This window comes from Leifsonia sp. CL147 (genome assembly GCF_900114565.1).
Lineage (GTDB): Bacteria > Actinomycetota > Actinomycetes > Actinomycetales > Microbacteriaceae > Leifsonia.
This window is the reverse complement of sequence record NZ_FOTM01000021.1, coordinates 1-57,671: the sequence shown is the minus strand read 5'-3', so window position 1 is coordinate 57,671 and position 57,671 is coordinate 1. Positions and strand designations below refer to the sequence as shown.

The 57,671-nt window shown below is 70.1% G+C and carries 41 protein-coding genes (1 of these 41 running past the window's edge); 19 read left to right on the top strand and 22 right to left on the bottom strand.

Annotated elements, in window-relative coordinates; genetic code table 11:
* The 4 genes from BM287_RS15470 to BM287_RS15455 all read left to right on the top strand — a co-directional run.
* Positions 1–1,051, top strand: partial view of a flavin monoamine oxidase family protein gene (locus BM287_RS15470; protein WP_090041168.1) — the 3' portion only. Its footprint begins 335 nt before the window's first position; the window shows 1,051 of its 1,386 coding nt (coding positions 336–1,386); the start codon falls outside the window, past its left edge; the stop codon is at positions 1,049–1,051.
* A 68-nt stretch (positions 1,052–1,119) separates the two neighbouring features.
* A complete protein-coding gene (locus tag BM287_RS15465) occupies positions 1,120–1,686 on the top strand; it encodes a GNAT family N-acetyltransferase (protein WP_090041172.1) in 567 nt (188 codons plus the stop codon).
* A 124-nt stretch (positions 1,687–1,810) separates the two neighbouring features.
* Positions 1,811–2,323: a helix-turn-helix transcriptional regulator gene (locus tag BM287_RS15460; protein WP_244528370.1), complete on the top strand. Its 513-nt coding sequence runs from the start codon at positions 1,811–1,813 to the stop codon at positions 2,321–2,323.
* A gap of 180 nt (positions 2,324–2,503) precedes the next feature.
* A complete protein-coding gene (locus BM287_RS15455; RefSeq protein WP_170857579.1) occupies positions 2,504–5,152 on the top strand; it encodes a choice-of-anchor G family protein in 2,649 nt (882 codons plus the stop codon).
* A 118-nt stretch (positions 5,153–5,270) separates the two neighbouring features.
* Here BM287_RS15455 and BM287_RS15450 read toward each other — a convergent pair whose 3' ends face one another.
* Genes BM287_RS15450 through BM287_RS15440 form a run of 3 tightly spaced genes read right to left on the bottom strand, consistent with a single transcriptional unit; the run spans position 5,271 to position 8,025 of the window.
* On the bottom strand, positions 5,271–6,485 hold the full coding sequence (locus tag BM287_RS15450) for a mandelate racemase/muconate lactonizing enzyme family protein (protein WP_280140964.1): 1,215 nt from the start codon (positions 6,483–6,485) through the stop codon (positions 5,271–5,273).
* Positions 6,404–7,372: a dihydrodipicolinate synthase family protein gene (locus BM287_RS15445; RefSeq protein WP_090041179.1), complete on the bottom strand. Its 969-nt coding sequence runs from the start codon at positions 7,370–7,372 to the stop codon at positions 6,404–6,406. Before BM287_RS15445 ends, BM287_RS15450 begins: the two co-directional genes overlap by 82 nt.
* Positions 7,369–8,025, bottom strand: a complete 657-nt coding sequence (locus BM287_RS15440) for a GntR family transcriptional regulator (protein ID WP_090041181.1) — start codon at positions 8,023–8,025, stop codon at positions 7,369–7,371. The genes BM287_RS15445 and BM287_RS15440 overlap by 4 nt, the downstream gene beginning before the upstream one ends.
* Positions 8,026–8,152: 127 nt before the next feature.
* Between BM287_RS15440 and BM287_RS15435 the strand changes: the two genes are divergently transcribed.
* From BM287_RS15435 to BM287_RS15420, 4 genes are read left to right on the top strand one after another with little or no spacing between them, the layout of a single operon-like run.
* A complete protein-coding gene (locus BM287_RS15435; protein ID WP_170857578.1) occupies positions 8,153–9,505 on the top strand; it encodes an ABC transporter substrate-binding protein in 1,353 nt (450 codons plus the stop codon).
* A 14-nt stretch (positions 9,506–9,519) separates the two neighbouring features.
* Positions 9,520–10,470 (top strand): carbohydrate ABC transporter permease, encoded by a 951-nt coding sequence (locus tag BM287_RS15430; protein WP_090041186.1) that lies wholly within the window; start codon positions 9,520–9,522, stop codon positions 10,468–10,470.
* On the top strand, positions 10,467–11,372 hold the full coding sequence (locus tag BM287_RS15425) for a carbohydrate ABC transporter permease (RefSeq protein ID WP_211772992.1): 906 nt from the start codon (positions 10,467–10,469) through the stop codon (positions 11,370–11,372). Before BM287_RS15430 ends, BM287_RS15425 begins: the two co-directional genes overlap by 4 nt.
* A 2-nt stretch (positions 11,373–11,374) precedes the next feature.
* Positions 11,375–12,766 (top strand): aldehyde dehydrogenase family protein, encoded by a 1,392-nt coding sequence (locus BM287_RS15420; RefSeq protein WP_211772991.1) that lies wholly within the window; start codon positions 11,375–11,377, stop codon positions 12,764–12,766.
* Here BM287_RS15420 and BM287_RS15415 read toward each other — a convergent pair.
* From BM287_RS15415 to BM287_RS15390, 6 genes are all read right to left on the bottom strand, one after another.
* Entirely contained in the window at positions 12,760–14,106 is a 1,347-nt protein-coding gene (locus BM287_RS15415; protein WP_170857577.1) for an NRAMP family divalent metal transporter, read from the bottom strand. The genes BM287_RS15420 and BM287_RS15415 overlap by 7 nt on opposite strands.
* 316 nt (positions 14,107–14,422) lie before the next feature.
* On the bottom strand, positions 14,423–16,606 hold the full coding sequence (locus BM287_RS15410) for an alpha-galactosidase (protein ID WP_090041197.1): 2,184 nt from the start codon (positions 16,604–16,606) through the stop codon (positions 14,423–14,425).
* Positions 16,607–16,669: 63 nt separating this feature from the next.
* On the bottom strand, positions 16,670–18,001 hold the full coding sequence (locus tag BM287_RS15405) for an ABC transporter substrate-binding protein (protein WP_090041199.1): 1,332 nt from the start codon (positions 17,999–18,001) through the stop codon (positions 16,670–16,672).
* A 58-nt stretch (positions 18,002–18,059) separates the two neighbouring features.
* Complete coding sequence (locus BM287_RS15400; protein ID WP_090041201.1) at positions 18,060–18,995, bottom strand: carbohydrate ABC transporter permease; 936 nt, start codon at positions 18,993–18,995, stop codon at positions 18,060–18,062.
* Positions 18,992–19,927 carry a carbohydrate ABC transporter permease gene (locus BM287_RS15395; RefSeq protein WP_090041203.1) on the bottom strand — a complete coding sequence of 312 codons (936 nt, stop codon included), beginning with the start codon at positions 19,925–19,927 and terminating at the stop codon, positions 18,992–18,994. Before BM287_RS15395 ends, BM287_RS15400 begins: the two co-directional genes overlap by 4 nt.
* On the bottom strand, positions 19,924–21,906 hold the full coding sequence (locus tag BM287_RS15390) for a beta-galactosidase (RefSeq protein WP_090041205.1): 1,983 nt from the start codon (positions 21,904–21,906) through the stop codon (positions 19,924–19,926). The genes BM287_RS15395 and BM287_RS15390 overlap by 4 nt, the downstream gene beginning before the upstream one ends.
* A gap of 149 nt (positions 21,907–22,055) precedes the next feature.
* Here BM287_RS15390 and BM287_RS15385 point away from each other — a divergent pair, with 149 nt between their 5' ends.
* The gene (locus BM287_RS15385; protein ID WP_090041207.1) at positions 22,056–23,072 is read left to right on the top strand and encodes a LacI family DNA-binding transcriptional regulator; all 1,017 of its coding nucleotides are present in this window, start codon (positions 22,056–22,058) and stop codon (positions 23,070–23,072) included.
* 416 nt (positions 23,073–23,488) lie between these two features.
* Here the strand turns inward: BM287_RS15385 and glp are convergent, their stop codons facing one another.
* Entirely contained in the window at positions 23,489–24,718 is a 1,230-nt protein-coding gene (gene glp / locus BM287_RS15380) for a molybdopterin molybdotransferase MoeA (protein WP_090041210.1), read from the bottom strand.
* Positions 24,719–24,937: 219 nt separating this feature from the next.
* On the opposite strand from glp, the gene BM287_RS15375 reads away from it, so the two are divergent.
* The 3 genes from BM287_RS15375 (at position 24,938) to BM287_RS15365 (ending at position 30,148) form a co-directional block, all read left to right on the top strand.
* Positions 24,938–26,365, top strand: coding sequence for an MFS transporter (locus BM287_RS15375; RefSeq protein WP_090041212.1), 1,428 nt, complete (start codon positions 24,938–24,940; stop codon positions 26,363–26,365).
* A 106-nt stretch (positions 26,366–26,471) separates the two neighbouring features.
* Positions 26,472–28,574, top strand: coding sequence for a molybdopterin oxidoreductase family protein (locus tag BM287_RS15370; protein WP_090041263.1), 2,103 nt, complete (start codon positions 26,472–26,474; stop codon positions 28,572–28,574).
* On the top strand, positions 28,571–30,148 hold the full coding sequence (locus BM287_RS15365) for an FAD-dependent oxidoreductase (protein WP_090041214.1): 1,578 nt from the start codon (positions 28,571–28,573) through the stop codon (positions 30,146–30,148). Before BM287_RS15370 ends, BM287_RS15365 begins: the two co-directional genes overlap by 4 nt.
* Before the next feature lie 126 nt (positions 30,149–30,274).
* Here the strand turns inward: BM287_RS15365 and BM287_RS15360 are convergent, their stop codons facing one another.
* Genes BM287_RS15360 through nirB form a run of 3 tightly spaced genes read right to left on the bottom strand, consistent with a single transcriptional unit; the run spans position 30,275 to position 34,837 of the window.
* Entirely contained in the window at positions 30,275–31,405 is a 1,131-nt protein-coding gene (locus tag BM287_RS15360; RefSeq protein ID WP_090041216.1) for a uroporphyrinogen-III synthase, read from the bottom strand.
* Between the two features lies 1 nt (position 31,406).
* Positions 31,407–32,246, bottom strand: coding sequence for a uroporphyrinogen-III C-methyltransferase (gene cobA, locus BM287_RS15355; RefSeq protein ID WP_090041219.1), 840 nt, complete (start codon positions 32,244–32,246; stop codon positions 31,407–31,409).
* Complete coding sequence (gene nirB / locus BM287_RS15350) at positions 32,243–34,837, bottom strand: nitrite reductase large subunit NirB (protein WP_090041221.1); 2,595 nt, start codon at positions 34,835–34,837, stop codon at positions 32,243–32,245. The genes cobA and nirB overlap by 4 nt, the downstream gene beginning before the upstream one ends.
* A gap of 234 nt (positions 34,838–35,071) precedes the next feature.
* On the opposite strand from nirB, the gene nirD reads away from it, so the two are divergent.
* Positions 35,072–35,440, top strand: a complete 369-nt coding sequence (gene nirD, locus BM287_RS15345; RefSeq protein ID WP_090041223.1) for a nitrite reductase small subunit NirD — start codon at positions 35,072–35,074, stop codon at positions 35,438–35,440.
* Between the two features lie 192 nt (positions 35,441–35,632).
* On the opposite strand, the gene BM287_RS15340 is transcribed toward nirD, so the two are convergent.
* The gene (locus BM287_RS15340) at positions 35,633–37,171 is read right to left on the bottom strand and encodes an MFS transporter (RefSeq protein WP_090041225.1); all 1,539 of its coding nucleotides are present in this window, start codon (positions 37,169–37,171) and stop codon (positions 35,633–35,635) included.
* Between the two features lie 71 nt (positions 37,172–37,242).
* Here BM287_RS15340 and BM287_RS15335 point away from each other — a divergent pair, with 71 nt between their 5' ends.
* Positions 37,243–37,875, top strand: coding sequence for a TetR/AcrR family transcriptional regulator (locus BM287_RS15335; RefSeq protein ID WP_090041229.1), 633 nt, complete (start codon positions 37,243–37,245; stop codon positions 37,873–37,875).
* A gap of 145 nt (positions 37,876–38,020) precedes the next feature.
* On the opposite strand, the gene BM287_RS15330 is transcribed toward BM287_RS15335, so the two are convergent.
* The 7 genes from BM287_RS15330 to BM287_RS15300 all read right to left on the bottom strand — a co-directional run bounded on the left by BM287_RS15330 (position 38,021) and on the right by BM287_RS15300 (position 47,583).
* Positions 38,021–39,928 (bottom strand): glycoside hydrolase family 127 protein, encoded by a 1,908-nt coding sequence (locus BM287_RS15330; protein WP_090041232.1) that lies wholly within the window; start codon positions 39,926–39,928, stop codon positions 38,021–38,023.
* Positions 39,925–41,685 carry an amylo-alpha-1,6-glucosidase gene (locus tag BM287_RS15325; RefSeq protein ID WP_090041234.1) on the bottom strand — a complete coding sequence of 587 codons (1,761 nt, stop codon included), beginning with the start codon at positions 41,683–41,685 and terminating at the stop codon, positions 39,925–39,927. Before BM287_RS15325 ends, BM287_RS15330 begins: the two co-directional genes overlap by 4 nt.
* 2 nt (positions 41,686–41,687) lie before the next feature.
* Positions 41,688–42,506 (bottom strand): carbohydrate ABC transporter permease, encoded by an 819-nt coding sequence (locus BM287_RS15320; protein WP_090041236.1) that lies wholly within the window; start codon positions 42,504–42,506, stop codon positions 41,688–41,690.
* Positions 42,503–43,471 carry a carbohydrate ABC transporter permease gene (locus BM287_RS15315; protein ID WP_090041239.1) on the bottom strand — a complete coding sequence of 323 codons (969 nt, stop codon included), beginning with the start codon at positions 43,469–43,471 and terminating at the stop codon, positions 42,503–42,505. The genes BM287_RS15320 and BM287_RS15315 overlap by 4 nt, the downstream gene beginning before the upstream one ends.
* 22 nt (positions 43,472–43,493) lie before the next feature.
* Positions 43,494–44,744, bottom strand: coding sequence for a sugar ABC transporter substrate-binding protein (locus BM287_RS15310; protein WP_090041241.1), 1,251 nt, complete (start codon positions 44,742–44,744; stop codon positions 43,494–43,496).
* A gap of 86 nt (positions 44,745–44,830) precedes the next feature.
* Positions 44,831–45,838 (bottom strand): LacI family DNA-binding transcriptional regulator, encoded by a 1,008-nt coding sequence (locus tag BM287_RS15305; protein ID WP_090041244.1) that lies wholly within the window; start codon positions 45,836–45,838, stop codon positions 44,831–44,833.
* Between the two features lie 728 nt (positions 45,839–46,566).
* Positions 46,567–47,583, bottom strand: coding sequence for a LacI family DNA-binding transcriptional regulator (locus tag BM287_RS15300; RefSeq protein WP_090041246.1), 1,017 nt, complete (start codon positions 47,581–47,583; stop codon positions 46,567–46,569).
* A gap of 494 nt (positions 47,584–48,077) precedes the next feature.
* Between BM287_RS15300 and BM287_RS15295 the strand changes: the two genes are divergently transcribed.
* From BM287_RS15295 to BM287_RS17665, 5 genes are all read left to right on the top strand, one after another.
* Positions 48,078–49,118, top strand: a complete 1,041-nt coding sequence (locus BM287_RS15295; protein WP_090041248.1) for a LacI family DNA-binding transcriptional regulator — start codon at positions 48,078–48,080, stop codon at positions 49,116–49,118.
* 279 nt (positions 49,119–49,397) lie between these two features.
* Positions 49,398–49,946, top strand: a complete 549-nt coding sequence (locus BM287_RS18145; protein WP_244528368.1) for a hypothetical protein — start codon at positions 49,398–49,400, stop codon at positions 49,944–49,946.
* A gap of 107 nt (positions 49,947–50,053) precedes the next feature.
* Positions 50,054–56,197, top strand: a complete 6,144-nt coding sequence (locus BM287_RS15285) for an RHS repeat-associated core domain-containing protein (protein WP_244528366.1) — start codon at positions 50,054–50,056, stop codon at positions 56,195–56,197.
* 81 nt (positions 56,198–56,278) lie between these two features.
* Positions 56,279–56,566: a hypothetical protein gene (locus tag BM287_RS15280; protein WP_090041253.1), complete on the top strand. Its 288-nt coding sequence runs from the start codon at positions 56,279–56,281 to the stop codon at positions 56,564–56,566.
* The gene (locus BM287_RS17665) at positions 56,563–57,081 is read left to right on the top strand and encodes a hypothetical protein (RefSeq protein ID WP_139230704.1); all 519 of its coding nucleotides are present in this window, start codon (positions 56,563–56,565) and stop codon (positions 57,079–57,081) included. The genes BM287_RS15280 and BM287_RS17665 overlap by 4 nt, the downstream gene beginning before the upstream one ends.
* Positions 57,082–57,368: 287 nt before the next feature.
* On the opposite strand, the gene BM287_RS15275 is transcribed toward BM287_RS17665, so the two are convergent.
* Positions 57,369–57,671 (bottom strand): integrase core domain-containing protein (locus tag BM287_RS15275; RefSeq protein WP_139230703.1); only part of this gene is annotated, 303 nt, incomplete at its 5' end.

The window sequence follows — 57,671 nt, the reverse complement described above, 5'->3', positions numbered from 1 at the left end:
GAAGGAGATCGTCGGCCTGATCGAGCGGATGGATGCGCTGGTCGCCGAGATCGACCCGGAGCGGCCGTGGGCGCATCCACGCGCGAAGGAGCTGGACGAGATCTCGTTCCGCCGCTGGCTGGAGACGCAGACCGACGACGAGGAGGCGCGGCGCAACATCGGCATGTTCATCGCGGGCGCCATGCTCACCAAGCCCGCGCACGCCTTCTCGGCGCTGCAGGCGCTGCTCATGGCGGCCAGCGCCGGCAGCTTCTCGAACCTCGTGGATGCGGACTTCATCCTCGACAAGCGCGTGAAGGGCGGCCTCCAGCAGGTGCCGCTGCTGCTCGCCGAGCGCCTGGGCGACGACGTCCACTTGGATGCACCGGTGCGGACCCTGCAGTGGGACGAGACGGGCGTGACGGCGATCGCCGACGAGGTGCGGGTGAGCGCCCGCTTCGCCATCGTGGCCGTTCCGCCGCCGCTGATCAGCCGCATCCAGTACCAGCCGCCGCTGCCCCGCCGGCAGCAGCAGCTGCACCAGCACCTCTCGATGGGTTTCGTCATCAAGGTGCACGCGGTCTACGAGACGCCCTTCTGGCGAGAGGACGGGTACAGCGGCACGGCGTTCAGCCCGTACGAAGTGGTCCACGAGGCGTACGACAACAGCTACGACGGCGATCCGCGGGGAACGCTGGTCGGCTTCGTGTCCGACGAGGCCGCCGACGCGGTGTTCCGGCTGACACCCGAGGAGCGCAGGGCGCGCATCCTCGAGTCGCTGTCGCACTACTACGGGCCGCAGGCGCTCGAGCCGGTGGTGTACTTCGAGAGCGACTGGGGCAGCGAGGAGTGGACCCGCGGCGCCTACGCCGCCAGCTTCGACATGGGCGGGCTCGCCCGATACGGCGAGGACCTGCGGGCGCCGGTCGGCCCCATCCGCTTCTCCAGCAGTGACCTGGCGGGCAAGGGGTACCAGCACGTCGACGGGGCGATCCGTGTCGGCCGCGAGACGGCGGCGGCGATCGTCGCGGAGCTCGTGCCCGCCGGCCGCTACGTGCCCGCCGGCAGCTAGATGGCCGCTGGGCGCTCGGTGCCCGCCGGCCGCTAGGCAGGGGCCGTACCGCCGGGTACGCTTCCGGCATGTCCATCGAGGTGCTGCCGGCCACCGGCCAGTGGGACGACTTCGCGTCGTTCATGGTCCCGCGCAAGCCCGGTGGCGGGGGCTGCGTGTGCATGTCGTACCGGGACGCGCGGCTCGGGATGCCCGAGCGCATCGAATACATGCGCAGCGAGTGCAGCCGGGAGCCGGGCCCGGGAGTCCTCGTGTACGTCGACGGCCAGGTGGCGGGCTGGTGCTCGGTCGCGCCGAAGTCGAGCTACGGCAGGCTGATGCGCTCGCGCACCATCCCGCACCTCGACGAGGAGCAGGACCCATGGTCGATCGTCTGCTTCGTCGTGCGGGCGGGTTTCCGCGGCCGGGGGCTGATGCACGAACTCCTCGACGGCGCCGTGGAGCACGCCCGACGTGCCGGCGCGACCCTGGTGGAGGGTTATCCGGTCGACACCCGCGGCGAGCGCGTGGATGGGATCAGCGGCTACGTCGGAACCGTCGCCCTGTTCGAGGCGCACGGCTTCACGCGCCGCAGCTCGACCGAGGCGCACTCGGGCGGCGCGGACCGCTGGGTGATGCGGCGTGAGCTCGGCTGAGGCGGCGCCGGCGGCCGCGTCGGACCGCTTTCACCCCGGGGGTGATCGGAAAGCGGCAGACTGACGATAGGGGAAGCGGCCGGCCGTCGTACTGCCGGCGTCCAATGGGGGATAGGGGGACATCGTGCCGGGAGCCGAAGCCGTAGGGGACGTCGTCGCACTGATCGTGCGGACGACGATCGGAGAGCAGGGGACGCTGCATGAGGCGTCGTTCCGCCTGCTCAAGCAGGGTGTTGCGCGGTTGGACTCCGGTGGCGACACCGGAGAGGTCGACGCGTCGCTGCTGGTGGACGGCATCCTGCTGCTCGTCCTCAGCGAAGCGCGGGACTCGCCCGGAACGGCTGAGTTCACCCGGCGGCTCGGCGCCGAGCGCTCGCAGCGCGTCGCCGAGCAGCTGCGGTCCGCCTCCCGCATCGTGAGCCGGGCACCGGCGGCAGGGATCGCGGTCACGCTGACCCCGCGCGAACAGGAGGTGCTCTCGGAGCTGCAGTGGCATCGGCCTCTCGCGGTCGTGGCCGCGGACCTCAACGTCAGCCTCAACACCGTCAAGACGCACGTCCGTGCGATCTACCGCAAGCTCCAGGTGGATGGCCGAAGCCGAGCGGTCGACAAGGCGCATCAGCTCAACCTCCTCTAAGTCCTCCCGCCGCGATCCCGGGAGTGCACATTCGTGACGAATGTCGCCCTGCGCCGGGTTGGAGTGCACATTCGTGACGAATCTCGCGGGGAGGAAGATCACCCGTTCCGGGCGATTACAGCGGGCCGGGCCGAGGAGAGGATCCGGGTAGGTCTTGTCACTGTCTCTGGGGGTCACATCGTGAAGTCCGTCCTTTTCCGTCGTCCGCTTTCGGGTACGGAAGGGAGGGGACCGGGATGGCGCCGCGCACTTCTGCGGCCGGCCGCGACCGGCGGCGCACTCGCCGTCCTGCTCGGCGGCGCCGGCCTCTGGGCTCTTCCCGCGCAGGCCGCCGTCGGCGATCAGTCGGCCGCTACAGGCCAGTACCTGAGCGGCTCGCTGCTCGGCCTCGACGCCGCGCTCGCCGCATCCCTCGGAGGTGAGGCCGCCGTCAGCAACGGCACGGCGGACCAGACGAACGCGAACAACCTGGACGTCGGCGCGCTGGGCGTCGTCACCCTCACCGCGCCGGGCGGCATCCAGCTTCCCCTCGATCTCGGGAGCGCCGGGGTCGTCGGTCAGTACGCGTCGGCACTGCAGGACGGATCCTCCGTCGGCGCTTCCGGCCTGATCTCCTCCGCCGGAGCCATCGGCACCGGCATCACCCCCGCCCCGGGCGTCGCTCCCGGCCCGCTGAGCCTGAACCTCGCCCAGGCGGTCTCCACGCTAGGGCTGCCGACGGCGACACTGGACGAGCTGTCCCAGCTCGACCTGACCGCCGGCGTCACCGCCGCGCAGGCTGCGCAGGCAGCGCCCGGCGCCGCCACCGGCTCCTACTCGCTGGCGAACGTCGGACTCACCTTCCAGAGCCCCACGCTCGCCGCCCTCGCCGCAGCGATCAACACGCAGGTCGGGACCGTCCAAGGTGCAGTGAATGGGCTGGCCGGGCCGTCCGGGACGCTCGCCACCTCGCTGGATGCGCTGCCGATCGGCGGGATCCTCACGACAACCGCCACGGTCGGCGCCTCCGATCTGCAGGCGGACATCGCGCCCCTGCTCACCGGGCCGATCACGGATCCGGCGAATCCCGGTGTGAGCATCGACCTCTCGACCGGCACCGTCACGGTCGACCTCGGCCAGCTCACGGCACTGGAAGGACTGGCGCCGGGGACGGAGCTGCTGAGCGCGCCGGTCATCGCGGATCTCGCCGCCCGCATCTCCGGGGTCGTCGGCTCGCTGGTCACCCGCGTTGAGAACACGCTGACCACGACCGTCGACGGCCTCTCGGTCACCGCGGTGACCAGCGTGATCGGAGCACCGGTCGTCACGGTCGACTCGACCATCGGACAGCTTCTCGCCGGCGACACCTCGGGGATCACGCTCGCCGGAGTTGGCCTCGGGCTGCCGGTCGGGACCGTGCTCAGCGCGCTGACCACGCCGCTCACCGGCGTCGGCACCGCCATCTCGGCGATCGGCCCAACGGTCCTCGACCCGGTGACGAGCACGCTTCTCCCGGCACTCGATCCCGTGCTGAGCCAGGTGCTCTCGCTGACGGTCAACAACCAGGCGACCACCGGCGGCGTGTTCACCGAGACCGCGTTGCGCGCTACGGTCCTTCCGGCGGCGGCGGCACTCACCCTCGATGTGGCGAACGCCAGCGTCGGCCCGAACGCGGTCGTCGCCGCTCCGGTCGCCACCTCCCTCACCCCGGACAGCGGTCCGGAGGCGGGCGGCCAGACGGTGACCATCACGGGATCCGGCTTCACCGGCTCCACGGGGGTCACCTTCGACGGAACGCAGGCCACCGCCTTCGCTGTGGTCGACGACACGACGATCACCGCGACGACCCCCGCCCACACCCCAGGCGCTGTGGATGTGGTGGTGCAGCATCCCGCCGGCGACTCGGCCCCGCTCACCTACACGTATCTCGCCGCTCCGACCATCGCCTCGGTGACTCCTCCGCAGGGTCCGCAGACCGGCGGCACCCTGGTGACCATCACCGGAACCGGGTTCACGGGGACGACCGACGTCACCTTCGGGGGGACGCCCGCGACGTCCTTCACGGTCGTGAACGACACGACGATCACCGCGACGACCCCCGCGCACCTTCCCGGCGCGGTCGGAGTGGTGGTCACCGCCCCGGGTGGGCAGTCCGTACCGGGTGACTTCACCTTCCTGCCGGTGGTGAACGCTCCGGTGATCACGGGACTGGCGCCGGATCACGGACCGTTCACGGGCGGTACGACCGTGATCATCACGGGCGGCGGCTTCACCGGTGCGACCGCGGTGACGGTCGACGGGACTCCGGTGCCGTTCACCGTCGTCGGTGACGGCACGATCACCATCGTGACCCCGCCGCACGCCGCCGGGCCCGTCCCGGTCGTCGTCACCACGCCGGCCGGCGCGACGCCGCCCGCGACGTTCACCTACGACCCGGGCACCACGGTCACCGGCGTGACCCCGGGCACGGGCCCGGAGAGCGGCGGAACGACCGTCACCATCGCGGGCGGCTGCTTCACGGGAGCGACCGGGGTGCTCTTCGGCACCACTGCGGCCAGATCGTTCACCGTGGTCGACGACGCGACCATCACGGCCGTGTCGCCCGCCGGCACCGGGACGGTCGGCGTCACCGTCGTCGGATCCCCGGCCTGTGGCGCCGCCACCCTGCCCGCCGCCTTCGTCTACACGCCGGCGGCAGGTGGGACCGGCACGACCGGAACCGGTGGGACCGGCTCGCTAGCCTCGACCGGATCCACCTCACCGACGACTCCGTTGCTGGCGTTCGCCGGACTGCTGCTCCTCGCCGGAGCGGCTCTGGTGATCGACCGCCGACGTCGCCGGGCACTCTGACGCCGACGCGCCGACGGCGCGGACGCAGAGCGAAGGGCCCGGTCGGCCGAAAGCCGGCCGGGCCCCCTTCGCGTCGGTCCGTCGCGGCAGGCCGAGCCCCCGCGAGCCGTCGCGCGGCTCAGCAGTACCCGAGGGACCCGTCCGGCCGTCGCGGCACGCGCCGCTCCCAGTGGACGTAGTCGTCGGTCGCCAGAGCCGTCTCGTCGATCTCGATGCCCCATCCCGGCCGGTCGGGCCGGAGGTCGAGGTGGCCGTCGACCGGAAGGTACGGGTCGGGGCACCACGATGTCTCGTCGAGCTTGTACTCGAGGATGGAGAAGTTGCTGCAGGCGGCGGCGAAGTGGAGGTTGTGCGCGGTCGCCAGCGGACCCATCGGGTTGTGCGGCGCCACCATCGTGTAGTGGGCCTCCGCGAGCACGGCGATGCGGCGCAGCTGCGAGATGCCGCCGACGACGCAGATGTCCGGTTGCACGATGTCCGCGCCGCCGGCCGTCAGCAGGTCGAGGAACTCGTTCGGGGAGTACAGGCTCTCTCCCGTCGCGAGCGGCACATCCAGCCGGCTCCGCAGGTATCCCCACGCCTGCTTGTTCTCGGGGCGGATGGGCTCCTCCAGGAACATGGGCTGCCACGGGGCGAGGGCGTTGCCGAGCGCGATGGCCTGATGCGGCTCGAAGATCTTCGCGTGCGCGTCGAACGCGAAGTCCCAGGCGGGGTCGCACGTCTCGCGCACAGCGCGGAAGTACTCCGCGCTCTCCTGGACGACGAGTCCCCAGCGCCGGTCGAACAGGTCGCTGCGGTAGGGGCTGAGCTTGAACGCGTCGAAGCCGTAGCGCTCGGACTGCTCCGCGCAGATGTCCCGCACCGCCGCGGGATCGGGCGCGGTGTAGACGCCGCTGTAGACGCGCACCCGATCACGGACCGCGCCGCCGAGCATCGCGTAGACCGGCACGCCGAGTGCTTTCGCGGCGATGTCCCACAGGGCGTGGTCGACGGCCGAGATCGCAGCCAGGCCCAGCGCGCCCTGCGGGAAGCGGGCCGTGCGGAGCAGCTTCTGTGACAGGAACTCGACGCGGCGCGGGTCCTCGCCCGCCAGCTGCTGCTCCAGGTAGTCGAGCAGCGGCGGGAGGGCGCGGTCCGGGCCGTGGTTGTAGGCTTCGCCCCAGCCGTGCACGCCCTCGTCGGTGTCGATGCGGACGAGCAGGCGCGGGCGGTCGCCGACCCGCTGCATGAAGCTGGAGATGCGCTCGATCCTCATGCGCCGACCGCCGCCGAAGCCGTCGCGGAGGCCGCCGCCGATCCCGCCGCCGAGCCGACCGCAGCGTCCGCCCGCCACTGGTCCAGGATGACGCTGATCTCGGCCCGCACGCTGTCGCCGACCGGGCGGCTGGGCGGCCGCACCTGGCGGTCGCAGAGGCCCAGCTGCGCCATCGCCTCCTTGACGACGCTCACATTGTTGGCCGATCGTGCGTCGGCTCGCAGCTCCTCGAACCGCGCGATCCGGCGGAGGATCGCGTCGGCAGCGGCGTAGTCGCCGGCCCGCAGCTCATCCCGCAGGCTCAGCGAGATGCCGGGGTCGACGTTGACGAGGCCGGACGTGAAGCCGTCGGCTCCGTGCACCGCGTACGAGAGGGCATACGGCTCGGCCAGTCCGGCGATCCAGACGAAGCGCTCGGGGCCCGCGGCGTCCCGTACGGCGGCGAAGACGGTGGGGTCCGGGATGGCGTACTTGACGCCCACGATGTTGGGGGCGATGTCGCCGAGCCGGCGGAGCATCTCGCCGGTGATCCACTCCGAGCGCACGTAGAGCACGAAGGCCAGGTCCGGCTGCGTGGCGGCGATGGCCCGGTGGTACTCGATCCAGCCGTCGGCCGACTGATGCGGGTGCAGCGGCTGGTGGATCATCGCCATCCGGACGCCGTGCTCGGCGGCGACGGCGAGGTCGGCGGCGGCCTCCGCGATGTCGTGCCCGACCCCGACCAGCAGGTCCGCCTCTCCTGCGGCCCGTGCGGCGGCGGCGATGAGTGCTCGGCGTTCGGCGGGGGAGAGGGCGTAGAACTCGCCGGTGTTCCCGTTCGGAGTCAGAGTGCGCACACCGTGGCGGACGAGGCGCTGCAGCAGCGCCTCGTACGTGTCGAGGTCGACGGAGCCGTCGGCGGAGTACGGCGTGACGGGAATCGCGACGACATCGGCGAGGGCTTCCCGTTGGGCGGCGAAGGTCATTTCACTCCCTGCAGCTGGCGGATCGCCAGGGTCTCGAAGCTGCGGATGTGCTCGAGCACCCGGGTGGATGCGGCGGACGGGTCACCCGCGGCGACCGCCTCCAGGATCTGCTGGTGCTCTTCCGCTTCTTCCTCCCAGCTGGGGCGACGGGTCCAGGCGTTCACCGTGATCAGCGCAGTCTGCTCGCGGAGCCCATCCAGAGTGGAGACGAGGATGTCGTTGCCGCAGCCCGCGTAGAGCTCCCGGTGGAAGTCCCGGTTGGCGAGGCTCCGCTCAGCCTCGGTCTCGGCGGCGTCCGCTCGCCGCAGGGCCGACCGGGCGGCTTCGACGTCGGCACCGTTCTCGACGGTGCGGGCGACGGCCGTCGGCTCGAGCAGCGCGCGCATGTCGAACACGTTGTACGCCATCTGCGGATCGACGACCCGGACGGTGGCGCCGCGGTACTCGCTCATTGTGACGAGGCCCGCTCCCGACAGCGTCTTGAGCGCCTCACGCACCGGGGTCTTCGAGATCCCGAAGCGCTCGGCGAGGTCGGCCTCCACCAGGGGCTGCCCGGCGGGAAGCTCGCCGGAGAGGATCGCGAGCCGGAGCGCCTGGACGACCAAGCCCGTCCGCGAGGCCGACTGCGTGAGCCGGGTGATCGGACTGTCCATGAACTTCCCTTTCGGTGTATGGTGCTGCGTACACCATGCATAGTATATGATCGACCCGTCGGAGGGAACCACCCTCGACGAGCGATCTTCCCACTTCACAACTCCCATTCATCGGAGAGGAAACGCAATGACGCGTCATGCACCCGCGGCCGGTGGCCGTTCGCTCCCCCTGCGGCGGGTCGTCGCCGCCGCCTCGGCCGCCGTCCTGATGCTCGGCCTGGCCGCCTGCTCGAACAGCGGAGGCGGAGGAGGCGACAGCGAGAAGAAGGTCGCCCTGCAGCTCTGGGACACCGACACACGCCCCGACCGCACCGCCAACCTCAAGGCACTCATCGCCATGTTCGAGAAGGAGAACCCGAACATCACGATCAGCTATCTCGGCCTGCCGACCGACTCCTACATGCAGAAGCTCAGCACCGCCATCGCGACCAAGTCCACACCGGACCTCGTCACGCCGAAGGCCTCGGATGTCGCCGCTCTCGTGGCGCAGAACGCCCTCGCGCCGCTCGACGACCGGCTGGCCGGCTCGTCGATCGCCAAGAAGATCGACCCGAACATGCTGAAGTCCGCCAAGGCCGCGGCGCCCGACGACAAGCTCTACCTGACTCCGGCCACGGCGCTCGCCGACGCGATCTACTACCGGGCGGACTGGTTCCAGCAGGCGGGACTGAGCAAGCCCGCGACCTGGGACGACTTCTTCTCCGACGCCTCCACCCTGACCGATCCGTCCGCTGGACGTTTCGGCTACACGATCCGCGGCGGCGCCGGCTTCTTCTCGCAGTTCGTGCAGATGGTCTATCCGATGGCCGGAGTCGGCACCTTCTTCGACAGCAAGGGACGCTCCACGCTGGACTCCCCAGCGGTCGTCGCCGCGACCGAGAAGTACGTCTCGCTCTACGGCAAGGACACCGCGAAGAGCGACCTCACCGCCGACTTCAAGACGATGGTCGCGCAGTTCGACAACGGCGGCGCCGCCATGCTCAGCCACAGCATCGGCTCCTACCCGACCCACATCGCGGCGCTCAAGCCGAGCCAGGTGGGCGTCGTCGGCACCTTCCCCGCAGACAACGGCAAGACGATCGTGACGGGCCAGATGGTGACCGGCTTCGGGATGTTCAAGGCCGGCGCGCACCAGGATGCGGCGTGGAAGTTCCTCGAGTTCACGATGAGCAAGGAGGGCAACTCGTTCTGGGCGCAGAAGTCCGGCTACCTGCCCGGCAACACGGATGTGGCGAAGGAGAGCTGGGTCGCCTCCAACCCGGCCATGACGGCCGCTCTGGACACCCAGAAGGCCAAGAACGCCACCGTGCTGCAGCAGCCGTACTACCTGCCGCAGTTCAGCGCCATCACGACCACCGACCTGCTCCCCAAGTGGCAGAAGGTGCTGCAGGGCGACGAGAGCGCGAAGGCGTTCCTCACGGATGCGGCCAAGCAGCTGACCGCGGCGCAGCAGGACTACCTCAAGCGAAGCAAGAAGTAGCCGGAAGGATCACGATGACGGTCGCTGTTCCCCGCAGGCGGAGCCCGCAGGGTGGGCTGAGCCCGAGCCCTCGGGGCCGGCAGAGCCCGCTCGCCCGGCGCACCCGGCTCTACCCGTACCTGCTGATCGCCCCGGCGGTGCTGCTGGTGCTGGTGTTCCTCGTGTACCCCGTGGCCAGCGTCTTCTTCTACAGCCTGCAGCACTCCAACGTGACGCAGCCGTGGAACGACGGCTTCGCGGGGCTGGACAACTTCACCCGGATGTTCGGCGACCCGCTGTTCTGGCAGAGTCTGCGGTTCACTCTCCAGTGGGTCCTGGTGGAGGTCGCGCTCCAGTTCGTCTTCGGGCTGGCGCTCGCCCTGCTGCTCAACCGGACGTTCGTCGGCCGGGGGATCGCGCGCGCGCTGACGTTCTCGCCGTGGGCGGTGTCGGGCATCCTGACGACCACCATCTGGATCCTGATCTACAACCCGGCCACCGGGATCGGCCGCTACCTGGCCGATCTCGGGATCGGGGAGCACGGCACGTCACTCCTCTCCGGGCAGGGGACCACGTTCCTGGCCGTGGTCATCGCCGAGCTGTGGAAGGGCGTTCCGTTCTTCGCGATCCTGATCCTCGCGGACCTGCAGTCGGTTCCCGGCGAGCTCTACGAGGCGGCGGATGTCGACGGCGCAGGGCCGTTGCGACGGTTCGTCTCGGTGACCTGGCCGCACATCCGACAGGCCGTGGTGCTCGCCACGCTGCTCCGCGGCGTCTGGGAGTTCAACAATGTCGACCTCCTGTACACACTGACCGGGGGAGGCCCGGCCAACTCCACGACGACGCTGCCGCTCTACGTGGCGCAGACCGCCATCCAGAGCAGGGACTTCGGCTACGGCTCGGCTCTCACCGTCGTGGCCTTCCTCCTCCTCACCTTCTTCTCGCTGCTGTACCTGCGTCTCACCAAGAGAGGAGCGGAGTCGTGACCCTGCTCGAAGACCCCATCGCGCGGTCCCTTCCACTGGAGCCGACGAGACCCGGCGCCCCGGCCCAGCGCCGCCGCCCGCGTCGCCGCGGCCGGCGCGTGCTCGACCGGCTGAGCCTCTGGGTGCCGCTCGGTCTGTTCCTGCTCTTCACTCTGGTGCCGCTGTACTGGATGGTGCTGTTCGCCTTCCGGCCATCCGGCTCCACCTCGCTGATCCCGTGGCCGATCACCTTCGACCACTTCGCGTCGGTCTGGAACGGCTCCGGATTCGGGATCTACTTCCAGAACAGCATCATCACCGCCGGGGCGACGCTGGTGGTCTCGACGGTGATCGCGCTACTCGGCGGCTATGCGCTGGCGCGCTTCGCCTTCCGCGGCAAGACGCTGTTCCTCGTCGTGATGCTGTGCACCCAGTTCATCCCCGGCGCGATGATGCTCATCCCGCTGTTCGAGATCTTCAACACGCTCGGGCTCACCAACAATCTGATCAGCCTCATCATCGCCGACACGGTGTTCCACCTGCCGCTGTCGCTGGTGCTGATGTCCGGCTTCATCCGCAATGTCCCGGTGGAGATCGAGGAAGCGGCGTGGGTGGACGGCTGCACGCGCGTCCAGGCCTTCCGGCTCGTGGTGCTGCCGCTGCTGAAGCCCGGGATCGTGGCGGTCGGCTCGTTCGCCTTCATCAGCGCCTGGAACAACTTCCTCTTCGCCCTGATGTTCATGAGCCAGCAGGACAGGTTCACCGTGCCGGTCGGCCTGAGTTACCTGCTCGGAGAGTTCGGCGCCGACTTCGGCGCCCTCGCGGCGGGCGGGCTGGTCGCGATCCTGCCGGTCGTCATCCTCTTCGCCTATGTGCAGAAGTTCCTGGTCCAGGGCATGAGCGCCGGGGCGGTGAAGGGATGAGCGTGCGCGAGACGGTCGCGGAGGCGGCAGCGGCGGCGGACGCACTGCGTGCGCTCGGGACGTCTGGACGTGCGGCTCTTCTGAGCGGGATCGCCCAGGGGCTGGATGACGCGCGCGCGTCGCTCATCAGCGCTGCGGTCGACGAGACGCACCTACCGGTCGCCCGGCTGGACGGCGAGGTGACGCGCACGGCGAACCAGGCGCGACTGTTCGCCGAGATCCTGGAGGACGGCGACTACCTCGGACGCATCCAGGACGGGGAGGTCCTGCGCCGCGTGCTCGTACCGCTCGGCGTCGTGGCGGTCTTCGGCGCGAGCAACTTCCCGTTCGCCTTCGGGGTGCCGGGCGGCGACACCGTCTCGGCGCTCGCCGCAGGATGCCCGGTCGTCGTGAAGGCGCATCCCGGTCATCCGGGCACCAGCGGCCTCGCGTTCGAGGTCCTCCGGCAGGCCGTTGTCGCGGCGGGGCTCCCGGCGGGTGCGATCGGGATGGTGTCGGGCTTCGACGACGGCGCCCGGCTGGTCACCGATCCCGGCGTGGCCGCGGTCGGGTTCACCGGGTCGACAGCGGGAGGCCGTGCTCTCTACGACCTCGCCGTCTCGCGGCCGGCGCCCATCCCGTTCTTCGGCGAACTCGGGAGCGTGAACCCCGTGGTGATCAGTCCGGAGGCCGCCCGGCGTCGCCCGGAGGAGCTGGCCCGGACGCTGACGGAGTCGATCGTCGCCAGCACCGGCCAGTTGTGCACCAAGCCGAACCTGCTGCTCGTGCCGGACGGCGCAAGCGAACTGGTGGCGCTCCTCCGGGAGCGGTTCGCCGCCTCGGATCCCGCGGAGCTGCTGAACGAGGGCATCGCCGAACGCTTCGACTCCGCGCTGTCCGCGTGGCAGCACCGGGCGGGTGCGCGGTCGCTGGTGGAGTCCGAGCGCACGCCCGACGGAGTCCGCTCAGCGGCCCTCGTGCAGTTGGATGCGGAGGACGACGTGGCCGGCTTCGAGGAGGCCTTCGGGCCGGCGACGGCGCTGCTGACGTACGGCGATCTGGAGCAGGTGGCGGGACGGATCGCCCGGTTGCCGGGCCAGCTGACCGTCTCCGTCTTCGCCGAGGAGGTCGAGCTTTCCGCCCTCGGACCGCTGCTGGCCGCAGCGGAGCGTGTCGCCGGCCGCGTGGTGTTCGACCAGGTGCCGACCGGAGTCGCCGTCACCCGGTCGATGACCCACGGCGGACCGTATCCGGCGACCACAGCTGCGTCGTCGACGTCAGTGGGCGGCGCCGCGATCGGGCGCTGGCTGCGGCCGGTCACGTACCAGAACGTCCCACTGTCGCTGCTGCCGCCGGAGCTGTTGCCGCCGGAGTTGCGCGCGCCGTTGCCCGCGCTCACCGCCGGCACTCACTGACCCGAGATGGTGAACCAGACCCCGTAGCCGCCGGCGACGCACATCACGATCGCGGTGATCCATCCCAGGGTCTGGGACAGCCACCGGTTGCGGTACCTGCCCATGATGCCCCTGTCGCGGGCGATCAGCATCATGATCACGATGAACGGGCCGGCGGCAATCCCGTTGACGATCGCGGAGAGCACGAGCAGCTGGATGGGGTTGCTGACGAAGAGGGCGAACAGCGTCCCGATGATCATGCCTGCGACGAGGAGGAGGTAGAACAGCGGCGCTTTCCGCGGGCTCCGGTCGAAGCCCCACGGCTTCTCCAGGAGCCCGGCCATGCCGGCCGCCCCGGAGGCGGCGAGCACCGGGACCGCGAGGATGCCGGAGCCGATGAAGCCGACGGCGAAGAGCGCGCCGGCGTACTGGCCGGCGATGGGTTCCAGCGCCTTCGCCGCTTCGGCTGCGCTGGTGACTGTCTTGTGATGCACCCCGAGGGTGGCGGCGGAGGCAGCGATGATCGCGAACATGATGAGGACCGAGAACACCATCCCGGTGAAGACGTCCAGCCGGCCGGTCCGGAGTCGTCGCCTGGCACCGGCCGGCGGCCGCTCGCGCAGGGACGGCGCCCTGTCGCCGCCGAGGTCCTCCTCGCGGAGCTCCTCGATGCGCTGCGCCGTCTGCCAGAAGAACATGTAGGGGCTGATCGTGGTACCGAGCACCGCGACGGCGAGACCGAGGTAGGCGGGGGACCAGTGGAACTCGGCGCCGACGAGGCCGGCCAGCACCGACCCCCAGTCGACGTGGGTGACGAAGAGCACTCCGACGTAGACCAGGAGTGCCAGGCACAGCCATTTGAAGATCCGGCCGATCCAGTCGAAGGACCCGCCGATCAGAGCGACGGTGATCCCGGCCCCGGCGATGGCCGACCAGAGCCCGGCCGGTCCTGCCCCGAGCAAGCGCATCCCCTGCCCGATGGCCATGAGGTCGGCGGAGAGGTTCAGGACGTTCGCCACGATGAGCGCGGCGACCAGGACGACGATGACGGTCCTCGCGCCCCGGCCGAACCGCCGCCGGATGAGGCGGCCGAAGCTGTCGCCGGTCGCCAGCGCCATCCTGTCGCAGATCTCCTGGACGGCCATCATCATCGGAAGCGTCGCCGGCACCGTCCAGAGCAAGCCGTTCCCGTAGGAGGCGCCCGCCTGGGCGTAGGTCGCCACGCCCGAGGGGTCGTCGTCGGCCGCACCGGTCACCAGGCCCGGGCCGAGCACGGAGAAGAAGCGGGCCAGTGGACTCCGGCGGCGCGGTTCGTCGTCGCCTTTCGCGCGCTCGGTGCTGCTCTCCGTGTCGGTCGCCATGAGCCGTTCACTCCTTCGTGTCCGCCCCCAGTGCGTCACACGGTAGGCCCGATCGCCCGGATCCGCGCGCCCGCGAGCTTCTGAATTGCTCAGAGAACCGTGCCTGCGAGCCATCGAGGGAGGCGAGATTCGTGACGAATGTCGCGCTAAACCGGCTCGAAGGCGACATTCGTGACGAATGTCGCCATAAACCGGCTCGAAGGGGACATTCGTGACGAATGTCGCCTTAAGCCGGCTCTAAAGGGACATTCGTGACGAATGTCGCGTTAGACCGGCTCGAAGGCGACATTCGTGACGAATCTCGCCACACCGAGGCCTAGGGCCGGTCGAGGGCCTCCAGCTGCAGGAGCCAGATACGGTCGGGGTGGGACAGCGGGGCCTGGAGGCCCGCGGTACGCAGGGCGCGGCCGCTGAGTTCGAGACGGCCCGCGGCGGCGTCCTCGTACCACGGCGGCACGCGTTCGCCGGCCTGGGGGCGGCCGAGCGGGGACGGGGTGACGCGGTAGCGGCGGGCGTCATCGAGGCCGCGGAAGGGGATCCGTCCGAGCGGTGCCGCGTCGGAGCGGCCCACGAAGGCCAGCGCGTACAGGCCCCGGCCGCGATCGGGCGCCACGACGCCGCTCACCCAGAGGGTCGGATCCACCTCGTCCATCCGCACGAGCTCGCCGCCGTGCAGGAGGTCGCGGTTCTCGCGGTGGAACCCGATCCACCCGGCCAGCTCCGTGAGCTCGGTCCCGGACGCCGTGGTCAGGTCCCACTCGACGCCGAGGTGGCCGAACAGCGCCGTAGCGGCGCGGAAGGCCAGGTCGTGGTGGCGGTGCGTGGTGTGCGATGCCGGCGCCCCGATGTGGGAGCCGAGCAGCTCGGGCGGGAGGAGCTGCTGCGTCCAGCGCATCATCTCCTGTCGCTCGAGCGGATCGTTGCAGTCGGAGACCCACACCCGGTCGGTCCGCTCGAGGACGCCCAGATCCACCCGCGCGCCGCCGGAACTGCAGGCCTCGATCTCGAGCCCGGGGAAGCGGTCCTTCAGCTCGTCCATCAGCCGGTAGGCGGCGAGCGTCTGGCCGTGCACGCCCGGCGCACCGGCGGGCGCGGTTCCGGCGTCCGCGAGGTCGCGGTTGTGGTCCCACTTGATGTAGGCGATGTCGTCGGAGGTGAGGATGTCGACCAGCCGATCGCGAACGTACGCATACGCGTCGGGGTTCGCCAGGTCGAGCACCTGCTGGTGGCGCGACTCGACGGGAAGCCGGCCGCCGGTCTGCATGATCCACTCGGGATGCGCGCGCGCGAGGTCGGAGTCCAGGTTGACCATCTCCGGCTCGAACCAGAGCCCGAACTCCATCCCGAGCGCCCGGACGCGGTCGATCAGCGGCGTGAGGCCGTCCGGCCAGACCGTCTCGTCGACATACCAGTCGCCGAGGCCGGCGCTGTCGTCGCGGCGGTGGCGGAACCAGCCGTCGTCGAGCACGAACCGTTCGACGCCGGCCGCGGCGGCGCGCTCCGCGAGCGCGCTCAGCTTTCCGAGGTCGTGGTCGAAGTAGACCGCCTCCCAGACGTTGAGGGTGACCGGGCGAGGACGTCGTGGATGCTGCGGCCGGGCACGCAGGTACTGGTGCAGCCGCCGGGCCTGGTCGTCGAGCCCGTCCCCGTACACGCCGTAGACCCACGGGCTGCGGTAGCTGTCCCTGTGCCCGAGGCGCACTTCGCCGGGGAGCAGCAGCTCGCCACCGCCGACGACCTGCTCGCCGCCCGAAAGCCTCTCGGCGTAGTGCCGGTGGTTGCCGCTGAAGCCCACGTGGACGCCCCACACCTCGCCGCGGGCGAAGCCGAAACCGGGCTCGCCGACGCTGAGCAGCGTGGCCGCATCCGCTCCCGTCCGTCCGCGCCGGCCCTCGCGAACGTGGGCTCCGACGGTCAGCTCGCGGCGCTGCGGCGTGCGCTCCTTGGCCCAGCGCCCCGCGAAGTCGAGGATCTCCCGGGCGCGCGCGGGGAGCGGGAGGGCGATCCCGAGGTCGTCGAGGCGGTAGGGCGCACCGTCGTTGGTGAGGGTGACGGCGGTGCGCAGGACGCCGGAGGACGAGAGCTCGACCTCGATGGTCAGAGACAGCGCGGCGACCGCATCGTGGGCGGTGATCGCGACCGCGCCTCCCTCCGGCACGGTCAACAGGTCGCCGGAGGCCTCGGCCGCGCCGTCGGAGACGCTCACGTCCGAGACGGTGAACACCGGCGACCAGGCGCTGCCGTCCTCGCGGCTCCCGCTGATCCCCGGCCGGCCGACCCATCCGGTCCGCTGCTCGGGCAGGAGCGCCACGCGGACCGGCACATCCGGGGTTCCGGGAGTGGCCGGACGGATGTCCGCGAGCGCGACGGCGCGCGCGTCCTCCGCCGTGAGGTCGCCCAGCGCTGCTCCCCAGTGGGCGACGGCCGGCAGCTGGGCGCCGCTCAGATCGAGGAGGACGCTGACCCCGCCCGCGGTGAGATGGATGAGCTCGGCTCGCATGGTGTCCCTTCACATGACGAAGCGGGGGTGGGCTCGGCGCCCACCCCCGCGTGCGGCGCTGGACTATCCCTTGACGGGGATCGACTGCGCCTTCAGGGTCTGGATGGTGGAGTCCTGACCCTTCTTCAGCGCATCCAGCAGCGTACCGTTTCCGCCGACGGCCGCCTTGAAGCCGTCCGAGACGTCACTGTAGGTCTGCGTCATGGTCGGGCCCCAGGTGAAGTCGGGGTCCACCGCGGCGGACGCCTTGGCGAAGACGTCGTAGATCTTCTGGCCGCCGTAGAAGGGCACGCCGTCCTTCAGAGCGGGCAGCTTCAGCCCGGCCTTGGTGGTCGGGTAGAGGTTGGCCGCCTTGTTCAGCGCGGTGAGCGCCTCCGGGGAGGTGTTGAGCCAGAGCGCGAACTTCGCGGCCTCGTAGACGTGCTTCGAGCCCTTGAAGACGACGACGGAGCTGCCGCCCCAGTCGCCGGCCTTGTTCTCGCCGGCGTTCCACTGCGGGGACTGCGCGACGGCCCAGTCACCGGCGGTGTCCGGTGCGCCGGAGGCGATGGAGTTCGCACCCCAGACCGCGGAGTTCCAGGTCCAGACCTTGCTGGAGTTGTAGGCGTTGTTCCACTCGTCGGTCCAGGCCGGGTAGGTCGAGACCAGACCCTCCTTGATCAGGTCGTTCCAGTAGCCGGCGACCTGCTTGGAGGGACCGCTGGTCAGGTTCACGTTCCAGTTGTCCCCGCTGTTGGAGAACCACTGGCCGCCGGCCTGCCACACGAAGCCGGCGAACTGGTTGATGTCCGTCTGCGAGAAGTTGGTGATGTAGCCGCCGAGTGCGCGGATCTTCTTCGCCGCATCCTTGTACTCCGCCCAGGTGGTCGGGATCGGGATGTTGTTCTTCGCGAAGAGGTCCTTGCGGTAGAACAGCGCCATGGGGCCGGAGTCCTGAGGGATGCCGTACACCGACGTGTCGCTGCCGAGGCTGGCCTGCTTCCAGGTCCAGTCCACGAACTGGCTCTTGGCCGCGGAGACCTCGCTGCACGCGCTGAGGTCGGTCAGGGCGTCCTGGACGCGGAAGTTCGGCAGCGCGTCGTACTCCACCTGGCCGAGGTCGGGCGCGTTGCCGGCCTTGAGCTCGTTGAAGAAGTTCTTGTAGGTGCCGGAGTTGCCGTTCGGGCCGATCTGGACCTTGACCTGGATGTCGGGGTTCTTGTCGTTCCACAGCTGCACCACTTTGTCGATGCCGGGAACCCAGGAGGTGAAGTTCAGGGTGACCTTCCCGGAGGACGGTGCGCAGGCGGCGCCGGCGGTGGCCGCGGTGTCGGCGCCGGACGAGCATCCGGCGAGGCCGATGGTCGCCGCGAGTGCGAGCGAGGCGACTGCGGCTGCTCTCTTCGTAACGTGCATAGTGATCCTTCTTCGGTGTTAGGGGGAACCCGGCGGGTCCGGGCGGGGGGTCTGGGTGCTACTTCAGGGAGCCGCTGCCGAGGCCGTTGCGCCAGAAGCGCTGAAGCAGCAGGAACGTGACGATCAGGGGGACGACCGACAGGAGGGCGCCCGAGAGGACGAAGCTGCGCAGCTCTGGGAGCTGGTTGATCTGGGTGTTCCAGCTGTAGAGGCCGAAGGTCACCGGGAACAGCGACTGCGTGCGCAGCATGATCAGCGGGAGGAAGAAGTTGTTCCAGATCGCGACGAACTGGAACAGGAACACCGTGACGAGGGCCGGCATCATCAGCCGGATGCTGACCGTGAAGAAGGTGCGGAGCTCGCCGGAGCCGTCCAGCCGCGCCGCCTCCAGGAGTTCGTCCGGCACGCTCGCCGCAGCGAAGATGCGGCCGAGGTAGACGCCGAACGGACTGACGATCGAGGGCAGGAGCACCGACCAGTAGGTGTCGGTGAGATTCACCTTGCTGAAGATCAGGAACAGCGGGAGGGCCAGGGCGGTCGCCGGGACCAGCACGCCGCCGAGCACGATGTTGAACAGCGTCTCGCGGCCCGGGAACCGGTACTTCGCGAGGGCGTAGCCGCACATCCCGGACAGGATGGTGGCGAGCAGACCGCCGACGCCGGCGTAGAGGATGCTGTTGAGCATCCACTTGCCGAAGATCCCGTCGCCGTAGGACAGCATCCTGCCGATGTTGCCGAACAGGTCGAAGTCGGCGAACCAGAGCCCGTTCGTGGTCAGCAGCTGCTCACGGGACTTGCTGGAGGCGACGAACAGCCACCACAGGGGGATGAGCGTGTAGAGCGTGAACACGCACATCACGATCATGGCGGCGGTGCGCGAGAGGAGGCGCTCGCGGGGACCGCGGGCACGTCCCGGCCGGGACGGTGCGGCATCCGGCCGGCGGGTGGCGCGGACCGGGGCGGCGTCCGCTTCTGGTGCGACGGCGGTGGTCATTGCGCCTCCTTGCGCTGGGTCACCCGGAGGAAGGTGAACGAGAGGACGAACGTCGCCAGGGCCAGCACGACACTGAACGCGGCGGCGAGGTTGTAGTTCGGGAGCGAGCTGGTGGCGTACACGGTGAGGTTCGGCGTGTAGGTGCTGGTCACGGCGGAGCTGAAGGAGGCGAACACCTGAGGCTCGGCGAGCAGCTGCAGCGTTCCGATGATCGAGAAGACGGCGGTGAGGAGCAGCGCAGGCCGCACCAGGGGGATCTTCACCGACCAGGCGATGCGGAACTGCCCCGCGCCGTCCAGCCGGGCCGCTTCGTACACCTCCTGCGGGATGGCGAGGAGCGCCGAGTAGATGATCAGCATGTTGTAGCCGACGTAGACCCAAGTGACGACGTTCGCGATCGACCAGAGCACCAGATCCGACCCGAGGAAGTTCACGTTGCGCGTCAGGTCGGTGAACGGCGAGAGATTCGGCGAGAAGAGGAAGCCCCACATGATCGCGGCGACGACGCCCGGCACGGCATAGGGGGCGAAGTACGCGAGGCGGAAGAACCGCTTGCCGCGGACCAGGGGCGAGTCGAGCAGCAGCGCGAACACGAGCGCCAGCGCCAGCATGACCGGCACCTGGACGACGCCGAACAGCAGCACCTGGCCGACCGACAGCCAGAACGGGCCGTTCTGGAACACGAGCGCGTACTGGCTGAACCAGCCGAACACTTCGTGCGCCTGCCCGAAGGTGCCATCGCGTTTCACGACCAGGAGGGACTCCCAGATCGCGTAGCCCACAGGCAGCGCGTAGAACAGCGCGAACAGGATGGTGAACGGCAGGACGAACGCGAGGATGGCCCGCAGGTGCCGGGGCGCTCCCGCGCGTCTGCGGCGCGTGGGCTCCGGTCTCGCTGTGCGGCCCCGGAGGGCGAGGGGGGTGGTGGTCATCGCTGGTCCTCTCTGACGATGCGGACGGATCCCGCCGGAACCGTGAGGACGGTCCCGGGAGTGCCGGTGACGAGTTCGTGGCCGGAGACGGGCAGCTCCAGGCCGGTCGCACCGTGGTTGATCACGAACAGGTAGGAGGCGTCGGGTCCGGTGCGGCGCACGACCTCGACATCCTCGCCTGCGCCGGCGGGCGCGACGACGCCGGCGGCGGTGAGGATGCGGTCCACGATCCCCGCGTAGGCGCCGGCATCCGGGAGGGTCGCGAGGTACCAGGCCTCTCCGCCCCCGTGACGGTTGCGTGTGAGGGCAGGGCCGCCGGCCGAGGGGCCGTCGGCGAACCGGTCGAGGACCTCGGCGTCGGCGGTGAGACGCTCGGTCCACAGCCCGGCGGTAGCGCCGGAGACGAGCGTCACCGCGGTGTCCGGAGTGACGGGAGCGAACTCCTCCACGCGCAGGCCGAGCATGTCGCGGAAGGCGCCGGGGTAGCCGCCCGGGATGACGCGGTCGTCCTCGTCCGCGATACCGCTGAAGAAGGTGACCAGCGCCGTCCCGCCCTGCGCGACGAAGTCGGCGACGGCCCGCGCTTCGGCGGCCCGGACGAGGTAGAGGCCGGGAACGACCGCCACGCGGTACCCCGTCAGGTCGCTGCCGGGTCGCACGATGTCGACGGTGACGCCGGAGGCGCGGAGCGCCTGGTAGGCGGCGTGGACCTGGTCGAGGTAGCCGAGCGCGTGGCTCGGGCGGTTCTCGCCGTCGGCGGCCCACCACGACTCCCAGCTGAACAGCAGCGCGACCTCGGCGGTGACCGTGGTGCCGGTGACCTCCTCCAGACGGCCGAGGAGCTCGCCGAGTTCGAGCACCTCGCGCCAGACGGCGCTGTCGGTCCCGGCGTGGGGGAGGAGCGCCGAGTGGAACTTCTCGGAGCCTTGGAGGGAGGCGCGCCACTGGAAGAAGCACACGGCGTCGGCCCCGCGCGCCACATGCGTGAGGGCGTTCCTGGTGAGCTCGCCCGGATGCTTCGCCAGGTTGTGCGGCTGCCAGTTGACGGCGCCTGTGGAGCTCTCCATCAGCATCCAGGGGCGCCCGCCGGCGAGACCGCGGGTGGTATCCGCGGCGAAGGCCAGCTCGAGGGTGGGGTCGTCGAGGCGGTGGTCGAGGTAGTGGTCGTTGGCGATGACATCCATCTCGGGCGCCCAGGTCCAGTAGTCGAGGTTGCGGATGTGCGCGGTGACCATGAAGTTGGTGCTCACCGGGGCTGCGCTGTGCCGGCGGATGATCTCGGCCTCGGCCCGGTAGTGGTCGAGCAGCTCGTCCGAGCTGAAGCGGTGGAAGTCGAGCACCTGGCCCGGGTTGCGGCTGGACAGGGTCCGCAGCGGAGGCAGGATGTCCTCCCAGTCGGAGTAGCGCTGGCTCCAGAACGAGGTGCCCCAGGCCCGGTTGAGCGCGTCGAGGGATCCGTACCGGGTCTGCAGCCAGCGGCGGAACGCGGCGGCGCTCGCGCCGCAGTAGCAGAGCGCATTGTGGCAGCCGAGCTCGTTGGACACGTGCCAGAGGCGCACCGCGGGGTGAGCGCCGTAGCGTTCCGCGACCGCCTCCACGAGGGTCAGGGCGTAGCGGCGGTAGACCGGCGAGCTGGGGCACCAGGCCTGGCGGCCGCCCGGGAAGCGGGTGGTGCCGTCGTCGGCCACCGGCAGGACCTCGGGGTGCAGGCGGGTGAGCCAGGCGGGCGTCGACGAGGTGGCCGTCCCGAGGTTCACGCCGATGCCGGCCGTGTGGAGGAGGTCGATCACGGTGTCGAGATCGGAGAAGTCCCACTCGCCCTTGCGCGGGTTCAGCTGGGACCAGCCGAAGATGTTGATCGCGACGAGGTTCACGCCGGCCCGGCCCATCAGTTCGACGTCTTCGCGCCAGACGGCTTCATCCCACTGTTCGGGGTTGTAGTCGCAGCCGAAGGCGACGCCCGGGTGGATCGGCGTCATCGAGAACTCCTTTGTTTCGGTGGCTGTGCCCGCCGCACTCTGTGCACGTGCACACAATTGCGCCCACGAAAGCAGGGGTGTTAATGTGGGAGCGTGCACACACTATGCGACTCCCCGATCGGTGTCAACCGCGAATCCGGGAAATCGCGATGAATGCACCGGAGGGGCGCCGCCGCGCGACCGTTCACGACGTGGCGCTGGAGGCCGGCGTCTCCCGCGGCACGATCAGCCGCTACATGAACGGTGAGCGCTACGTCTCCGCAGAGGCGCGGCTCGCGATCGAAGCCGCCATCGAGAAGGTCGGCTACGTCCCCAACGGGGCGGCGCGCAACCTCGCTGCGCGGCGCAGCATGGCGGTCGGCTTCATCGTGCACGAGCCGCACGCCCTCTTCCTCGAAGACCCGAACATCGGATCCATCATGCTGGGCGCGAACACCGCGCTGTCCGCGGCGGACTACCAGATGGTCACGCTCATCGTCGACTCCGAGCGCGACACGGAACGGGTGGCCCGCTACCTCAGCGGCGGCTTCATCGACGGGGCCGTGATCGTCTCCGCGCGGACGAAGGACCCGATCAGCCGCGCCGTCGAGCGCTTGGCGATGCCGTCGGCGTTCGTCGGCCATCCACCCGGCGTGCTGGCGGCGTACGTGGGCGTCGACAACCGCGGCGCCGCGAAGGCGATCACTGAGCGGCTGGTCGCCACGGGCCGCCGCCGCATCGGGATGATCGCAGCCGCCCTCGACCGCGACTCCGGCTCCGACCGGCTGGCGGGCTTCACGAGCGCCCTCGGCTCACGCTTCGACCCGGCGCTCGTCGAGGAGGTGCCCCTGTACTCCTATGCGGCCGGTGTGGCCGGCATGCAGCGTCTCCTTCAGCGGGCTCCCGACCTCGACGGCGTCTTCGCCGCCTCCGATGCGGTCGCCGCCGGCGCGATCGAGGCGCTGCGGATGGCCGGCCGCCGCGTCCCCGAGGACGTCGGCGTCGTCGGCTTCGACGACAGCACCTGGGCGACGCGCACGCAGCCGCCGCTCTCCACCGTCCACCAGCCCGCCGAGGGCCTCGGCCGAGCGGCCGCCGAGGCGGTGCTCACCCAGCTCGAGACCGGCGACCTCACCTTCACCGGCACCATGCTCCCCACCCCCATCGTCTGGCGCGCCTCCGCCTGACCCCGGCCGCCGTCCCGCCCCGCCTACGTCTCGCCTGCGTCTCGCGATTCGTGACGAATGTTGTGTTAGCCACGCTGGAGGGCGACATTCGTGACGAATGTTGCGTTAGCGCTGCTGGAAGGCAACATTCGTGACGAATCGCGGGGCGGGGGCGTGGGGCGTGGGGCGGGGGGCAGGGAAGGCGCTGCGCGAAGGCAACATTCGTGACGAATGTTGCGTTGGCGGCGCTGGAGGGCGACATTCGTGACGAATGTTGCGGCGGCGCCGGGACCCGCGAGCGCCGGGACCCGCGTGGCGCCGGGACTCGCGAGCGCCGGGACCCGCGCGGCGCCGGGACGCGGCGGCGCCGGGACCAGCGAGCGCCGGGACCCGCCAGCGCCGGGACCCGCGAGCGCCGGGAGGCGCGAGCGCGATCGTCAGGCCGGCTCGATGACCGTCACCAGCTGGCCCGGGACCACGTCGCCGACCTCCGCGGCGATCACGCCGATCAGCGGAGCGGAGTACATGGCCGAGAGGGCATGCGCGCTGCGGCCCGGATGGCCCATCGGCGCGACCGTGACCCCGTCGGTCCGCTGCGTCACGGCGAGCGGGACGAAGCGCACGGTTCCCGCCGTCCCCTCCCAGCCCACCGAGACCGTCTCGGCAAGCGTGCCGTCGAGGCCCGCGGTCGGCAGTCCGCCGAGGCGTCCCAGCACCGGGCGGACGAAGGCCTCGAACGAGACGAACGCCGCCGTCGGAGTCCCCGGCAGGGCGATCCACGGCACCCCGTTCCACGTGCCGCGGGCCTGCGGGCGGCCGGGCCGCATGCCGACGCGGGCCAGCAGGCCGTCCGGCGAGCCGGCGGCGGTGCGTCCGACGAAGTCGTGCGAGCCGGCGCCCAGCCCGCCGGTGGAGACGATCAGGTCCGCGTCGCGGGAGGCCGCATCCAGCACCGCCTCCAGAGCGCCCGGACGGTCGGCGACCCGGTGCATCCCGGTGGCCACGCCTCCCACCGCGCGCACGGCGGCAGCGAGGTAGACCGCGTTCGAGTCCGGGATGGTGCCGGCGGACGCCGCGGACGTGTCGCTCAGCTCGTCTCCGGTCGACAGCACCACCACGCGCGGTCGGCAGTGGACAGCGGCAGTGCCGTGCCCGGTCGCGGCCAGCAGTGCGAGGAGGCGGGCGCCGAGTTCCGTCCCGGCCTCGACGAGGATGTCGCCGGCCGCCACATCCTCTCCGGCCGCCCGGATGTTCGACTTCGCCGGCAGCCACAGCTCGACGCTCGGCAGGTCGGTGAAGGCGCCCGCGGTCGACAGCTCGACCGGCACCACCACGTCGGCGCCCTCGGGGATCGGGGCGCCGGTCATGATGCGCACGGCCTCCCCGGGGCCGATGGGACGTGGATGGCCGTGGCCGGCGGGCGCGCGGTCCACGAGCACCAGCCGCACGGGCCGCGAGGGATCCGACCCGGCGAGATCCGCCGACCGCACGGCGTAACCGTCCATGGCGGAGTTGTCGAAGAGCGGCACCGGCTGCAGCGCGCGCACGGCGGCTGCAGTGACGCGACCGACCGCATCCACCAACGGGACGTCCTCAACAGGAAGCGGTCGAGCCAGCGCGAGCACCTCGGAGCGGTACGCGGCGACGGTGTGGGTGATGCGGTCCATCCCACCTCCTCCGGTCTCGGTGGGATCACGCTACGGCCCCGCCATGACGGCCCTGTTGCCCCGTGCGTCACCCCCGGTTACGTTCCCCTCACACGACCGGGGCCACGAGGAGAGGTGTTCGTTACGTCGGTTTCACGTCGCGAGCGGGCCGCCGAAACACGACTTTCCTACCGTGAAGCAAGCACAACTTTCGCAGGCTCCCACCCCCAGGAGGTCCCGATGACCAGCACCGTCTCCGAATCCGGCCCGGCGAGCACTGCCTCGAGCACTGCCGCCGGCACCGCCACCGTCCCCTCGTCCGCCCTCACCGTCCTGCCCGGCCGGTGGATCGAGGGCTGGAACGCCGAGGATCCCGTCCAGTGGGAGCAGCAGGGCGCCGCGATCGCGCAGCGCAACCTCCGCTGGTCGATCTTCGCCGAGTTCCTCGGCTTCGTCGTCTGGCAGCTCTGGTCGATCGTGGTCGTGTCGCTGCCCGCCGCCGGCTTCGCCTTCAGCACCTCCCAGACCTTCTGGCTCATCTCCATCCCGAGCCTCGTCGGAGCGACCCTGCGCTTCCCGTACACCTTCATGGTGCCGCGGTTCGGCGGGCGCAACTGGACGATCGTCTCTGCGGCGCTCCTCCTCATCCCGTCCATCGGCCTCGCGATGTGCGTGGCGAACCCGCACACTCCGTTCGGCGTGATGCTGTTCGTGGCGGCGCTCGCCGGGTTCGGCGGCGGCAACTTCGCCAGCTCCATGGCGAACATCACCTTCTTCTACCCGCAGCGCAAGAAGGGATGGGCCCTCGGCCTGAACGCCGCCGGCGGCAACCTCGGCGCGGCCGTCGCGCAGTTCGCGGTGCCGATCGTCATCACCATCGGGGCCGCCGCCACCCTGCAGCTCCCGCTCGCCGGGCTGATCTGGGTGCCGTTGATCGTCGTGGCCATCGTCGGCGCCTGGTACCGGATGGACAACCTCACCAACGCGCGCGCCGACCTGAAGGCGTCGTTCGCCGCGCTGCGCGCTCCCGAGCTGTGGCTCATGGCGCTGCTCTACATCGGGACGTTCGGCTCGTTCATCGGCTTCTCGGGGGTCTTCCCGAAGCTCATCGCCGACCAGTTCCCGGGTTTCAGCCACTTCCCGCTCGGCACCGCGACCCTCTCGCTCGCCTTCCTCGGCGCGCTCGTCGGATCGCTGGCCCGGCCGTTCGGCGGCCGCCTCGCCGACCGGTTCGGCGGCAGTACGATCACGATCGCCTCGTTCGTCGTGATGGGGCTCGGCGCGCTCGCCGTCGTGCTCACCCTGCCGCTGGACAACTTCTGGCTGTTCCTCTCCTTCTTCCTCGTGCTCTTCATCGCGAGCGGCGCGGGCAACGGCGCGACCTACCGGATGATCCCGACCCTGTTCGCCCTGCGCTCCGGAGCCGAGGACGGGCACAGCACCGCAGGCGACGTGTCCGCCCAGCGCACCGCTGCCGCCGCCCTCGGAATCGTCTCCGCCTTCGGCGCCTACGGCGGGTTCGTCATCCCGCAGGTGCTCGGCCTGTCGAAAACGTCGACCGGCGGCTACGAGGCGGGTCTCCTCTGGTTCGTCGCCGCCTACGCGGTGCTGCTCGTGATCACGGTCGGCGTCGCGCTGCGGGGCCGCCGCCGCGGGGTGCGGATCTAGTGCGCATCCACTGGTCCCGGCACGCCGTTCCGCGCGAGACGCGGACGGCAGGCCGGGACCAGTGGATGTGGATGTGACCATCGACGACGAGAACGGAGCGGCCCGGATGACCGCCGACACCCACTGCCCCTACTGCGCCCTGCAGTGCGCCATGACCCTGACGCCTGCTCCGGCGGGACCCGTCCCGGTCACGGTCACCGGGCGGGCCTTCCCGACGAACCGCGGCGGGCTGTGCAAGAAGGGCTGGACGTCGGCGGAGCTGCTCTCCACTCCGGGCCGGGTGACCACTCCACTCGTGCGCCGCGACGGCGAGCTGCGGGAGGCGACCTGGGAGGAAGCACTCACCCTGGTCGCCACCCGGCTCGCCGAGTTGCGGCGGGAGGACGGCGCCGACGCGGTCGGCGTCTTCGGCGGTGGCGGCCTGACCAACGAGAAGGCCTACCTGCTCGGCAAGTTCGCCCGGCTGGCGCTCGGCACGTCGCGCATCGACTACAACGGCCGGTTCTGCATGGCGTCCGCCGCAGCGGCCGGCAACCGCGCGTTCGGGGTGGACCGGGGGATGCCGTTCCCGGTCACCGACCTCGACGACGCCGAGACCATCCTGCTGCTCGGCTCCAACGTGGCGGCCACCATGCCCCCGTTCATCGGCCACCTGGCCGGCGCCCGTGCGGCAGGAGGCCTCATCGTCGTGGACCCGCGGCGCTCGCAGACCGCGCAGCTCACGGCCAACGGCGGCGGCATCCACCTGCAGCCGGCGCCCGGGACGGATCTCGCGCTGCTGCTGGGCCTGCTCCACGTCGTGCTCGCCGAGGGACTGGCCGACACCCGCTATGTCGAGGAGCGGACCACCGGCTTCGACGCGGTCCGCCGCAGCGTCGCGTCATGGTGGCCGGAGCGGGTGCAGGAGCACACCGGCGTCCCGGTCGCGCAGCTGCGGGAGGTCGCACGGCGGCTCGCGCGCGGCCGCGGGACGTACATCCTCACGGGACGCGGCGTCGAGCAGCACGTGGACGGCACGGACACCGCGACGGCCGCCATCAACCTGGCGCTGGTGCTGGGCCTCGTCGGCCGGCCCGGCTCCGGCTACGGAACGCTGACCGGCCAGGGCAACGGGCAGGGAGGACGCGAGCACGGGCAGAAGTCCGACCAGCTGCCCGGTTACCGCAAGATCGCCGACCCGGAAGCGCGCGAAGCCGTCGCCGCGGTGTGGGGCGTCGATCCCGCCGTCCTTCCGGGCCCCGGTGTCCCGGCCGTGGAACTTCTCGGGATGCTGGGCCGGCCGGGCGGAGTGCGCGCGCTGATGGTCCACGGGTCGAACGTCGTCGTCTCCGGCCCCGACGCCGGAGCGATCCGCGCCGGGCTGGAGGCGCTCGACCTCCTGGTCGTCTGCGACTTCGTGCTGTCGGAGACGGCCGCGCTGGCCGACGTCGTGCTGCCGGTGACGCAGTGGGCGGAGGAGGAGGGCACCATGACGAACCTCGAGGGACGCATCCTGCGGCGCACCCGCGCGATCGAGCCGCCGCCCGGTGTCCGGAGCGAGCTCGACATCCTCGCGGAGCTGGCGCACCGCCTCGGCGCGCCCTCGGTGTGGCCGACCGATCCGGCGGACGTCTTCGACGAGCTCGCCCGGGCGTCGGCCGGCGGCATCGCCGACTACTCGGGACTCAGCCACGCACTGCTCGATGCGCAGCTCGCGGACGGAGAGGCGGCGCACTGGCCGTACCCCGCTGGTTCGACCGGGACTCCGCGCCTGTTCCTCGACCGCTTCGGCCACGAGGACGGACGGGCGCGGCTCGTGCCGGTGAGAGCCCGTGAGGTGGATGCCGGCCGCGAGCCGGGCGAGCTGACCCTGATCACCGGGCGCCTGCTCGAGCACTACCAGTCGGGCGCGCAGACCCGCCGGGTCCCGGAGCTGGTCTCGGCGCAGCCGGAGGTGCGTGCCGAACTGCATCCGGCCACGGCGGCCCGGCTCGGCATCGGCGAGGGCGACCTCGTCCTCGTCCGGAATCCCCGCGGCGAGGTCGCCGCACGGGCGCTCCTCACCGGCGGGATGCGCATCGACACGGTGTTCCTGCCCTTCCACTTCGCCGGGCGTCAGTGCGCGAACGTGCTGACCGAGGCCGCGGTCGATCCGATCTCGGCCATGCCGGAGTTCAAACGCACCGCCGTGACCGTCGAGCGGGCAGCGGAGCAGGAGGAGGCGGCATGAACGGACGTCCGTTGCGCGTGGTGCTCGTCGGCTACGGGCCGGTGGGTGCGCGCTTCGTGGAGGAGCTGCTCCCCGCCATCGTCGCGGGCCGAGCCGGCCTGACCGTCGTCGGGGCGGAGCGCGAGGACGCCTACAACCGGGTCCTCGTCGCCGAGTACGCGGTCGGAGCCACGGGTCGGGACCGCCTCGACGTGACGGACACCGAGGCGGCGCGGGCCGCCGGGGTGGACATCCGCCTCGGGGATGTCGCGGTCTCGATCGACCGGGTCCGTCAGCGCGTGGTCCTGGAGGGCGGCGAAGAGCTGCCCTACGACCGGCTGGTCCTCGCCACGGGCGCACGGGCCAACATCCCGACCCTCGATGGACTGGCGCACTCGCGCCGCGACCGCGCTGCGGCCCCCGGCGCGGCGCTCGACCACGGCGCGCGTCCACTGCCGACCGGTGTCGTCGCCTTGCGGGATCTCGCCGACGCCGAGGCGGTCGCCCCCGTCGTCGCCGGCGGCGGGCGGATCGTGGTGCTCGGCGCGGGCGTCCTCGGGATGGAGTTCGCGCTGCTCGCCGCCGAGCACGGCGCGCAGGTGGTCGTCGTCCACCACGGAGCCACCCCGATGGGACGCAACCTCGACCAGCCCGGCGGACGGATGCTCAGCCGCGCGGCCCGAACGCTCGGCGTCGGGATGGCGGCGCACGCGCGCGCGGAGAGCCTCGGCTTCCGCGACGAGGAGGCAGGGCGGGTGTTCGACGGTGTCGGCTGCGCGGACGGCACGTACATCCCGGGGGATCTGCTCGTGCTCTCGTGCGGCGTCGGGCCGCGGGTGGAGCTGGCGCTCGCCGCCGGCCTCGCCTGCTCGTCCGGCATCCTCGTGGACGAGGAACTGCGCAGCTGGAGCGACCCCGACGTGTTCGCCATCGGGGACTGCGCCCAGGTGGCATCGCCCGACGACGCCGGCCCCGACGGACGGGTGCCCGGGGCGCCGAGCGGCCTCATCGGCCCGGGCTGGCGTCAGGCGGCGGCCCTCGCCCGCCGGCTGCGCGCCGAGGCCGCGGGAGGCCCGGCGGGAACGGAAGCGGCTGTCGCCCTGCGCGAACGTCCGGCCGCCGTGATGCTCAAGGCGACCGGCATCGACGTCGTCTCCGGCGGAGACCACGCGTCCGAGCCGTGGGACGACGACGCCGAGGTGACGGTCTGGCTCGACCCCGTGCGCGGGGCGTACCTGAAGACCGTGGTCCGCGAGGGCGCGCTGAGCGGCTTCGTGTCGGTCGGGCTCCCGCACGCCGGGGCCGAGCTGACCCTCCTGTTCGAGCGCGGCGCCGCGTTGCCCGCGGAGCCGTCGGCCCTGCTGCGGCTGGATGCGGCCGACGCCGGTCAGGCGCCGACGGAGGACCCGCTCGGGCCCGAGGCCACCGTCTGCTGGTGCAACGGCGTCTCGGCCGGCCGGATCGGCGAGGCGGTCGCCGGCGGCTGCCACACGGTCGAGGGCATCGGCCGCGAGACGCGGGCGGGCACGGGATGCGGCGGCTGCAAGGGCCGTATCGCCGGCCTGCTCGCCGCGGCGCAGACCATCGCCAAGTGAGCGGCGCGCCGCGCGCCGCGCTGCGTCGCGCGCCACGCATCCACTGGTCCCGACATGCCGTTACCGACTCATGCGCAACGGCATGTCGGGACCACTGGATGTACCGGCGAGAGCAGGGGAGCGCCCTCAGACGTCGAGGCGGTATCCCCGCTTCACGACGGTCGCGACGAGGCCCGGCGTGCCGAGACTCTGCCGCAGGCGGCTCAGCGACACCTCCATCGCGTGCTCGTCGTACTCCTCGGCGAGGGCGATCGACAGCTCCCGGCGGGACACCACGGCGCCATTGGCCGCGACGAGCGCACGGAACAGCGACAGGGAGGTGGGCGTCAGCCGCACCGGCGTCCCGCCGACGATCGCCAGGCTTCCTCGCAGCTCCACCTCGCCGTGCCGCGTGCTGACCCGGCGGGTGGACCGCGCCTCCAGGTGCTCGCAGACCAGCCGGATGAGGGCGCCCATCCGGAAGCGGTCCGGTTGGAGAGGCTCGATCCCGGCCGCGACCAGGGGCGCGACCGTGACGGGTCCGACGCCGGCGGGGACGACGTCCGAAGTCAGCGCGTCCACCACCTCCGCGTAGCGGCCGCGGACCTGCGCGGCGGCGAAGAGGCCGTCGACCGCCGGAGCGCTCGTGAAGGTCACGCAGTCCAGCTGGCGTGCGGCGATCGCATCCACGAGTCGCGAGACGCGGTCGTCGTCGTCCTGGGCGACCGACCACGAGTAGGGGGCGACGGTGATGACGCGGTAGCCCGCATCCCGCAGCCGCTGCAGCTGGAGGTCGTCGCGCTGGCCGTGCAGTTGCACGCCGACGGTGATGCCCGTCGGGTACTCCGCGATCACCTTGCTGACGAGGGATGCGGTGGTCTCCTCGTCGCTCATGCCTGCGTCGTCCAGTCCGGCCGCGCGGACCGCCCCGCGCGCCTTCGGGCCACGGACGAGGATGGTGGACCGGGTCAGCACGCGCTGCAGGTCCTCGCCGAGCCCGGCGGAGTCGGCGACCTCGAACCAGCGGCGCATCCCGTAGCTGGTGGTGGCGAGAAGCACATCGGGGGAGGCGTCGATGATCCCGTCGGTGTCCGCGATGACGGCTGCGTCGTCGTCGGCGTGCCGCATGTGCACGGTCGGCGCATGGAGCACGGTGGCGCCGCGGCGCTCGAAAGCGTCGATCAGGTCGGCGGAACGGCGGTCGCTCGTGACGCCGATGCGGAAGCCGGCGAGCTGGTCGGGCCGGAAGGCGGCGATGCCGGGCCGGTCGTCGGTCATCTCAGGGTCCCGTCACGGAGGGAGCGCCGCTGAGGCCGGCCGCGTCCGCCGCGCCCGCCGCGCCCGGCGCGCCCGCGCCCGCCGCGCTGGCAGCGAGTGCGGCCGCAGCCTCCGCGTCTCCGCCGCGAGCGAGCCGGACCACCTCGCCGATCACCACGACCGCCGGCGATCCGACGCCCGCGCGAACGGACTCGGTGAGGATGGTGGACAGGCTCCCGAAGGTCGTCCGCTGCCGGGCCGAGTATCCCTGCTCGATCACGGCCACCGGCATGCCGGGGTCCATCCCGAAGCGTGCGAGTCCTGCCGTGATCGACGGGAGGTTCGTGATCCCCATCAGGATGACGATCGTTCCACCGAGGCCGGCCAGGTTCTCCAGCTCCGAGGGGGAGAGCGGCGCATGCCCGGAGACGACCGTGAACATCCTGCTCGTCTTCCGGTGGGTGACCGGGATGCCGGCGGCGGCCGGCACCGCGATGGCGCTGGTCACACCGGGGATGACGCGGACAGGCACGCCGACCCGGCGGCACGCCTCCACTTCCTCCCCGCCACGGCCGAAGACGAACGGGTCGCCGCCCTTCAGCCGGACGACGTTCGCGCCCGCGAGGGCATGGGCCACCAGGATGCGTTCGATCTCGTCCTGCGGGATGGGATGGTGGCCCGGGCGCTTGCCCACATCCACCAGCTCGGCGTGCGGCGCGAACTCGCGCAGCGTCTCATGCGGAGCGAGCCGGTCGAAGAGCACGACGTCCGCGTCCGCCAGAGCGCGCACGGCGGCGACGGTCAGCAGGCCGGGGTCGCCGGGCCCGCCGCCGACGAGGGTCACGCTTCCGGTCCGCGTCATCGGGTCTCGCCCTCGACGACGGCCGTCCGGAGCGGGATGGTCGCCCCGGCCACGAGGACCGGTCCCGCCGCGCGCTCCTCGGCGGTCGCCGGGCGCAGCTGGCCGCGCTCCTCGACGCGCGCGATCGACGGATCCGGGGTGCTCGGCTCGTTGACGAACGACCGGAACCGGCGCAGGCGCTCGGGGTCGCGCAGGGTGGCGGCCCACTCGTCCTCGTAGGTGTCGATGTGCTTGGCCATCGCCGCCTCCAGCTCGTCGGCCAGGCCGAGGGAGTCCTCCACGATCACCTCGCGGACGTGGTCGACGCCGCCGTCGAGGTCCTCCATCCACCGGGCCGTGCGCTGCAGGCGGTCGGCCGTGCGGATGTAGTACATGAGGTAGCGGTCGATGTAGCGGATCAGGGTCTCGTCGTCCAGGTCGGAGGCGAGCAGCTGCGCGTGCGCCGGCTGGAAGCCGCCGTTGCCGCCGACGTACAGGTTCCAGCCCTTGTCGGTAGCGATCACGCCGACGTCCTTGCCGCGCGCCTCCGCGCACTCGCGCGCGCATCCCGAGACGCCGAACTTGAACTTGTGCGGAGCCCGCAGCCCGCGGTAGCGCAGCTCGAGCCCCACGGCCATCCCGACCGAGTCCTGCACGCCGTACCGGCACCAGGTCGAGCCGACGCAGCTCTTCACGTTGCGCAGCGCCTTGCCGTACGCCTGCCCGGACTCGAACCCGGCGTCGACCAGGCGCTTCCAGATCTCGGGCAGCTGCTCCAGCCGGGCGCCGAACAGGTCGATGCGCTGTCCGCCGGTGATCTTCGTGTAGAGGCCGTAGTCGGTGGCGACCTGCGCGATCACCGCCAGCTTCTGCGGCGTGATCTCACCGCCCGGGATGCGCGGAACGACCGAGTAGGTGCCGTCCTTCTGCATGTTCGCGAGTGCGCGGTCGTTGGTGTCCTGCAGCTGGCCGCGTCCACCGTCGAGCGGGTACTGGCTGTGCTGGCTGGCGAGGATGGATCCGACGGCCGGCTTGCAGATGTCGCAGCCGCGTCCCCGGCCGAGCCGGCCGATCGTGTCCTCCCAGCTGCTCAGCTCCAGCACGCGGATGGACTCGAACAGCTCCTGGCGGGAGAGGTCGAAGTGCTCGCAGAGCGCGTGCGAGACGGTCGCGCCGGACTTGGTGAGCTCCGCCTCGAGGATCTTCTTGACCAGCGGGACGCACGAGCCGCACTGCGTGCCGGCTCGGGTGCAGGTCTTGAGCTCGCCGAGGTCGTGGCAGCCGTCCTCGACGGCCGTGCGCACGGCGCCCGAGGTGACGTTGTTGCAGGAGCAGACCAGCGCGTCGTCCGGCAGCGCCCCTCCCGCCGGCGGTTCGGCACCCGCGGCGGAGAGGTAGGCGGCCGGTTCGGCGTCGAGCGTCCGGCCGAGCAGCGGACGGAGGCTGGAGTAGGGAGCCGCGTCGCCGACGAAGACACCGCCGAGCAGCGTCTTCGCGTCGTCGCTCACCACGAGCTTCTGGTAGAGGCCGCGCGCAGGGTCTGCGTACACGATCTCGAGGGCGCCGGGCTCGCGGGCGAACGCGTCGCCGAAACTCGCCACATCCACGCCGGAGAGCTTGAGCTTGGTCGCGTCATCGATGGTGGTGAAGGTGGCGTCGCCGCCGAGCAGCCGGTCGGCGACCGTCTCAGCCATGGCGTTGGCCGGTGCGACCAGGCCGACGGTGCGGCCGTCGATCGCGGCGACCTCGCCGATGGCCCACACGGACGGGTCGGAGGTGCGGCACGCCTCGTCGACGACGACCCCGCCGCGCTCGACGGTCTCGATGCCGGCGTCGCGGGCGAGCTCGTCGCGCGCCCGGATGCCGATGGCGAACACCACGATGTCCGCCGGGACCGTGCGGCCGTCCGCACAGCGCACGCCGGTCGGACGGCCGTCGTCGTCGAGCAGGATCTCGCGGGGGCGCGTGCCCAGGTGGAGGTCGATGCCGCGCGCCTGGATGAGCCGGCCGAGCGCCTGCCCGGCCCCCTCATCGAGCTGCGCCGACATCAGCCAGCCGCCCGAGTGGATGATGACCGACTCCGCGCCCAGGGCGGCGACCCCTCCGGCCGCCTCCAGCCCGAGCAGCCCGCCGCCGGCGACGGCCACGCGCGGGGCCCGGCCGAGCGACTCCCGCAGCTCGGCGACCTCGGCGACCAGCGCATCCACGTCGTCGATGGTGCGGTACACCCGGCTCACGTGGGAGCCGGGGATGTCGGGGACCGGCGCGGACGAACCGGTCGCGAGGACCAGGTCGTCGTACTCGATCACGGCGCCGGCGGAGGTGGTGACCGTCCGTGCCGCGCGGTCGATGGCGGTCGCCGCCTCGCCGACGCGGAGCTGCACCGCCGCATCCTCCCAGTGCGTCGCGGGCTCGATGGTGAGGTCGACGCCGCCGTCGGCGAGGCGCTTGCTCAGCTGGACGCGGTCGTAGGGGAGGTACGGCTCCTCGGCGAGCACCACGATGGAGCGGTCCTCGCCCGCGCCGCGCGAGAGGAGCGCATCCACGAGCCGGTGCGCGGCCGGGCCTCCGCCCACGATCAGGGTGCGGGTCAGTGGTCGTCCGGTCGTCATGCGGGCCCCTTCCGGAGTCTGGCGGTTGCAGTGTGGCGGCTGCCGCCGCACGGCGCGGAGGTTCCCGCGCGGTGTCCTTCGAGCGTAGGGCGGCGCGGTTTCCCCCGAATTTCGTCGTTGTAACCGCGTGTTAACACAGGACGCACACGACCGGGTCCGCGCTGTGAGAACGGGTTCACGGGGAAGTAACAGTGCGCGCCGCCGCGCGAAACATCGCCTGCCTAGGCTCGCCGCATGACGATCACGCAGACCTTCCGTACGGAGTCCCGGCGTGCCGACTGGGTGCGCGCCTGCCGGGTCGAGGACCTCGAGCCGTCGTGGGGCGAGGCGGTGCTGCTGCGGATGCGGCAGATCGCGATCTTCCTCCTCGGCCCGCGCGAGGTCTACGCGGTCTCGCACGAGGATCCGGACGGCGGCGCACCCGTGATGGCGCGCGGCATCGTCGGCTCGCGCGGCGACCGTCCCACCGTCGCCTCCCCACTGCACAAGCAGGTGTACGACCTGGGGACGGGCGAGTGCTTCACGGACTCGGCGCTCGTCCTGCGCACCTACCGCACCCGCATCGTCGGCGGCTTCATCGAGGTGGAGTTCGAGGACGCCTGACGACCGCCGTCCTCGCCGCCTCGCACGATGGAGCGGCCCCCACCGTGCCTGCCGCCCGCTGAGCCCGCCGCCTGAGTTCACCCCGGGCCGCGCAGCGAAGGAGATTCGAACCGATCGCGTTCGAATCTCCTTCACCACTGCCATTCGAAGGAGATTCGACCCCCGATCTCCTTCGTTACCGGCCGCCGGTCCTCAGTGCGCGACCACCGGCTCCGGAGCCGCCGACACGTCCGCGACGCCGTCGCCGGCCGTCCCCGGTGCACTGGCGACGGAGGCCACGCGACGGCGGTACAGGAGTGCCGTGAGCACCGCGCCGAAGGCGAAGAAGGCCGCGCCCCACCAGTACGCCGTCGCGTAGCCGTGCACCGCCGCCTCCGCCGCGACCTGCGGGTTGGGCGGCAGGTGCGACGCCACGTAGTCCGTGACCGCGGTGGCGGCGAGCGTGTTGAGCAGCGCCGTCCCGATGGACCCGCCCACCTGCTGGCTCGTGTTCACCATCGCGGAGGCCACTCCGGCGAACCTGCGGTCGACCCCGAGGGTCGCGGTCTGGATGGCCGCAGGCATGGTGGACCCCATCCCGAAGCCGAGGACCATGAGCGGCGGCAGCAGGTCGACGGCGTAGTTCGCCGTCACGCCGAGGTGCGTCAGCGAGACCATCCCGATCGCGGCGATCGTCATGCCGATCGGGACCATGACCTTCGGGCCGAATCGCGGCACGAAGATGTTGGTCGACAGCTGTGCGGCGAGGACGAGCATCACGATCATCGGCAGGAAGCCGAGGCCGGTCTGGATGGGCGTGAACTTCAGCGTGGACTGCAGGTAGTACGTCACGAACAGGAAGATGCCGAACATCCCGGCGCCGGCGATGAGGATCGCGCTGTACGACGCGCCCCGGTTGCGGTCGAGCACGATCGGCAGGGGGAGCAGTGGATGCGCGGCGCGCCGCTGCCAGATGACGAACGCGATCAGCAGAACGCCTGCCGCCGCGAGGTAGCCCCACGAGAGCGCGGAGTCCCAGCCGTCGGATTCGGCGTTCGAGAAGCCGTAGACCAGGGAGAAGAGCGCCGCCGATACGAGGATGGTGCCCGGCACGTCGAGCTTCGGTCGTGGGCCGGTGCGCGGGACCGTGGTCACGAAGACGGTCGCTCCGGCGATGGCGATCACCGCGATGACGACGTTGATGTACAGGTTCCAGCGCCAGTCCAGCTGCTGGGTGAGCACGCCGCCGAGGAGCAGGCCGACCGCCCCACCCGCTCCCGCGAGCGCGCCGAAGATGCCGAACGCGCGCGCGCGTTCCTTCGGCACGGTGAAGGTCGTGGTGAGCACCGCGAGCGCGGTCGGGGCGAGCAGAGCGCCGAAGGCGCCCTGGAGGGCGCGTGCGCCGACGAGCAGTTCGAAGCTGCTGGCCGCGCCGCCGAGGGCGGAGGCGCCCGCGAAGCCGACGAGGCCGATGATGAACGCGCGCTTCCGGCCGATCAGGTCGGAGATCCGGCCGCCGAACAGGAGGAGGCTGCCGAAGGCGAGGGAGTAGGCGGTGACGATCCACTGGCGGTCGGCGTCGGAGAAGCCGAGATCCGCCTGCGCGGACGGCAGCGCGATGTTGACGACGGTGGAGTCGAGCACGACCATCAGCTGCGCCAGGGCGACGGTGACGAGCGTCCACCAGCGGCGCGTGGACGGTGCGGCCACGCCGGGTGCCGGGCTCGTGGAGGAGGGGATGTTCTGAGACATGAGCGTCAGCCTATACGAAACTCGACAGTTCCGGATCTCTTTTGTTCAGGAATTAACCTAGACTGTCAGAGATGGAAACCTCAGCCCTCGCACCGAAGCTCGGGCGCAAGCGGGACCACACCCGCGATCCCGAGATCCTCGAGGCCGCCCTCGACGTCCTCGCCGAGACCGGCTACGACCGGATGACCGTGGATATGGTGGCCGCGCGCGCAAAGGCGGGCAAGGCCACGGTCTACCGCCGGTGGGCCTCCAAGGCCGAGCTGGTCGTCGACGCGGTCGCCTGCATGAAGAGGGTCGACGTCGACTCCGAGTCTCTGCCCGACACCGGCACCCTCCGTGGTGACCTCGTCGCGATGATGAGACCGCACACCATCGTGGACGGCGAGAAGAAGCTGCGCGTCATGGCCGGGCTCGTCTCCATGCTGGCCGAGAACCCCGAGCTCGCCGATGCCGTGAACGCCGCGATCGTCGAGCCGCGCGCCTCCATCAACCGGATGTTCCTGCGTCGCGCCGTGGAGCGCGGCGAGATCCCGGCGGACTGCGACATCGAGCAGCTCGCGCTCCTCACCCCCTCGATGGCGGCGTACCGCGTGCTCGTGCTGCGGAGACCGGTGGACCGGCACTTCCTGCTCAGGGTCATCGACGACATCCTGCTCCCCGCGGTGGGGATCCGGCGCACGGGAGCGGCCTCGGCGAAGAGCTGAGGACCCCGTCCCATCCCGTCCCCATCCCCATCCCCATCCCCATCGCCGAAGTGCTCGTTGTTGCCGGCGACACGCCGTGGGGTGGTGCAACAACGAGCACCTCGGCGAAACCCGAGGCCCGAAACCCGAGGCCCGAGCGCGGCGGTCAGTCGGCGAGCGGCAGGAAGACGCGCATCGTGCTCGGCCCGCGGTTGGCCCACTGGAAGTACGGGATCAGCGGGATGCTCGACGTGCCCTCCGCACTGATGCCCGGTCGCTCGCCGTACGGCCAGGAGGCGTCCTGCACGTCCGCGATCCGGACCGCGGCCACTGCGCCCTCCGGCGAGACGCCGAGCGGCACGTCCGCCGCGATCCTCAGCCGCGCGACGTCCGCGCCGCCGGCCAGGTCCGTCGACTCGGCGCACAGCACGAGCGGTCCGCGCTCCACGGCCACGGTCCCACGCAGGGCGTCGATGCCGGGATGCGGGTACGTGAGGCGCGGCTCCATCCCGAGCTCGACCTGGATGCGGTCGCCGCTCGCGAACTGCGCCCTGACGGGGGCGTACCCATCCACGACGGCCACGGCCCGCCCGCCGAAGCGCACCCGCGCCTCCCGCGCCCAGTCCGGGATGCGCACAGCGATCTCCACGACTCCCTCCGACTCGACCGCGAGGGAGACCGAACCGGCGAACGGATACCCGCCCGTCTCGACCCGGACGTTCACCGCGCCGGTCGCCACGGTGGTCGAGATCTCCGCGTCGGCGAACTGGTGGAGCTGCACTCCCTCGTCCGTCGCCGTCGCCACGTAGGACGCCACGCTGGCCAGTGTCCGCGCGACATTGGTCGGGCAGCAGGAGACCTCGAACCAGGGAGCGCGCATGCTCGATTCGGCGCGTTCGCTGATCTCGTCCTCGGCCGGGGCCGACCCGGCGACGCGCTGGTGCAGGGTGTTCGCGTAGTAGAAGGCCCGGCCGTCCTCACGCGGCGACACGAGGACGGCGTTCAGCAGCGTCCTCTCGATGAGGTCCGCGTACTTCGCCTCACCCGTCTGCAGCAGCAGCCGCCAACTGAACATGACGGAGCCGATGGCCGCGCAGGTCTCGGCGTACGCCCGGTCGGCCGGGAGCTCCAGGTCGCTGCCGAACTCCTCGTTCTGGTGGTGGGAGCCGATGCCCCCGGTGAGGTACGTGCGCCGGGCGACCGTGTTGTCCCACTGGGTCCGCAGGGCGTCGAGCAGTTCGCCGTCGCCGAACTCGGCGGCCACATCCGCTGCCCCCGCCGCCAGGTACATGGCCCGGACGGCATGCCCGCGGAGGACGTTCGCCTCGCGCACGGGCACGTCGTCGAGGAAGTACTCGCTCCCCTGGAACAGGGTCGTCTTCAGCCGCTGCCGGCCGCGACGCTCCACGAGGATGCGCCCGAGCTCGATGTACCGCGGTTCCTGCAGCGCGCGGCCCAGCTCCACGAGTGCGGTCTCGATCTCGGGATGGCCGCAGACGGCATCCCGGCCTTCGGGGCCGAACTCCGCGTAGACGTGGTCGGCGAGCCGCCGGGCGACGTGCACGATCGTGTCGTCGTGCCCGGTGCGGATACGGGCGACCGCGGCCTGGAAGAGGTGGCCGAAGCAGTACAGCTCGTGCCCCCACTCCAACGCCGAGAACCGTGGACGCTGCCCCGGCCGACCGAAGGAGGTGTGCAGGTAGCCGTCGGGCTCCTGAGCTGCGGCGACCCTGTCCACGAGCCGGCGGTAGGTGGCTTCCAGCTCGGGATCGCCGGCCCGGCCGAGCTCCCAGGCCATCGCCTCGAGCAGCTTGTAGACCTCCGAGTCGACGAACTCGATGCCCTCGTGGAGCTCGGCGACCGTGCCATCGGCGGCGCGGTCGAAGTTCCGGATCCAGCCGATCCGCTCCATCCACGTCAGGCAGTGGCCGATCACCGCGCTCGCGTTGAGCTCCTGCTTCTCACGCCAGAACCCGCCCGTGATGCGCACCTCCGTCGGCCCGAGCGGACGCAGCAGGGACGTGCGGGGGGAGACCGGCCCGCCGAGGCGGGTCAGGTCGAGGGTGTCGGTCATCGTTCTCCAATGAGGGAGTCCGCGGTGACGCGGTCCTCCGCGAGGCGGGTGAGAGCGTCGGCCCGCAGGGTGAGGTAGGCGCTGGCGGTCCAGCTGTAGGCGCGGTCGCGGAGACCGTCGCCGGTGCGCGCGTCGAAGTTCTCGGCGAAGCCCGACTTCTCGCACACGGCCGCGAACGAGGCCGCGACGCGGTCGGCGAGGTCCGTGCGGCCGGCGCGGCGCAGGCCGTCCTCGATCAGCACGGTCGACGGCGCCCAGATGGGCCCCCGCCAGTAGCCGTCGTCCTGATAGAGCGGCGAGTCGACCGGCTCGGTCGCCGGACCCCACTCCGTGAGGTGTCCGGCGATGGATGCGGCGAGCCGCTCGGCGATGTCGTCCGGCAGCAGTTCGCCCAGCACGATGGGCAGGGAGTTCAGGAGGCTGCTGGAGGGCGCGGCCTCCCCGGTCGCGACCGAGCGCGCGACGAAGCGCTCGCCGCTCCACAGCTGTTCGAACAGCGCTGCACGGAGGTCGCGTTCTGCGACCGACCACTCCAGGGCGGAGTGACCGAGCTCCTCGCTCAGCCCGATCAGCACGCGGAGCTGCAGGATGAGGAAGGCCGCCAGATCGGGGGCCTCGATCACTCCGCCGTGGTCGAAGGTGGTCGAGTTGTCCCATCCACTGTCGTTGCCGTGCTGGTAGTAGGGGAGGTCGTGGCCCGGGGCGCGGCGGTAGTCGAGCCAGAACCGGGTCCAGGCGCTCAGCCGCTCGTGCACCTCCTCCAGCTGTCCTCGGCTGAAGGGCCGCGAAGCCCGGGCGCGGAGCTGCGCGAAAGCCCAGCCGTGAATCGGCGGCTTGACGAAGTTGTAGAGCACCTCGGAGTGCGTGACCGAGTCGGGGAGCGCTCCGGCCGCGTTCTGGTGGTCGAAGGGCAGCAGGAACTGGTCGAGCGCCGCATCCGGGTCGCTCGAGGCGAGGGCCATCGCGTTGAAGCAGTGGTCCCAGCTCCAGACCTTGTCCATCCAGTGCTTCGACATGAGGACGGCCTCGCGGGTGACGAAGCCGGCGGGAGCGACCGTGGCCGACCACATGACGTAGCCGGCTTTGACCGCCGCGGGCTGGATGGAGGCCGCCTCGACCGTCGCCGCCTCTCCCGCGACCAGACCACGGCAGTAGTCCCGGAACTCCGCCCGGCGCAGCTCCGCGACGCGATCGAACCCGGGCACCGACGTGACCGGAGGCGCGCTCGTCTCGATCTCCTCGAGCAGCACCTCCCACTCGGTGCCGGAGGCGAAGGCCACCGACCGGGCGCTGACGCCGACGCGCTCCGCGCCCACCACCTCCGGAGAGCCGGCCAGGGTCGTGAACCGGTACCGGCGTCCCGACTCGTAGCTCGTCAGCGTGACGGCCCCATCGAGCGGATCGACGAACAGATAGCCGCCGGTGAAGGGTGTCAGCTCGTCGGGCGCGACGAAGCTCAGCCCCAGGCCCCGCCCGCGGAACCGGATGCCGGTCTCGTCGAACACGGCCTCGACCGATCCTGCGGGATGGGTCCAGCCGAGCACCGCGGGCGTCGCGCGCACCTGCGCATCCACTCGCCGCCCGTCCACCTCGGGCGTCACCCGGAAGACGGCGTGCATCCCGCCGGTGTGCGTCACCAGGTGGATGTCCTCGGCGACCCTGTGCAGGCCGGTCACCCGCGACAGGTCGAGCCACGCCCCGCGACGCGAGAAGGGGATCTCGCCGATGTCGAAGGAGAAGTCGTCGAACGGGTCCATGCTCAGTCCTTCACGGCGCCGGCGGTGACGCCCGCCGCGACATACTTCTGGGCGATGACGAGGAGGACCGCCGCGGGGATGGAGGCGACGACGGCGGTGGCCATGATGGCGTTCCACTCCTGGTTGTTGTTGCCGATGTACTTGTAGATGCCGAGCGTGATCGTCTGCAGGGCGCCGCCGCTGTTCAGGGTGGACGAGAAGATGAAGTCCGACCATGCCCAGAGGAACGCGAACAGCGAGACCGTCACGATCGAGTTGCGGCTCACCGGCAGCACGATCGAGCGGAACGTGCGCCAGGTGCCGGCGCCGTCGATCTTCGCCGCGCTCAGCAGCTCGTCGGGGATCCCGGACATGAAGGCCGAGAAGATCAGCACGCCGAACGGCACCGCGAGCGTGGAGTCGGCGATGACCAGCCCCCAGACGCTGTTGAGGATCCCGAGGTTCAGGTAGATGGCGTAGAAGCCCATCGCCATGATGATGCCCGGGATCATCTGCGCGATCAGGAGCACGAAGTTGAGGGCGCCGCGTCCTCTCGGGCGCAGCTTCGCCAGCGAGTACGCGGCAGGCGCGGCGATCGCGACGGTCAGCAGGACCGTGCCGAGCCCGATCAGGAGGCTGGTCCCGAGGTAGGGGAGCTGCTGGCTGATGACCGCCTGGTAGCCCTCGAAAGTGGCGTGCACCGGGAACAGGTCGGGCGGGCTCTTGCGCATCTCGGTCGCCGGGGTCAGCGAGACGTTGATCATCCAGTAGACCGGGAAGAGCATCACGATCGTGAGAAGGACGCCCACCACCGTCTTCCACCAGGGTCGCCGGCCGTTCATGCGAGTTCCTGCTTTCGCTGCGTGCGGATGTAGATGACGCCGAAGATCAGGGCGATGACGATGAGGACGTTGCCGACCGCGGCCGCCGGGCTGAAGTCGGGCAGCGTGGAGGCGAACCCGAGCTGGTAGGACCACGTCGCGAGCGTTGTGGACGACATGCCGGGCCCGCCGCGCGTCATGATCCAGATGATGTCGAACACCTTGAGCGTGTAGATCAGCCCGAGGAGCAGAGTGATCGCCGACACGGGACGCAGCAGCGGGAAGGTGACCCGCCAGAACTTCTGCCAGCCGTTGGCGCCATCGAGGGCGGCGGCCTCATACAGCTCGGTGGGGATGTTCTGCAGTCCGGAATACAGGATGACCAGGTTGAACGGGATGCCGATCCAGATGTTCGCGATGATCACGCTGGTGAGCGCCCAGTCGGGCGAGGTCAGCCAGTTGACGGCCGGGAGGCCCATCGCATGGAGCACGGAGTTGACGACTCCGGAGTCGCTGTTCAGCATCCACGACCAGGTCGACGCCGAGACGATCAACGGCAGCAGCCACGGCACCAGGAACAGGGCGCGGAGGGTGGCCGAGAGGCGGAAGTTCTGGTGGAAGAACACCGCGAGGGCCATGCCGAAGGTGAACTGGAAGGCGATCGAGATCACCGTGAAGAGCCCGGTGTGCAGGATGGCCGGCCCGAAGGTCGGATTCTGGAACACCTTGACGTAGTTGTCGAGGCCGACGAACGGAGCGTCGCCCTGGACGAACGAGCGGACCGTGTAGTCGCGGACGCTGAGCTCGATGTTGCGGTAGAGCGGGAAGGCGTAGAACACGATCAGGTAGACGACCACCGGAGCGAGGAACGCCCAGGCCGCCCACTGACCGGATCGACGCCTCCTGGCCCGCGGCGGGGCGGCCGTGCCGGCCGCCCCGCTCTGGTCCCGAACAGCACCCTGGGGTGCCGTCTGTGTGGTGGTCATGGATCCGTGCTTTCGAGAGGTGTTACTTGGTTGCTGCTGCTGCAGCGCTCTGAGCGGCCTTCAGCGCCGCCTCCGGCGTCTGCGAACCACTGAGCGCATTCTGCACTGCTCCCCAGAGCTGCTGCGAGATCTTCGGGTAGTTGGTGCCCAGGTTGTCGCTGGTGCGGCCCTTGGCGGCGGCCACCGCATCCACCCACGGCTTCAGGTCCGCGTTCGCCGCGACCTGCTCCGTCTGCGCCGCCTCGGTGGGGGCGATGTAGGAGAGTGTGGTGTCGGTCTTCACGAAGCTCTTCGTGCTGGTGAGGCACTCGGCGATCTTCTTCGACGTGGCGTAGCGTGCGGTGTCCTTCTGGACGGGGATGGTCATGAACTCGCCGCCCGTCGGGGCCGGTGCTGCGCCGCCATCGATGCCCGGGATGGTGAGGATGCCGTAGTCGATACCGGCCTTCTTCACGTTGCCGAGCTGCCACGTGCCGTTCTCGCCGAACGCGTAGTCACCGGTGGCGAACTCCTGCCACGAGGTGGTCTGCGTGTTGTTGATGACCGAGTTGGGGGCGTAGCCCTTCTTCAGCCAGTCCGTCCAGAGCGACAGCGCCTGGGTGGCCTTGCTCGAGTCCAGGTGCTTCAGGTCGGCGCCGGAGCCCCAGAACCACGGAAGGAACTGGAAGCTGCCTTCCTCGGTGCCGATGGCCGAGAAGGTGATGCCCTTCTTGCCGGCAGCCGTGACCTTGGCGAGCGCTGCGGTGAGGCTCGGCCAGTCCTTGACCGACGCGATGTCGACGCCTGCCGCGCTCAGCACGGTCTTGTTGTAGTAGAGGGCCAGCGTGTTGGCGCCGATCGGCACGCCGTACGTCTTCCCGTCGACCTGGCCGGCAGCCAGGATGTTCTTCTGGATGGCGGACGTGTCGAGCTTGTTTTCGGACGTGCTGGTCAGGATGCCGGCGTCGGCCAGCGTCGAGACGACCGGGTTGTCGACGAGCAGCAGGTCGGGCGAGCTTCCCTGCTGGCCGGCGAGCAGCGCCTTGTTGGTCAGGTCGCTGGTGTCGTAGCCGGTGCGCTTCAGGGTGACGCCGGCCTGGGTCCCGCACTGCTCGACCAGTTTGGTCCAGTCGGCGGATGCGTCGAACTGGGGGTACGGATCCCAGAACGTGTAGGTCCCGCCTGCGCTGCTGGTCGAGCCGGAGCCCGAGCCCGAGCAGGCGGTGGCGCCGCCGATGACGGCGGCCGCGAGAACGGCGGCGCCGATGATGCGGGCGCGCTTGTGTGCGATCACAGTATTCCTCCTTGAATCGTGCATTGCTGGTGTGTCTTCATCCGCGGAGCGCCGCGTCGGTGCGGGCGCTGCGTGTCTGTTCGGGTTCATGCGGTGCTCCCGCGGATCGTGAGTTCCGGTGCGATGAACCGGGTGACCGGGGCTCCTGCGAGCTCCGGCGACGCGATCCGGCGCACCAGTTGCCGGACCGCGTTCTGGCCCAGCTGATCGGGCGAGCTCTCCACCGCCGTGTAGGGCAGGGAGAAGGCTCGGCCGAAGTCTTTGGAGTAGAGGCTCGCCACCGACAGGTCCTCCGGCACGCGCGTGCCGCGGGTGGCGAGGACCGAGGGCAGCGCGGCGATCGTGGCGTCGTTGTGCACGATCAGGGCGGTTGCGGTGGGACGCGCATCCAGGATGGCGTTCATGCTCTGGCCGATGGCCGGCTGCTGAGCCTCGCCGAAGTAGGGGTGGATCTGGATGCCGTACCGGGCCGCGCGCTCGAGCGCCGCATCCCGGAACCGCCAGCCGTACGCGCCGCCGCGGTCGAAGACGTGCTTGGGCGGGGAGACCACGATGATCTCGCGGTGTCCCAGTCCGTAGAGGTGGTCGACCAGGATGCGGGCGGACTCGCCGAAGTCGAGGTCGAACACGTCGAGGCCCTCGGTGCGCTTCGGGAGGCCGACGAGGGCTCCGGGCTGCGGGGCGGCGCGGAGGGTCTCGAGGCGCGGGTCCTCGTGGACGACGTCGAGCAGGACGACGCCGTCGACCATCCCGGCGCTCGTCACCCGGCGGAGGGCTGCCGTGGCGTCGGTCTCGGTGACCAGGAGGATGTCGTAGCCGAACTCGCGGGCCGTGTCGGACACGGGGAGGACGTACTGGAGCATCGCCGGTGCGAACTCGTCCTGGTGGAACTGGGTGAGCAGGCCGATCACCATGGTCTGCGACGTGGCGAGCGCCCGGGCTCCGGCGTTCGCCGTGAAGCCGAGGGCGAGGATGGCCTCGTCGATGCGGGCCCGGGTGGAGGGGGAGATGGACCGCTTGCCGGACAGGGCGTACGAGACCGTGCTCGGGGATACGCCCGCGTGGCGGGCCACATCGGTGATGGTGATCGCCATGGCGCCTCCTCGGGCCTCTCGTCGTCGATGCTGGCTGGGGTTCAGGTTCGGGTCCGGGTTCGGGTTTCGCGGGACCTGTCGAACCGGTTCGATCAATGTAGCGCCTCGATGCGGCCCTGACAAGTCGAACCGGTTCGATTCGTCGAAAATCTTTTCGCGGAAGGGGTGGCGGCCGGCGGGATGCCGTCGCGGGCCTGAGCGGCCTCGGGGTCTCCGCGGTCGTCTGTAACGAATGCGGGTGCTCGCCCCACCGCACACGTTCCGAACGTGCGCAGACATGCGAACCCGGGCAGGGCGACTCCGTTAGCCGGAGCGACGGACCAGGGCGCCGTGAGGCGGCCGGCGGCGTGTCGCCGCTCCGTTGCGCCGCTCCGCATCGGCGCTCCGCGTCGCCGCTCCGCGTTGCCCGCTCCGCATCGCCGCGGTCTCACCGGCTTCGGGGTCTCCGCGGTCGTCTGTAACGAATGCGGGTGCTCGCCCCACCGCACATGTTCCGAACGTGCGCAGATCCGGTCGCGCGGCGACGCGGAGCGCACGTGACGGGATCGGGTTCGCACTCCGACCCGCCCCGCGTCTGCGGTCGTTTGTAACGTATGCGGGTGCTCGCGCCACCGCGCACGTTCCAAGCGTGCGCAGACATGCGAGCGTCGGCGCTCGGTCGCAGAGCTACCCGGATCGCCCAGGTAGGGCGCCGGCCCAGCGCCCTGCCGCAGGCTCCGTCTCGGCGATCAGCCGACGGCGCGCGTGCTTCCGCGATCGACGAGCGCCGGCTCGATGAAGCGGACCACCGGCGCGCCCGCCTGCTCGGGCGCCGTGATCCGCAGGATGAGGCGGCGCACGGCTTCCTGCCCGAGCGCGTCCGGCGACGTCTCGACCGCCGTGAACGGGAGCGAGAAGGCCTGCGCGAAGTCCTGGGAGAACACCCCGATGACCGACAGATCGTCCGGGCAGCGGATGCCGCGCTTGTCGAGGTACGACGGCAGTGCCGCGATCGTTGCGTCGTTGTGCACCACGATCGCCGTGGCGTCCGGGGATGCGGCGAGGGCCGCATCCAATTCGTCCACGATGCCGGGTTGCCGCGACTCGCCGTAGTGGGGGGCGAGCCGCATCCCGTAGCGGGCCGCGCGTTCCACTGCAGCGTCGCGGAACCGCCAGGCGTAGGAGCCGCCCCGGTCGTAGACCTGGCGGGGCGGTGTGATGAGGACGATGTCCCGGTGGCCGAGCGCGGCCAGGTGGTCGACGATGAGTCGCGCGGCCTCGCCGAAATCGAGATCGAAGGAGTCGAAACCTTCGCCGTTGCGGGCGTAGCCGATCAGCACGGCCGGCTGCGTCGCGCCACGGAGCGGCTCCAGACGCACGTCGTCGTAGGTCACGTCGAGCAGCACGACGCCGTCGACCATCGCGGATGACGTGGTGCGCCGGACTGCGTTGACCAGATCCGGGTCCGTCACCATCAGCAGGTCGTAGCCGTGGTCGCGCGCGGTCGTCGACACGGGGAGGACGTACTGCAGCATCGCCGGCGCGAATTCGTCCTCTTCGAACTGCAGATACAGTCCGAGCACGTTGGTCTGGGACGTGGCGAGCGCCCGTGCGCCGGCATTGGGCGTGAATCCCAGCTGCTCGATGGCCTCCTGGATGCGCGTCCGCGTCTCCTCGGAGATCGCGCGCTTGCCGGACAGGGCGTACGACACCGTGCTCCGGGACACCCCGGCGACCCGCGCGACATCCCCGATCGTGGCAGCCATCGTCACCTCCAGGCTGCGATTCTCGCACGTCGCGCCTTCGTCGCTTGCGCACTGGCCTCTTTCGCTTCATCGAACCGTTCGGAGCATCGAACCGCTTCGACCCGCTTCGCTTTTCGCCGAGGTGCTCGTTGTTGCACCCGACACGCCGCGCGGATGCGCAACAACGAGCACTTCGGCCGTCCGGCGTCGCGCCGCCTGGTGTCGCCCCCCCGTGCCGAGCCGCCCGGTGTCGCGCCGCCCCGTGTCGCGCGGCCCAGCCCGCGTTGCCAGCTCACCTCCCTTTGGTGAGGTGCTCGATGTTGCACCCGACACGCCGCACGGGGCCGCAACTACGAGCACTTCGGCGGTCTGTGCGCGCCGCCGGCCTTGCGCGCTCCACCCTCGCCGAGCGCCCCGCGCGCCCCGCGCTCCATCCTCGCCGCGCGCCCCGCGCGCCACCCTCGCCGTAGCATGTCCAACGTTGTAGAGTGGACGGAAGCAACTCGGGAGGACCAATGGCGGCGACGCTCCACGATGTGAGCCGGCTCGCCGGCGTGTCGATCAAGACCGTCTCGAACGTCATCAACGATTACCCGTATGTGCGCGACAGCACCCGCCAGCGGGTCCTCGACGCCATCGCCGAGCTGGACTACACGCCGAATCTCTCGGCGCGCAGCCTCCGATCGGGCCGGACGAACGTGATCAGCCTGATCATCCCCGAACTGCGCAACGCCTACTTCGCCGAGCTCGCCGACTCCGTGATGCGGGCAGCGAGCGAGCATGGCCTGTCCGTGCTCATCGAACAGTTCGGCAACGACCGGGAGAGCGAGCTCACGGTGCTGCGCAACCGGCGGGGTCGGATGGTGGACGGCATCCTCTACAGCGTCCTCGCCCTCGACGAGTCGGACCGCCAGGCGATCGCCGAAGTGGCCACGCCGATGGTCCTGCTGGGCGAGCGCATCTTCAATGGGCCCAAGGACCACGTCACGATGCAGAACGTCGAGGGCGCCCGGGCCGCGACCGAGCTCGTCCTCGCCGGAGGCCGGCGTCGCATCCTGGCGATCGGTGCGCATCCCGGCGAGGCCATCGGCTCAGCGGGCCTGCGCCTCGCCGGCTACAAGGAGGCGCTGGAGGCCGCCGGTATCGGCTACGACGAGCGCTTCGTCGTCCCCGCAGGCACCTGGCACCGTGCTGACGGCGCGGGAGCCATGCGTGCGTTCCTGGAGACCGGTATCGAGTTCGACGCGGTGGTGGCCTTCAACGACACCCTCGCGCTCGGCGCGCTGCGCGTTCTGCAGGAGGCGGGCTACCGGGTGCCCGAGGATGTGGCGCTGGTCGGTTTCGACGACATCGACGAGACGCACTACTCGATGCCCACACTCTCGACGATCGACCCCGGACGCGATGACATCGCCCGCCGCGCCGTCGAACTGCTCGTGCGACGGATCGAGGACGACTCGGAATCGTTCGAGCCGGAGGAGATCGCGGTGCCGTTCCGGGTCATCGAGCGGGAGTCCACCCCCGCGACGGTCCCGGCCGTGCCGACGAACGCCTGAGACCGGACCGCCACATCGCGACGGGCGGCACGCGTCGTCCTGAGCCGGCGGTGCGCGAATTCCGATGCCATGAGTGGAGAGCGCGGCGGAAGAAATTCCTGACGGACGGCGTCACGACTCGCTGACGCGTTCGTCATTCATGGTGTGCAGCGTTCTCTTACCCCTCTCCTAGCGATCTCTCGGCTCGTGGCGGCCGGCGTCGCCACCGTACTGCTGTGTGCCGGCATTTCGATCGCCGCCGGGCCGGTGTCCGCGGCGGAGCCCGGTCCGGTTTCGTCCGTGTCGTGCCCGGCCGTGCAGGACGTGTCGTCCTGTGATGCGGACGGGGACACGATTCCGGATGCCGTGGAGCGCGTGGTCTCGGGCTCGGCCACGGGCGCGACCGGTCGCGAGGATCGCGATGCGGACGGCATCCCGGATTGGGTGGAGGTCATCGCCTGCGGAACGGTCCGGTGCGCCTCGCCGACGAAGGATTCGGTGGGGGATGCCATCCCGGATTTCGCGCGGCAGGTCGTGTGCGGGTCGACGACCTGTCTCACCGGTAACGGCGACCTGAACGCGAACGGTGTCCCGAAGTGGGCGTCGGTCGTGATCTGCGGCACGGCGAGCTGCGCAACCGGCCATGAGGACTACGATGGCGATGGCGTGTCGGACGCGATCCAGTTGGCCGCATGTGTTGTGGGGCGGGATGCTCTGGCCAGCACCGGCTCGAGTATCGCCATCGGGCTGATCGCCGCGTTGGCTGCCGGATTGATCATCGCCGGCATCCTGCTGGCGCGGAAGCGTCATCTGTTCGCCGCCGCACTCAACTCGGGCGCTGCGTCCTGATGCGCGAGTTGGTGCTGCGCCGTTCCTCCGCGCGCCGGACGTCAGTGCGCCGGTCCTCCGCGCGCAGGTCCTCCGGGCGTGGGTTGTGGCTTCGCGGCTGCGTCTCAGTGATAGCCCTTGCGGCCGTCGTCGCGGTCGGCACCGTGACTCCGGCGGAGGCTTCGCCGTTGGAGATCGCCCGGCGAACGGCTGCCGCGACCCTCGCGGAGGTGCGTGCGGCGGCGGCCGTGCGGGATGCGCGGGTCGCCGCGCAGACCACGGCTCCGGCGCCCGTCGCGGAAGGTACGGTTCGTCCGGATGCGTCCTCTACGGTGGCCGCGGAGAGTCTCGGTGTGTCCGCTACGTTCTCCGGCAATGAGGTGCCGTCCGACCTGAGCGTGTCGGTGGGTGCCGCACCCGCGGATGCGCTCGTGTCCGCTCAGGCGGAGCAGCCGGGTGGCGGTGTCCCGGTGTCGGATCCGGTGCAGATCACCGCGAAGGACGCTGCAGGGAAGCAGCAGACGAAGTTCCCGGCGAAGCGCATCCACACCCGCGGTGGCGGCAAGAAGGGACCGGTGGTCTCCGACGTCGTTCCGGGCGTGGCGTTGAGTGTGAAGCCGGATCTGGCGCGGGTGAAGGCGAACGGTCTGGATACGAGGACGCTGCAGCTCTACACCCGCGAGAAGTCCGGTGACCCGTGGGTCGTTCTTCCGTCGTACTTCGATGCGAAGACGGGCTTGGTGAAGGGGGAGTCGACGCACCTGTCCCAGTTCGTGGTGATCGGGGTGAAGTTCGTCCCGCCGCCCGGGCCGGTGGTGGTGCTGGACCCGGACAACGATGAGGGCCACGTGTCCACGCCGGCGCCGCCGACGTCGGAGCTGGGGTTCAACATCCGGTTGGCCCAGCTGGTGTCGGGGATGTTGCAGCAGGATTGCCGGGCGTCCGTGGTGATCACCCGGCAGGATGTGTCGGTGCCGTTCATCAGCCGGGACACGCGTGCGGGCATCGCGACGAACGCGAACCCGGTGCTCACGCTCGGGATCGGGTTCAACACGCTGGATGGTGTCGCATGGGGCGGAAGCGATCCTTCGCTGGGTGGTTCGCAGTCGTATTCGCGCGGTGGGCCGGCGGATGACCAGCTGTCGTTCTCCCTCGTCGGGAACCTGCCCACGTATACGGGTCGTCCGGCTCAGAACATGGGCAACAACGGCAACTTCCCGGGGTCGGAGTTCGATGGTGTGCCGGGTGCGTTGACGCACCTGGAAGCGCTGTTCATGGACAACAACTACGACCGAGCCGTGATCGACAACGGGTTCTCGTACATCGCGGACGGTGTGCTGACCGGTCTGGGTAAGTGGTTGGAGACTCAGGGTTTCGATTGCACCGACCCGGTGACCGGTGGCTGGCCATCCCCGCCCTCGGCGGCGGAGCTCGCCCGCTGGCGGAATCTGGGCCTGCAGAATTACCTGACCTACGGCGGAGAGCCGTTCTCGTTCTCCACGGGCAACCTGGTGGAGCAGGAGAAGCTGTTCTCGCTTCCCGGTCTGGGCGGTTCGTCCACCGATCTGACCCTGTTCTACAACTCGCAGGACGGCCGGTTGTCGCGGGTGGGCGCCGGGTGGTCGTTCGGTCTCGACGCCCGGGCGCAGCGGTTCAGCGATGGCAGCGTGATGGTGGTTCGCGGTGACGGGGCGAGTTATGTGTTCACGCCGGACGGCCACGGCGGCTATGTCGCCGATCCCACCGTGCATCAGACGCTGTCCGAGCAACCCGGCGGGCGACTCCTGCTCACGGACGTATCCGGTGAGTCGTGGCTGTTCGATGCCGGAGACATCGAGGGCATCGGCGAACTGGTCGCGCACACGGACGCCAACGGCAACGCGATGACGCTGACGTATGGGGCGGCGGATGGGAACACGCAGCAGTTCGTGCCGCTCACCTCCATCACCGTCCCGGGCGGCGAGATCATCCAGGTCCAGTCCGACGCTCTGGGCCGTGTGACCGGGTTCACCCGTCCGGGCGGCGACCATTGGGGTCTGTCGTACGACGCGGCCGGGAATCTGACGACGGTCACCCTCCCGGACGGTCGCACGCACGTCTTCAGCTACGACGGGACGCACCAGCTGCTGACCGGTACGGATGCCACCGGCGCGCTGTACCTGAAGAACGAATACGATGCCGCCGGCCGGATCGTGAAGCAGTGGGACGCCGCGGGCAAGCTGCGTACGCTGGACTACTCCACCGCCGGGCAGACGACCTACACGGACACTCTGGGCCGGGTGAGTCTGTACTTCTACGACTCTGCCTTCCGCATCACGAAGGTGAAGCATCCCGATGGGAGCACGGCTTCTTTCGGTTTCGACGCGCAGAACAACGTCACCCGTTCGACCGACGAGAACGCGCACACCACGACATATACGTATGACGGGTCGGGGAACATCCTGACCGAGACCTCGCCCACTGGTGCTGTGACGAAGTACACCTACACGCCGACCGGTCTGCTGGCCACCCGAACGGACGCGGGAGGACCGAAGGGAGCTGCGCGGACGTGGGCGTACGACTACGACGCCTCCGGGCGGCTGACGGTGACGCATCAGCCGGATGGGAGCACCATCACGAACCGGTACGACGGGACGGGAACGCTCGCCGCCTCGGTCCAGCCGTCCGGCGCGACCACCACCTACGGGCACGATGCCCTGGGTAACATCACCACGGTCACCGATCCCACCGGAGCAGTCACTCGCTACGCCTACGACAGTGCCGGGCGGATCACCGCGGTGACCGACCCGAACGGACACACGACCCGTTATGCCTGGGACAACGGGGACCGCGTGACCTCCGTCACCGACCCCTCCGGCAATGTGACCTCGTACGGGTATGAGCCCAACGATCACGTCTCGCAGGTCACGGACCCGGCCGGTGCCGTGTCGAAGTACACCTGGGATGCGCTCTTCCACCTCACCCGGGCGACGAACGCTGCCGGTGGCGCCACCGCCTACACGTACGACAGCGAGGACTCCCTCCTCGGGGAAACCAACCCGCAAGGTGCGAAGACGGTGTATTTCACGGACGGGAGGGATCGGGTGACCTCGGTCACCGACCCCAACGGTGGGTCGTGGACTCGCACCTACGACGGAGTCGGTCACGTCACCGGTGTCACCTCTCCAACGGGGGCGAAGACGACGTACCGGTACGACGCCGCCGGGAACCTGATCTCGCAGACGGACCCGGTCGGTGCGACCACGAAGTATTCCTACGACGGTGTCGGTCGCCTGGTCGGCCAGACCGATCCCGACGGCGTCTCGACGCGATTCGGGTACGACGTGATGGATCGCGTCACCCGGGTCACCGATGGTGCCGGCAAGCACACCGACTACGGGTACGACGCCGATAGCAACCTGATCTCGGTCACCGACCGCAGGGGTGGCACCACCCTGTACACCTATGACGCGGCCGGGAGGGTCACCTCTTCCACGACGCCGATGGCCGAGACGACCCGTTATGGATACGACCCGGCCGGGAACCTGACCGCCGTGACGGATCCGCTCGGCCGGACCACCACCACGAGCTACACTTCCACCGACCAGGTCGCCACGACCACGGACCCCGCCGGACACGCCACCACCTATGCGTACGACGCCGCCGGTCGACGCATCGCGGTGACCGATCCGACTGGGCACACCACCTCGTACGGGTTCGACGCGGGCGGGCGGCAGACCTCACTGACCGACGCGACGGGGGCCACCACAGAATATGCGTACGACCTGGCCGGGCAGCAGACCTCCGTCACCAGCGCGAACGGCAGCGAGACCGTCTACGCGTATGACCCGGCCGGGCAACTCACCCGCGTGGTCGAGGGGTATCGGAAGGGTGCAAAGCCTGCTTCCGATGTGAACGTGACGACGTCGTACGGGTACGACGCCGACGGCAACCTCACCACCGTGAAGGACCCGAACGGGCACACCACCCGCTACACCGTGGATGCGGCGGGCCGCACCACCAGCGAGATCAACCCCGTGGGGAACACCACCCACACGACATACACGAAGGCCGGCCGTACCGCGACGACCGTCGCTGGGACCGGGGCGACCACCGCCTTCCGCTATGACCAGCGCGGCGACCTGATCCGCCAGGATGCTGCCGGCTCGATCGCGACCTACGAGTACGACTCTGAGCAGCATCTCATCGCGGTGACCGACCCGGGTGGGGTGACCGGTTTCGTCTACGACAAGGACGGCCGCACCTCCACCCAGATCGACCAGCAGGGCGGGAAGCTGCTCACCGCCTACGATGCGGCCGGTCAAACCACTGGGCTGACCCTCCCGACCGGGCAGCAGCTGACCTACACCTACGACCAGGCCGGGAAGGTCACCTCCCAGGCCTCTCCCTGGGGTTCGCTCAGCTACGTCTGGGACCCCGCAGGCAACCTCAGCACCCAGTCGCGCTCGACCGGCCTGAGCACCGGGTATCAGTACGACCCGGACAACCGGGTCACCGCGATCGCCCACACCACCCCGCAGCCCGCAGCCGCACCGGCACCCGCCTCGAGCCCGACTGCCGCTCCGTATGCCAAGGGGGACGCTGCCGCGGCCACGTGCACCGGCGTCGCCGGATACCTCGGAGCCCGCGCCGGCACCAAAACGGATGCGCCCCTGTGTGAACGCACGGCTCCCTACCTGAACGGGCGCACCCTGCCGACGCCGGCCAACCCGGTCGCGGACGGCGGATCGCTGTCCTACCAGTACGACTATGACGGCGACGGGAATGTCACAACCGCCAGCCGCACGATCACCGACCAGCCCGCTCGGCTGGCGACCACCGGACAGCCGGGGGCGGCTGTCGCCAAGCCGAAAACCACGAAGACATCGACGACCTACGCGTACGACGCTTTGGACCGGCTCACGGCCTCCACGTCGGCTGCGGGGGAGAAGAACAGTTACGGGTACGACCCGGCGGGCAACCGCACGGCCTGGTCTCGAACAGGTGCCAGCGATGGGAACTTCGCGCAGCAGGGGACGTACAACGATGCCGACCAGCTCACTCGGACCGACACATCAGGGCCCGGTCGGGGCGTCGCGGCCGGCACCGCCACCTACTCCTACGATGGGGCCGGGAACCGGGTCAACCAGTCCATCGGTGGAGTCTCCACCCAGTACGGCTACAACCCGGCCGGGCAGACCACCCAGGTCTCCCGGGAGGGCCGCATCACCGACTACGGCTACGACGGCCTGGGCCGCCGGGTCACCACCACCGACTCCACCGGGTACGGCACGGACACCACCCACACCGTCTTCAACGGACTCACCCCGGCACAAACCACGAGCACCGGCACCGGAACGGCGACACTGGTCCGGGACGCGCTCGGCAACCTCGCCGAGCACGTCACCCAGAACGGTGACGCCACCTGGGACCTTCTGGACCGCCTCGGCTCTACCGTCGCCGACGCCAACGGGCCCTCGATCACCCAACTCTCCACCTATGACGACTGGGGCGCGCAACAGTTCGGCACCACCGGCTGGTCAGCCCCTGAGAACTACACCGGCGAAACCACCGACCCCACCCAGGGCCTCAACCACTACTATGCGCGCACCTACAACCCGGGCACCGCGACCTGGACCACACCGGACGCCTACGAGGGCGTCCTCACCCAGCCGCAGTCGCTGCACCGCTACGCCTACGCGTGGAACAACCCCACCAGCAATGTGGACATCAACGGCAACATCTGCGCGAGATACAACCCTGCCTCCGACGGCATCCCCCTCGGATGCGGAACGAACCCGGCTCCATGGCGACCCACAATCACCAAACCACCAACTTCACCTGCACCGCCCGCACCAGCAAAGCCTTCCTCACCTGCCAAGCCCAAGGCCGACTCACCAAACAGCCAAAACAAAGTCCAGGACAGACATGACAACATCGATTGGACGCTTGTAGCCAACATTTTGGGTGTTGTTTCTGGAATTGCGGGTTTCTTGATCTGGACGCCTGCGCCCTTTGGTCAAATATTTGCTGCGATCGCTGGCGCGGCGGGAATGGTGAGTTCAGCAATCACGTGCATGGAAGCTATCAAGAACAAGAAGTCCAGCGATTGGGCAAATTGTATAGTCGGCGCGTTGCTTACGCTGATCCCGTTCGTCCCGATGGCCGTAAAGAAATGGGTCCAAGGTTGGGCGTTGGAGGCGGTGGAAGGAGCGATGTCAGCCCTCGGAATCGTCGGCAGTGGATACACAGGCATAGTGAGTGGTGGCGGGCTCGTGGGAGGGAAGACGTAAATGGTGGATAGGTCATCCCGGGGAGTAGATCACCCCCACGTGTTCTCGGCAGGGAACTTCCTTCGGCTGGCCACTGGATGCATGCTTCTCGCTATCGGGCTGGCGTTGGCGGGTTTCGGCTTGCTGTTGATACCGCACGGTGTTCCGTATGGAGTGCTCGCCGCGATCATGTTGGCCTTGATGGGTGGCACGATCGTGTTCTATCTGGTCGGCCGAACGATCGGCGTGTGGGAAGCGCGGGCCGGGTACACGACTCTGTCGAATCGTTACCGTGAGCTGCCGCAACTCGAATCCCGGTCCGGAAAAATCATCCGTTCGGCCGGAGACCCGTACCGTTCGCCAGCGCACCGAAGAGGCGAAATCAAATGACAACAAACGTGATTGTGTATTCGATTGTCTTCGCGTTTTTGGCCGCAGTTGTCATTGGAGCAATTCTGACAATCACGTCGATCCGGCTCCATACCGTTCGACTGGCGACCTTACAACCTCGTGCCGACGCACTGACATTCACTGGGTTCAGCGCGTCGGAAACCAACGCCGTTCTGCGGCGGATCGCCAGAGCGCAGGGTTCGAAGTGCCATCGGACAGGGCAACGATTTACTGTTGTCGTCGATGAGTCGACAATGACTTTTTGGGGAGGATCCACCCAGCCCGAAAGGATAGCTTCTTTCCCGCTGGCAGCCATCTCAGATGTGGCCGGAGGAACGACTGAATTCGGTCGAATCACCTACCAAACTCTGTTTCTCGGGGTGAGCGTTGAAGGCAAGACATATGGCCTGCCGATTCGGGTGGCGGGGCCGAAGGGAATCAATCGCGCATGCGCAGCCCAGAGGGATGAATATCTGGGCGAGTTTCTGAAGCGGCTGCATCGTGCTGCTGCTTGAGCTCCCGGACTTGGATTGGGTTGTGACCGCTCGGGCGCGGCTTCCCGTACTGACCGTTGCGCTAGTCGGTACGTGTGTCGCAATCAGTGGCTGCGCCGGAGTGTCAGGAGTCCAGTCGTTGGCAGCGGCAATGGAGAGGTCGCAAGTCATGGACCACAACGCTCAGGAGCTTTGCTCGGATTGGGCACAAGACGACCTCGGAAATCCAAACAACTACGTGGTCATCAGCACGAAAGACTCCACATTGGGCGAACGGGACTGGTGCAGCGGAGGGTGACAGTTTCGGTTTAGGCCGCGAGGGCCAGGTTGTTGTTCATGATGGTCTCGAACTCGATGGGCGTCAAACGGCCGAGCCGGTCTTGTCGGCGGCGTCGGTGGTAGGTGCGTTCGATCCAGGTGACGATCGCGATCCGGAGATCTTGGCGGGTGGCCCAGGAGCGCCGGTTCAGGACGTTCTTTTGCAGGAGGGCGAAGAAGGATTCCATCGCCGCGTTGTCGCCTGCGGCCCCGACACGGCCCATCGATCCGACCAGGCCATGTCGGTGCAGAGCACGGGCCTGCTTGCGGGAACGAAATTGCGATCCACGATC

Excerpts from the sequence above, each read along its gene's own strand:
- BM287_RS15435 (WP_170857578.1), top strand. The coding sequence starts at position 8,153 with ATGACGCGTCATGCACCCGCGGCCGGTGGCCGTTCGCTCCCCCTGCGG.
- glp (WP_090041210.1), bottom strand. The coding sequence starts at position 24,718 with ATGGACCGCATCACCCACACCGTCGCCGCGTACCGCTCCGAGGTGCTC.
- BM287_RS15390 (WP_090041205.1), bottom strand. The coding sequence starts at position 21,906 with ATGACGCCGATCCACCCGGGCGTCGCCTTCGGCTGCGACTACAACCCC.
- BM287_RS15385 (WP_090041207.1), top strand. The coding sequence starts at position 22,056 with ATGAATGCACCGGAGGGGCGCCGCCGCGCGACCGTTCACGACGTGGCG.
- BM287_RS17665 (WP_139230704.1), top strand. The coding sequence starts at position 56,563 with ATGACAACAAACGTGATTGTGTATTCGATTGTCTTCGCGTTTTTGGCC.
- BM287_RS15430 (WP_090041186.1), top strand. The coding sequence starts at position 9,520 with ATGACGGTCGCTGTTCCCCGCAGGCGGAGCCCGCAGGGTGGGCTGAGC.
- BM287_RS15365 (WP_090041214.1), top strand. The coding sequence starts at position 28,571 with ATGAACGGACGTCCGTTGCGCGTGGTGCTCGTCGGCTACGGGCCGGTG.
- BM287_RS15405 (WP_090041199.1), bottom strand. The coding sequence starts at position 18,001 with ATGCACGTTACGAAGAGAGCAGCCGCAGTCGCCTCGCTCGCACTCGCG.
- BM287_RS15295 (WP_090041248.1), top strand. The coding sequence starts at position 48,078 with ATGGCGGCGACGCTCCACGATGTGAGCCGGCTCGCCGGCGTGTCGATC.
- BM287_RS15330 (WP_090041232.1), bottom strand. The coding sequence starts at position 39,928 with ATGACCGACACCCTCGACCTGACCCGCCTCGGCGGGCCGGTCTCCCCC.
- BM287_RS15445 (WP_090041179.1), bottom strand. The coding sequence starts at position 7,372 with ATGACCTTCGCCGCCCAACGGGAAGCCCTCGCCGATGTCGTCGCGATT.
- BM287_RS15415 (WP_170857577.1), bottom strand. The coding sequence starts at position 14,106 with ATGGCGACCGACACGGAGAGCAGCACCGAGCGCGCGAAAGGCGACGAC.
- BM287_RS15400 (WP_090041201.1), bottom strand. The coding sequence starts at position 18,995 with ATGACCACCGCCGTCGCACCAGAAGCGGACGCCGCCCCGGTCCGCGCC.
- BM287_RS15305 (WP_090041244.1), bottom strand. The coding sequence starts at position 45,838 with ATGGCGATCACCATCACCGATGTGGCCCGCCACGCGGGCGTATCCCCG.
- BM287_RS15300 (WP_090041246.1), bottom strand. The coding sequence starts at position 47,583 with ATGGCTGCCACGATCGGGGATGTCGCGCGGGTCGCCGGGGTGTCCCGG.
- BM287_RS15440 (WP_090041181.1), bottom strand. The coding sequence starts at position 8,025 with ATGGACAGTCCGATCACCCGGCTCACGCAGTCGGCCTCGCGGACGGGC.
- BM287_RS15325 (WP_090041234.1), bottom strand. The coding sequence starts at position 41,685 with ATGGACCCGTTCGACGACTTCTCCTTCGACATCGGCGAGATCCCCTTC.
- BM287_RS15320 (WP_090041236.1), bottom strand. The coding sequence starts at position 42,506 with ATGAACGGCCGGCGACCCTGGTGGAAGACGGTGGTGGGCGTCCTTCTC.
- BM287_RS15370 (WP_090041263.1), top strand. The coding sequence starts at position 26,472 with ATGACCGCCGACACCCACTGCCCCTACTGCGCCCTGCAGTGCGCCATG.
- nirB (WP_090041221.1), bottom strand. The coding sequence starts at position 34,837 with ATGACGACCGGACGACCACTGACCCGCACCCTGATCGTGGGCGGAGGC.
- cobA (WP_090041219.1), bottom strand. The coding sequence starts at position 32,246 with ATGACGCGGACCGGAAGCGTGACCCTCGTCGGCGGCGGGCCCGGCGAC.
- BM287_RS15315 (WP_090041239.1), bottom strand. The coding sequence starts at position 43,471 with ATGACCACCACACAGACGGCACCCCAGGGTGCTGTTCGGGACCAGAGC.
- BM287_RS15335 (WP_090041229.1), top strand. The coding sequence starts at position 37,243 with ATGGAAACCTCAGCCCTCGCACCGAAGCTCGGGCGCAAGCGGGACCAC.
- BM287_RS15410 (WP_090041197.1), bottom strand. The coding sequence starts at position 16,606 with ATGCGAGCCGAGCTCATCCATCTCACCGCGGGCGGGGTCAGCGTCCTC.
- BM287_RS15375 (WP_090041212.1), top strand. The coding sequence starts at position 24,938 with ATGACCAGCACCGTCTCCGAATCCGGCCCGGCGAGCACTGCCTCGAGC.
- nirD (WP_090041223.1), top strand. The coding sequence starts at position 35,072 with ATGACGATCACGCAGACCTTCCGTACGGAGTCCCGGCGTGCCGACTGG.
- BM287_RS15360 (WP_090041216.1), bottom strand. The coding sequence starts at position 31,405 with ATGACCGACGACCGGCCCGGCATCGCCGCCTTCCGGCCCGACCAGCTC.
- BM287_RS15395 (WP_090041203.1), bottom strand. The coding sequence starts at position 19,927 with ATGACCACCACCCCCCTCGCCCTCCGGGGCCGCACAGCGAGACCGGAG.
- BM287_RS15340 (WP_090041225.1), bottom strand. The coding sequence starts at position 37,171 with ATGTCTCAGAACATCCCCTCCTCCACGAGCCCGGCACCCGGCGTGGCC.
- BM287_RS15280 (WP_090041253.1), top strand. The coding sequence starts at position 56,279 with ATGCTTCTCGCTATCGGGCTGGCGTTGGCGGGTTTCGGCTTGCTGTTG.
- BM287_RS15465 (WP_090041172.1), top strand. The coding sequence starts at position 1,120 with ATGTCCATCGAGGTGCTGCCGGCCACCGGCCAGTGGGACGACTTCGCG.